The following is a 57671-nucleotide window of genomic DNA, read 5'->3' as shown; positions in this document are numbered from 1 at the left end:
ATTGTCCACTGCCAGCACCTGCGGTTCGCCCTCGGCGCCGATGCGGATATGCAGGCCATCGTCATCAATCTTCAGGTACTCAACGCTGTTGAGCATCTGCACCTGCTTGTTCTTCAAGCCAGTGCGGTGGATCCAGCCGGTGGTCTTGCCCAGGCCATCGCCGACCTTGGAGGTCTTGCGTTGCAGCAGGAACACTTCACGTGCCGGTGCGTGGGGTTGCGGCTTGATGCCGGCCACACCGCCACGGGCTTGCAGTTGGGTGTCGATGCCCCACTCTTTCCAGAACGCCTCGCGGTCCAGGCTGGTGGACACGCCCTCGTGCACGAGGAACTCGCAGACGTCGAAGCCGATGCCGCCGGCGCCGATCACCGCCACGCGCTTGCCCACCGGCTTGCGCTCCAGAATCACATCCAGGTAGCTCAGCACCTTGGCGTTGTCGACGCCCGGAATCGCCGGCGTGCGCGGCGCAATGCCGGTGGCCAGGATGATCTCGTCGTAATCGCCCGCCGCCAGTTGCGCCACATCCACGCGGGTGTTGAGGCACAGCTCGACGTGGGTGGTCTGCAATTTGCGCTTGAAGTAGCGCAGGGTTTCGAAGAACTCTTCTTTGCCCGGCACGCGCTTGGCGATATTGAACTGGCCGCCGATCTCGCTGGCCGAATCGAACAGGGTCACCTGGTGGCCGCGCTCAGCCGCCACGGTGGCCGCCGCCAGCCCCGCAGGCCCGGCACCGACCACCGCAATTTTCTTGATCTGCTTGACCGGCAGGTAGTTCAGCTCGGTCTCGTAGCAGGCACGCGGGTTGACCAGGCAGGTGGTCAGCTTGCCGCCAAAGGTGTGATCCAGGCAGGCCTGGTTGCAGCCGATGCAGGTGTTGATTTCATCCGCGCGGCCGGCAGCGGCCTTGTTGACGAACTCCGGGTCGGCCAGGAACGGGCGCGCCATCGAGACCATGTCCGCATCGCCTTCAGCCAGAATCTGCTCGGCTATTTCCGGGGTGTTGATGCGGTTGGTGGTGATCAACGGAATCTGCACCGCGCCACGCAGCTTGGCGGTGACCTTGCTGAACGCACCACGCGGCACCTTAGTGGCGATAGTGGGGATACGCGCTTCGTGCCAGCCGATACCGGTGTTGATGATGCTCGCACCGGCGCCTTCGATGGCCTTGGCCAGCTGCACGATCTCTTCCCAGGTGCTGCCGCCTTCCACCAGGTCGAGCATCGACAGGCGGAAGATAATGATGAAGTTCGGACCTACTGCTTCGCGTACCCGGCGCACGATGTCCACGGCCAGGCGCATGCGGTTTTCGTAGCTGCCACCCCAGCGGTCGGTGCGATGGTTGGTGTGGGCGGCGAGGAACTGGTTAATGAAGTAGCCTTCGGACCCCATGATTTCCACGCCGTCGTACTCGGCCACCTGGGCCAGCAGCGAGCAGGTGACAAAATCCTGGATCTGCTTCTCGATGCCCTCCTCGTCCAGCTCCTTGGGCTTGAACGGGTTGATCGGCGCCTGGATCGCGCTCGGCGCCACCTGCTTGGGGCTGTAGGCATAACGACCGGCGTGGAGGATCTGCATGCAGATCTTGCCGCCCGCTGCGTGCACGGCCTGGGTCACAATCTTGTGCTTTTGCGCTTCTTCGTCGGTGGTCAGTTTGGCGGCACCGGCATATACGCCGCCTTCATCGTTCGGGCCGATGCCGCCGGTGACCATCAGGCCAACGCCGCCACGGGCGCGCTCGGCAAAATAGGCGGCCATACGTTCGAAGCCGCCGGGCTTTTCTTCCAGGCCGGTGTGCATCGAGCCCATCAGGGTGCGGTTGCGCAAGGTGGTAAAACCCAGGTCCAACGGGGCCAGCAGGTGCGGGTAGGCAGCAGCGGTCATGGTACAGCTCCACAACGGATCATCACGGGACGTGGCAGGCTCGAACGGCTTGCCATCGGTTTATGTCCCACAGACTAAGAGGCGATGGACGACCGCTCAATGACCGTAACTGACAAGTTATTGATCCAAATGCACAGTGCCCCTTGGCAAGCCGGTGCATCAGCCCTACCCTAGTCGGCGAACCCTGCACACGGTCTGTTGTCTGTTGCCCCATGCGTAAACTTCTAGCGTTCACCGTCTCCATGGCCCTGGTTGCCGCCATCGCCGCGTATCTGGTCTGGACCCAGGAGCGCCCCGTGGCGCATTACCTGTCGGACCTGCGTATCACCCTGGCCGTCAATGAAGGCGAGCCCGCCGACCGTGGCAACCTGCTGGGCATCCAACCCGAGCTGTTCCCTGCTGATTACCAGAGCCTGGAACGCTTGCACCTGAAACTCTCGGCCTACCTGCAAAAGGCCCGCGACCAAGGTTTGATCAACGCCAAGACCGTCGTCGTGCTGCCGGAACATATCGGCACCTGGCTGATGCTCAGCGGCGAAAAGAATGAGCTGTACCAGGCCACTCACCTCAAGGACGCCATGAATTGGCTGTCCGCCAGCAACCCGTTGCAGTTTGCCCGCGCCTGGATCAGCGCCAAAGGCGATAACCGCATGGACGACGCCTACCTGCGTATGAAGGCACCGGCCATGGCACGCGACTATCAAGTGCTGTTCGGCGGCCTGGCCAAAGAATTCGGCGTGACCCTGGTGGCCGGCTCCATCGCGCTGCCCAACCCCAGTGTCAGCCAGGGCCAACTGCACATTGGCCATGGCGCGCTGTACAACGCCAGCGTGGTGTTTGCGGCCGATGGCCTGCCCATCGGCGAGCCACAGCGCCAGCTTTACCCGATTTACGATGAGCGCGGGTTTATCGCCCCGGGTGACGAAAATATCGTCAGCGTGGTCGACACGCCGGCCGGGCGCCTGGGCATCCTGATCGGCAGCGACAGCTGGTACCCGGACAATTACCGCAAGCTCAACGAGCAAGGTGCGCAACTGGTGGCCGTGCCGGCCTTCGTGACCGGCCGCGACACCTGGGACCGCCCATGGCGCGGCTTTAAAAGCGTGTCCACGCCGCCGGAAATCAGCCTCAAGCCCGAAGAACTCAGTGAAGGCGAAGCCTGGCGCCGCCTCACCCTGATCAGCCAGCAGCCCATCAGCCAGGCCAGCGCCGGCATGAGTGTGTTCCTGCGTGGGCAGTTCTGGGACTTGGGCACCGCCGGGCACAGCTTCCTCAGCAACGACGGGCACGTCACGGCGGGCAACGACGCCCGTGGCGCGCGCCTGCTGAATATCTGGCTGTAACGCCGTGAAGCCGGTGCGCCTTGGGGACTTGTCGGTGGGCTTTGTTCAGTCCTTGGCCGACGCCGTCCACAGCCACGGCCTGGACCCGCAGCCGCTGCTGCTGCAATACGGCCTGGACCCGGCGCGCCTTGCCGAAGCCGGGGCGCGCCTGTCGATCCCGCGCTATATGCGCCTGGGCCACGCCGCCATCCAACTGACCGGCGACCCCGGCCTGGGCTTGCGCATGGGTCAATTGAGCCGTCTGAGCCAGGCGGGATTGGCCGGCGTCACCGCCGCACAGGCGCCGAACGTACGCGAAGCGGCGCGCGCACTGACGCGGTTTGAAGCGCTGTACGGCTCCAACTATCGTGGCCAGTCGAGCTTTCATGAGGACGCCGAAGGCGCTTGGCTGCGCTTCTATTCCATCAGCCCATACAACGCCTACAACCGCTTTGTGGTGGACTCGATCATCGCCGGCTGGCTGCAGCAATTGTCGAGCCTGGCCCAACAACCGGTGCAGGCCCAGCGCATCGACATCGAGTTTGAAGCCCCTGAGTACAGCGACCAGTACCGCGTGCTGGGTGACAGCCCCGTGCATTTCGGTGCCGAGGCCAACCAACTGCGCCTCAACCAGCCAACCCTGAGTCTGCGTAACCCGCAGCATTGCCCCAGCACCTGGCAGCTGTTGTTGAAGTTATGTGAACAGGAGTTGGAGCAGCTCACCCGCACCCGCAGCCTGCGCGAGCGCATCACAAGGTTGCTTGGGCCGATGCTCAATGGTGGCCGGGAACCCGACCTGGAAGAAGTGGCGGCACGCTTGAAGCTGCCTACCTGGACGCTGCGCCGCAAACTGGCCGACGAAGGCACGCAGTTTCGCGCAATTCTCAACGATACCCGCCGCGATCTGGCCATGACCTACATTCGCGACACGGAACTGGCGTTCGGCGAGATCGCCTACTTGCTCGGTTTTGCCTCAGCCCAAGCCTTTCAACGGGCATTCAGGCGGTGGAACAACCAGACCCCAGGGGAATTTCGCCGCAGTCAGCGGCGTTCCGCCTGAAGTCGGTGTTACAGCTCGGTGGCGTCATCGGCCGGATCCAGCGGATCCAGTTCAAACGCGTGGTACTCCAGCAGTTCTTCCTGGTATTCGTCCATGGCGGACTCCTTCTTGGTTAAAAGCGCTTGCAGATAAATGACCTGCAAGCCCAGCCTAAAGTGCCGTGATGACGAAAAAATGTCGGCGCCATGACGTTCCTGCACTTCAAGATAAAACGTAGCAGGGTTGGATCGATTTAGCGCCGGAATCTTGAGGTGCTATTGCAATCATTGCATTTGCAATCAATAACAGATTTCCATTAGGGTACGAGACTTCGCAGCAAGGAGCCTCGACCATGCCTGTCTCTACCGCCCAAGCCGCGCAGCGCTGTATCGATGCGCTGAGCAGTGCCGCCCCGCCGCCCGGCTCGCCGCTGTACACGGTCATGAACATGGCCAATACCCTGGAATTCAGCCGACAGGCCTGGGTGATTCGTGGCCAGTCACGCAGCCGCCGTGTGGGCAACTGGCCCAGTTGGTTTGCGCGCAATACCGGCGAAAAACCCATGCTGTACCTGCACCGTGCAGCATCGTCGGCGCAGTTATGTGGGCTGTCGCAGGCCGCCACGCAGCGCGGCATCCTCTGCAACGACGTCGAGAACCAGCCCTCTGCCTGGCCCAGGGGCGCGCAACCGTCGCTGCCGTTGTGGCTGGCGACCAACCCGCACTGCACGCCGTATGACCCGGCGTCCGGCGAAGAAGCCCGGGCGATTGTGCTGGCCGGGATTCGCGCGCTGTATGTCGACGGCAAGCCGGGGTTTTATTACCTCGCGCTGCATGATCAACAGCGCACAGCGAGGCTGGATAAGCAGGATCGTGAAAACGCGCTCAAGGGCATGTACCCGCTCCAGCGTACTCACACTGGGGAGGTGCGCTTGCTGGGTGCGGGCCGAGCGCTCGAGGACGTGACCCACGCGGCGCAATTGCTTGAACAGGATTGGGGCGTGACGGCGCAGGTATGGAGCTGCCCAAGCTACACGCGGCTGGCCCGTGAGGCAGCGGCGGCCGAGCGCTGGAATCGCCTGCACCCGATGGCTGCCCGGCAAAGCTGCCATCTGCATGAGTGCCTGGCCGGGAGCAGCGCGCCGGTGATTGCCGTGACCGGCTATCCGCAGGCGATTGTCGATCAGTTGGCGGCGTATGTGCAGGCGCGGTTTGTCGGGTTGGGTGCGGGGTCGGTGCAGGCGTCTGCGCCCAGTCGGTATTGGATTGTGGTGTGTGCGCTGCGGGCGTTGGCCGATGAAGGCCGTATTGGTGTTGAGCAGGTCGAAACGGCGATGCGTCGGTATCCACTGTGATGCATGGGCACGCGGTCAAACATGTGGGAGCTGGCTTGCCTGCGATGGCCTCACCTCGCCGTGTCAGGTACACCGTGGTGAGGCTATCGCAGCGGTGCGACGATTCGACAAGCCAGCTCCCACATTGGATCTTCGTCAGCTATTAGATCTTGCGTCGACTGCGGGTTTGCACGCCCGCCTCCACCGCCAACCCCGCAGTGCGCTCCAAGGTATCGGCAAACAGCTGGCGCTGCTCAGGCTCGATTTGCGACAGGAACAGCTCATCCACCGTGCTTTCGTAGATTTTCCACATCTTTTTACGCAACACCCGGCCGGCCTCGGTGATCGAGGCAAACGCTGCGCGGCCATCGCCGTCGGAGCGTGAACGCACTACCAGGCCGTCCTTTTCCAGGCGGTCTACCAGGCGTGTGAGGTTGTAGCGCTCAATCGCCAGCACATCGGCCAATTCGTGCATGCGCCGTGTGCCGTCGGGGCCGCTTTCCAGGCCCCATAACGCGTCATACCAGGCATAGGGCGGCAGGTCTGCTGCAGCCAGGCGGCGTTCGATTTCTCGGATGACCGTCCTGTGGGCCCTGACAAAACGGAACCATACATCTGGCTCTTTCGACGACATGCAACACCATCCGGGGAGTTTCAAGAAGGTTGCAATAGTAGCTCATCCCGCGCTAGATTCAGTCATGTAGTTGCAATTGCAATTACATTTGCGCAACTCCCACAAGGAGCCCGCTGCTTGAAATCCGCCTACCCTGGAGCCTCACATGACCCCCAATAACGCAGTAAGACTGGACGACGATCCACAGGAAACCCGCGAGTGGCTGGAGTCCATCGAATCGGTGCTGTCCACCGAAGGCCGCCCGCGTGCCCACTACCTGATTGATCAGTTGCTGGATTTCGACGTTGCGCGCCATGGTGACTTCTACGGGCGGGTGACCACGCCTTACGTCAACACCATCGCGGTTGACCGCCAATTGCCCTACCCCGGCAACCTGGCCATCGAGCGGCGCACCAATGCGTTTATTCGCTGGAATGCCATGGCGATGGTGCTGCGTGCGGGTAAACACTCGGGTGTTGGTGGGCATATTGCGACCTACGCGTCGGCCGCCGTCCTGTACGACGTAGGCTTCGACCACTTCTTCCGTGGCCGAACCGATACCTTCGACGGCGACCTGGTGTACATCCAGGGCCACTCCTCCCCGGGCATTTACGGCCGCGCCTACCTCGAAGGCCGCATCAGCGAAGCGCAGCTGGACAACTTCCGCCGCGAGGCCGGTGGCGAGGGCTTGTCCTCTTACCCGCACCCACGGCTGATGCCGGACTTCTGGCAGTTCCCGACAGTATCGATGGGCCTGGGCCCGATTACCGCCGCCTACCAGGCGCGCTTTATGCGCTACCTGGAGTTCCGTGACCTCAAGCAACACCAAGGCCGCAAGGTGTGGGCATTCCTGGGCGACGGCGAAATGGACCAGCCGGAATCCCTGGCGGCCATCTCCCTGGCCGGCCGCGAGAAGCTCGACAACCTGATCTTTGTAGTCAACTGCAACCTGCAGCGCCTGGATGGCCCGGTGCGTGGCAATGCCAAGGTGATCCAGGAGTTCGAAAGCCTGTACCGCGCCGCCGGCTGGAATGTGATCAAGGTGATCTGGGGCGGCGGCTGGGATGCGCTGCTGGAAAAGGACCAGAGCGGCCTGTTGCGACAACGCATGATGGAGTGCGTGGACGGCGACTACCAGAACTACAAATCCCAGAACGGCGCCTATGTGCGTGAACATTTCTTCGGCAAATACCCGCAATTATTGGCGCTGGTTGCCGACATGTCCGACGACGATATCTGGAAACTCTCACGCGGTGGCCACGACCCGGACAAGGTCTACAATGCCTACGCCGCTGCCGTGCGCCACAAGGGCCAACCGACGGTGATCCTGGCCAAAACCGTCAAGGGCTTTGGCATGGGCGAAGCGGGCGAAGGCCAGAACATCAATCACCAGTTGAAGAAGATGGGCGCTGATGCAGTAAAAGCCTTTCGCGACCGCTTCGGCCTGGAAGTGGCCGATGACCAACTCGACGAAATCCCTTACCTCAAGCCCGCCGCCGACAGCGAAGAAGCCCGCTACTTCGCTGCCCGTCGCCAGGCGTTGGGCGGCTATGTGCCAGCACGACACACTGCAGTCGAGGCCTTGCAGATTCCCGAACTGAGCGCCTTTGCCACCCAACTCAAAGACACCGGCGAGCGTGCCATCTCCACCACCATGGCGTTTGTGCGCATCCTCGGCACGCTGCTGAAAGACCCGCACCTGGGCAAGCTGATCGTACCCATCGTGCCGGACGAGTCGCGCACCTTCGGCATGGAGAGCCTGTTCCGCCAGATCGGCATTCATTCCGCCGTCGGCCAGCTCTACACCCCACAAGACGCCGGGCAATTGAGCTACTACAAAGAGAGCAAAGACGGACAGATCATGCAGGAAGGCCTGAATGAATCCGGGGCTATTTCTTCGTGGATTGCGGCGAGTACGTCCTACAGCAATCACGGCTTGATGACCGTGCCGTTCTACATTTTCTATTCGATGTTCGGTTTCCAGCGCGTCGGCGACCTGGCCTGGGCCGCCGGCGATGCCCGCGCTCGCGGCTTTCTGCTGGGCGCCACGGCCGGCCGCACCACGCTGATGGGCGAAGGCTTGCAGCATGACGACGGCCACAGCCACATCCTGGCGTCGGTGATCCCCTGCTGCGTCGCCTATGACCCGACCTTTGCCTACGAGCTGGCGGTGATCATTCGCGAAGGCATGCGGCGCATGTACGTCGAACAGGAGGACATTTACTACTACATCACCCTGCTCAACGAGAACTACCCGCACCCGGCCATGCCCGAAGGCGTGGAGGACGGGATTCTCAAAGGCTTGTATCCGCTGAGCACGCATCCGCAGGCGCAGGTGCAATTGATGGGCAGCGGCTCGATCCTGCGCGAAGTAATTGGCGCAGCGCAACTGCTCGACAAGGACTTTGGCGTAGCCAGTAATGTCTGGAGCGCCACCAGCCTGACCGAATTGCGCCGTGACGGGCACGCGGTGGAGCGCTGGAACCTGCTGCATCCGCAGGACGAACCGCGTGCGAGTTACGTGGAAACCAGCCTGGCCGGACACAGCGGGCCGGTGGTGGTGGCGACGGACTATATGAAGCTATTCGCCGACCAGATCCGCCCCTTTGTACACGGCCGCCGTTTTGTGGCGCTGGGCACCGATGGCTTTGGGCAATCGGACACCCGCGAAACCCTGCGCGAATTCTTTGAGGTGGACCGCCACTTCATCGTGCTGGCGGCGCTGAAGGCGCTGGCCGATGACGGCGTGATCGGGCGTGACAAGGTGAGCGAGGCCATCAGCCGCTACGGGATCAACGTCGACAAGACGAACCCCGTAGCGGTCTGAGTTACCGCCCAGGCGTTGGCAGCGGTGGGATCGCCTCTGTCGGCGCCGGCAGGTTCGGGTTGGTCGGCGCAGGCGCTGGTTCCGCAGCCGGTGCAGGTGTTGGCGCAGTGGTCGGCACCGGCTCGGCCTGTGGCGCAATCGGTGCCGCCTCTGGCGGCGGTGCCAGCGGTTCCGACACGGCGGGCGCTACCGGAGCGTCCTTGGGCGCGTCTATCTTATCGGCAGGCGCTACCTTATCGGCGGGCGCTACCTTATCGGCAGGCGCAGGCTTATCGGCAGGCGCAGCCGCTTTCGGCTCCGGCATGCCCAGCTCAGCCTTGGGCTTCTCTGGAATATGCTCGGCCGCCTTCACGTCCTGGGGCAGGAACACATCCACCAGCGAGAAGTAGCGATCGTAAAACTTCGGTGCCGTCACTGTCTCGCTGGCCACCTTGACCATCGAATCATCGGTTGAGCCGATCGGCATCGACACCGAGCCCAACACACCCACGCCGAGGCTGGCGGAGTTGTTGACCTTCTTCAGCGCGTAGCGGTCCTGCAAGGCATTGGCAAACATGGTCGAATGCTTGGCGCCTTTGCCATCATCGGCACACACTACGTTGAAGCTGATTTGCAGATGGGTTTCGCCGGTTTGCTGGAAACTCTTGTTACCCACCACCAGCTTGGGGTCGCTGCTGGTGATGATGTAACCCTGGCTCAACAGCGCACGTCGCGCCGCTTCACAGGCCGCCACATCGCTGACCGGGTAATCACGGGAGAACGTACCGGAGTCGTCGAAATTCTCATGTTCATAAATAGCGGTCTTGGGTGACGAGCAGCCCGCAGCGCCCGCCAGCACGAGCGCCAACCCGAGGCTACGCAAGTGAAATGATGTCGACATCGAAAATCCTGAGGAAAACAGTCAGGGCGCTATTGTGCAACAGAACGCAGGGTTGGCGCGCACATTCCTGTCGGTAAAACGTCACAGCGTTATTACACCGCCTGCGCAGGGAAAAGCCCGGCAGACATATGGTCGATAAACACCCGCAGCTTGGCCGAGGCAAAGCGACTCGAGGGCCACAGCATCCAGAAACTGCCACGGTGGACCAGGTGCTCATCCAGCACCCGTTGCAGACGCCCCTGGCGCACCGCCTCCTTGACCATGAAGTCCGGCAGGCAGGCGATGCCCAAACCTTCGTGCACCACATAGTTGAGGGACTCGATGGTGGTGCTGATCAGCGGCGCACGTAACACCGGCTCCGCCACGCCGGGCACATGGCGCAGTGGCCAGGGTTCCAGCTTGCCGGTGGCGCAGAATTTGTGGCGCAGGCAGGCATGGTCGCTCAAGTCCTGCGGGTGTTGCGGGGTGCCGTATTGCGCCAGGTAGCCTGGCGAGGCCACCAACACCAGTTGGTAATGCCCCAGATGACGTGCCATCAGCCGCGAATCTTCCGGCTTGCCGGAACGAATCACCGCATCAAAACCTTCCTCGATCACGTCCACCATGCGGTCAGAAAAATCCACATCCAGCTCGATGTCCGGGTAGGCGCGCATAAAATCGCTGAGCACCGGCATCAACAGCCCACGCACCTGCGGCAAGCTGATGCGCAGCGTGCCTCGGGGCGTGGCGCCGGCCTCAGTCAGCTCCTGCTCGGCCGCCTCCACCTCGGCCAGAATCCGCCGCGAGCGCTCGAGGAACAACGCGCCTTCGCCGGTCAGGGTGACGCTGCGTGTGCTGCGATGAAACAGCCGCACGCCCAGGCGTTCTTCCATGCGCGCGATGCTTTTGCCCACCGCCGAAGATGACACCCCCAAAACGCGGCCAGCTGCGGTGAAGCTGCGGGTTTCCGCAACCTGCACGAACACCGAAAGGCCGCTCAGACTGTCCATTGCCCTACCCTTTTTGATTGCGGACGTTGACGTCCGATAAGTTCGGAACCTTAGCCTGTTTTTCCGCAACCCGCAGCCCCCTACTCTGCCTCCCTGACCTTTTGCATGGAGACGCAACATGAGCGACTGCCCTTCGATTACCGGCCCGGCCGCCACGGCCGTAAAGGACGCACTGCCTCTCGCCGGCTTACTGGCGTTGGCGTGCGCAGGGTTTATCACGATTCTCACCGAGGCCATGCCGGCCGGGCTGCTGCCTCAGATGGGCGAAGGGCTGCAGGTTTCACAGGCGTTAGTCGGCCAACTGGTGACCCTGTATGCCCTTGGCTCGTTACTCGCGGCCATCCCCCTTACCCTACTGACCCGAGGCTGGCGGCGGCGCCCTTTGCTGCTGATTGCCATCGGCGGCTTTGCCTTGGTCAACAGCGTGACGGCACTGTCCACCCATTACGGGCTGACCCTGGCCGCGCGCTTTTTTGCCGGGGTGTTCGCCGGGTTGCTTTGGGCACTGCTGGCCGGGTACGCCAGCCGAATGGTGGCCCCGCACCTGCAAGGCCGGGCGATTGCTGTGGCCATGCTCGGCGCACCGCTGGCCTTGTCACTGGGTGTACCTGCCGGCACGTTCCTCGGCGCTGCGGTGGGCTGGCGCCTGAGCTTTGCAATCATGACCGGGCTGACGCTGTTGCTGTTGGTGTGGGCGCGCTGGCAACTGCCGGACTTCGCCGGCCAGCCGGAACAAAAGCGCCTGGGCTTGCGCCAGGTACTGAGCCTGCCAGGTATTCGTCCAGTGTTGTGGGTGACCTTTACCTACGTGCTGGCGCACAACATTCTCTACACCTACATCGCGCCGTTACTGGTGCCTGCCGGAATAGCCGCCGACATCGACCGGATACTGCTGGTATTCGGCTTGGCGGCCCTGTTGAGCATCTGGCTGACGGGCATGCTGATTGATCAACACTTGCGGCGCCTGCTGATCATCAGTTGCGTGATGTTTGCCGTATCGGCCCTGGCACTGGGCGTGTGGATGACCTCCACCCGTGCGGTGTATGCCAGCGTGGCGCTGTGGGGCCTGGCCTTTGGTGGCTTGCCGGCGCTGTTGCAAACGGCACTGGCCAAGTCTGCCGGCGACTCGGCTGACGCAGCGCAGTCAATGCTGGTGACGGTGTGGAACCTGGGGATTGCCGGCGGCGGGCTAGCAGGCGGTATGTTGCTACAAACATCGGGGGTGGCGTTGTTCCCGTGGGCGGTTGCCGGGTTGGTGCTTTTGGCATTGGCCGCGACACGGCGCATCGCGAGGACAAGCGCTTGATATACGGTTAATCTTGAAACACCCTGAAACTTATTCGGAATTCACCTGGGTGATCAAACCGTTCATTTCACTGCGCCGCCGCTTTACCTCGCTGCGTTGGCGCACCCGGATCACCCTGTGGGCCGGCGCCACCATCGCCGGGCTGATGGTGGTGATGTTTGCGCGCCTGGCTGACGTGGCGCTCACTCAGTTCGCCGAGCAATCCAGCGCCCATCCGTGGCTGCCCTTCCTCTACACACCGCTGGTGGGCATGCTGGTGGTGTGGCTGACCACACGTTTTTTTGCCGGAGCCCAAGGCAGTGGCATTCCCCAGGTCATCGCCGCTACTCGCCTGGCCAACAAAGGACAGGACGTCAGCAAGCTGGTGTCATTGCGCATCGCATTGGCCAAGATAGGCCTCGGAACACTGGCGTTGACCGGCGGTTTCTCTGCCGGGCGCGAAGGGCCGTCCGTGCAAGTGGCGGCATCGATCATGCATTTCTTTCATCGCTACCTGCCCAATGCACGCATCATCCGCAGCGAAGACTTGATCCTGGCCGGCGGCGCCGCCGGTATCGCCGCCGCGTTCAATACGCCGCTGGCCGGCGTCGCCTTCGCAGTAGAAGAGTTGGGGCGCAAGCTAGAAACCCGCACCAGCGGGGTATTGCTCAGCACCATTATTTTGTCGGGGATGGTCGCCATCGCCCTGCAGGGCAATTACAACTATTTTGGCCACCTGGACGTTGAAGGGATCAAGCTCGACATCATTGTTCCGGTATTGGCGGCAGGCATCGGCTGTGGCGTGCTCGGCGGGCTGTTCAGTCGCATGCTGCTGTGGCCCCAGCGCTACCACAGGTTTGTGGTCTGGGAATGGCGGCGCGCCCACCCGGTTTGGTTCGCCGGGGCGTGTGGGCTGGTGGTCGCAATCCTGGGCTGGCTCAGCGGCGGGATGTCCTTCGGCAGCGGCTACGGGATTACTTCGCAGATCATTGCCGCCGATGTCGGCCTGCCGTGGCATGCGCCTGTCACGCGTTTTCTGGCGACGGTCGTGACGTATTTTTCCGGAATTCCGGGCGGCATTTTTGCCCCGTCGCTGGCCGTCGGCGCGGCCGTGGGCGCCAACGCAGCCGAGTTTTTCGCGCTGGCAGCGCAACCGATCATTGCGCTGTGCATGGTGGGCTTCCTGGCTGCCGTGACGCAATCGCCGATCACCTCGGCGATCATCGTAATGGAGATGATCGACAGCCACGGGATGGTGATCAGCCTGATGGCGGTGGCGCTGATTGCCAAAGCCGTCAGTTCGCGGATGGGGCCGGAGTTGTACCAGCAATTGGCGCGCGGGTTTCTGCACCCACCGACAAAAAGCCCTTAACCCTGACAACATTGTTTACAACTTATTCATCAACTTCCTATCATCACCCTGGGTGCGTGACTGCATAGGGCACAACGCAGGTTAAAGCAAAGCATTGGTCGGGCCGCCAATGGAGACTTGTCGTGCCCAAAAAACACCCTGCCATCCCTCGCCCCCAGGCATTGACCGAGGGCGCACTGTCGGCCCTTGAGCGGTTTTCACGCATCGAAGCCGTCAGCGGCATCGTCCTGTTGCTGGCGGCCATTGCAGCGTTGATCTGGGCCAACAGCCCGGCCGCCGCGTCCTACGAACACTTCTGGAACACCCCGATTACCCTCGGGCTGGGCGATTTCAGTGTGTCGCGCTCCCTGCACTTTCTGGTCAATGACGGCCTGATGACCATTTTCTTCCTGGTGGTAGGTGCGGAGATACGTCAGGAAATAAAGGACGGCGCACTCGCCAACCTGAAACTCGCGACCCTGCCGCTGGGCGCCGCACTGGGTGGCGTAGTGATGCCGGCCATTATCTACACCGCGCTCAACCATGGCACCGCCGCCGCGAGTGGCTGGGCCGTGCCCACCGCCACCGACATTGCCTTTGCCGTCGGCGTGCTGGCGCTGTTGGGCAAATCCATCCCCAGCGGTGTACGCGTCCTGCTGCTGGCACTGGCCATTATCGACGACATCGTTGCGATCCTGATCATTGCGGTGTTTTTCACTGCAAGCCTGGACTACATGGGTCTGGTGGTTGCCGCAGGTGGGTTAGCCCTGGTGTTGGTGTTCCAACGAATGGGCATCAGCAAGGCGGCGATCTATCTGCTGCCGGGGGCGATTGTCTGGTTCGGCCTGCTCAAGACCGGCGTGCACCCGACCCTCGCCGGGGTGATCCTGGGCCTGATGACGCCGGTCAGTTCCAAACCGACCACCGAACGCCCACTGGACACCATCGGCCGCACCTTCAACGAGCTGATGGATCGCCTCTCGCGACCGGCCGAAGACTCGCACCAGGTCGCCAAGCCGCTCAAGCAACTGCGCGAAGCCCAGCGCGAACTGATGCCGCCGGTGCAGCGCGTGCAGTCGGCGTTGCATCCGTGGGTCGCATTCGGTGTGATGCCGTTGTTCGCCCTGGCCAATGCCGGTGTCAGCTTGCAAGGCTTGAACCTTGAGCATCCGCTGCCCCATGGCGTGTTTATGGGCGTGATCTTCGCCCTGGTGATCGGCAAACCGTTGGGCGTGATGCTGGCGAGCATCACGCTGGTCAAACTCAATATCTGCAAGCTGCCCGACGGAGTCACCTGGAGCGGTGTCGGCCTGGTCGGCCTGCTGGCGGGGATTGGTTTTACCATGTCGATCTTTATCTCGTCCCTGGCCTTCTCCGACCCGGAACTGTTGGCAGCGGCCAAACTGAGTGTGCTGACGGCCTCGACCGTGGCAGCTGTGATTGGCTTGAGCTGGGGCAAACTGAAGTTCTGAGCCCGTCTGCGCGTCCCGCTTTCTGTACTTGCGTACGGGTGACGCAGAGCGTCACGGGATGCATTACCACGCAGAGTGTGGGAACGATCAGTTCTGAGCCGACAATTGCGCAAAAAAAAAGCCCCCGGTCCTTTCAGACCGGGGGCTTTTCTATTCAAACCAACATCAGAACTTCTTGATGTCAGCCTTGGTTTCCAACTGCTTGCGGTAGGCAGCAAAGTCCTGCTGGCCAATACGCGAGGCGAGGAAGCGGCGGTATTGCGCCTTTTCTTCGTCGGTAGGGGCTGCAGCTTCGTTGACGCCGTTCAAGCGCACGATCACCAGGCTACCGTCAGCCAGGGTCACGGTGGTGAAGGTCGGCTTGTCCTTGGCCGCAGGCTTAGGCATGCGGAACAGGGCTTGCAGCACGGCCGGCTCGATCGCTTCAGCGTTACGGGTCGCCGCTTCAGTGACCTTCCAGGCCTGGCCGTCGATCAGCTGGTTCAACGGGGTCTTGCCGTCACGCAGGCTGGCGATCAACTCGTCGGCATGGGTTTTGGCAGCCGCGATGGCGCGCTCTTTGGTCATCTGGGTGCGGATCGCAGCCGACACGCTTTCCAGCGGCAGTTGCGCAGGCTTCAGATGCTCTTTGGCACGCAGCACGATGATGGTTTCCGGGTCCAGCTCGATAGCGCTGCTGTTGGCACCTTCATCCAGCACTTCCGGGCTGAACGCTGCGGTGACCACGGCACGGTTGGCCGCAACACCTTCGCCACCTTCACGGCCAAACGGCGCGGACGTGTGCACGGTCAGCTTCAGGTCGGACGCCGGCTGAGCCAGGTCGGAGGCTTCGAATGCCGCGTCTTCCAATTGCTTGGTCGCTTCGACATAACGCTGCTCGACCTGCTGGGTCTTGAGCTCGCGGGTCAGCTTGTCTTTCAGGCTGGCAAACGATGGCACTTCAGGTGCTTCAACGCCCAACAGCTTGATCAAGTGCCAACCGAAAGTGGTGCGCACCGGCGCCGACACCTGGTCCTTGTTCAAGGCATACAGGGCGGTTTCGAAGTCCGGGTCGTAGACGCCAGGGCCGGCAAAGCCCAAGTCACCGCCATTGTTGGCCGAACCTGGATCCTGGGAGAACTCCTTGGCCAGGGCTTCGAATTTCTCACCCTTGGCCAGGCGTGCCTGGATGTCTTCGATCTTGGCCTTGGCTTGCGCGTCGGTGGTCTTGTCGTTGACTTCGATCAGAATGTGCGCGGCACGACGCTGTTCAGCGAGGTTGGCGGTTTCTTTCTGATAGGCAGCCTGCAGCTCTTCGTCCTTGACGGTGACCTGGTCGAAGAAGGAAGACTTCTTCAGTTCCAGGTAATCGATGACCACTTGGTCCGGGGTCATGAACTCTTTGGCGTGCTTGTCGTAGTAAGCCTTGACCTCATCGTCGGTGAGCTTCACCGCCGCAGGGTCAGTCTTGATGTTGACGGTGGCAAAATCGCGGGTCTGTTTTTCCAGACGGGCGAAAGCCAGCACTTCGGCGTCGGTGACGAAACCGCTGCCGGCGATGCCTGCGCGAACCTGGCCGATCAGCATTTCCTGGGTCAGCATCTGACGGAATTGCATACGGGTGTAGCCCAGCTGACGGATCACCTGGTCAAAGCGTTCGGCACTGAACTTGCCGTCCACCTGGAATTCCGGCGTCTGCAGGATCACTTGGTCCAGCGCAGCTTCAGAGAAGCCGAACTTGGAATCAGCGGCGCCTTGCAGCAACAGCTTGCGATCGATCAGGCCCTTCAGAGCCGCTTCGCGCAGCAGTTTTTCGTCCAGCAGCGAAGCATCGAAATCCTTGCCCAGCTGTTGCATCAGCTGGCGACGTTGCATGTCAACGGCCTGGCCCAGTTCGGTCTGGGTGATTTCTTCACCGTTGACCTTGGCCACGTCCTGCTTGTTGTTACCCGAAGCCTGGAAAATGGCCTCGATACCGGTGAACGCCATCAATGCGACGATGATCCCGATAATGGTCTTGGCAATCCAGCCTTGTGAATTGTCCCTGATATTTTGCAGCATGCGTCCCCCAGAAACGGTTGATCTTCAAAAATTAGGCAACCGTGGAGCGTGGGTAGAGTCCGGATAGAAGAAAGGCGCATCCGAGGATGCGCCTTCTCGTAACTGGCGGAGCGGACGGGGTTTTGAACCAACACCCCAGGCCCTGGCGACCCGATGGATACGTGGGTCAGCTGCCGCTCCGCTGCCAGGCCAGACCTGCGTCTGACCCGGGTAGGCAAGGCTTGAACGAAGCTTAGTTAACCGCTTCTTTCAGGGCTTTACCGGCTTTGAAACCTGGTTTTTTGGCAGCAGCGATTTGCAGTGCTTTGCCAGTCTGTGGGTTACGGCCAGTGCGAGCTGGGCGGTCAGTCACAGAGAAAGTACCGAAGCCTACCAGTACCACGGAGTCGCCGGCCTTCAGAGCGCCAGTGACGGATTCGATTACTGCGTCCAGCGCACGGCCAGCAGCAGCTTTCGGGATATCAGCGGATGCGGCGATAGCATCAATCAGTTCCGACTTGTTCACTCTAAGTCCCCTTATATATCTATTGAGTATGATTCTAAGTTTTTTGGTGAAAGCAAAAACCAGTGCTGAATGGCCTACAGACACTTAAGAGCCGCTTTATAACAAGGGCTCTAAAAAGCTGTCAAGGAAGCCCCCAGGCTCATTCGCATTAATGCGTGCTAATTCTTTCCTTGGAATCGGACTCGCGTTTTTCGTCCTTCGCGACAATCTCCGGAGCCACATCCGGCAAGGGCTCCGGCGCGTATTGCAACGCAATTTGCAGGACCTCGTCAATCCATTTAACCGGTTTAATCTGAAGATCCTGCTTGATATTGTCAGGAATTTCCTTCAAGTCGCGAACATTCTCTTCCGGAATGATCACGGTCTTGATACCGCCTCGGTGTGCAGCGAGCAATTTCTCTTTCAGACCACCGATGGCCAATACCTGACCCCGCAGGGTAATTTCCCCGGTCATCGCCACATCGGCACGCACAGGAATGCCAGTCAGTGCCGACACCAGTGCCGTGCACATGCCTACACCGGCGCTAGGGCCGTCTTTGGGGGTCGCCCCTTCCGGCATGTGGATGTGGGTGTCGTGCTTCTCGTGGAAGTCCAGGGGGATCCCCAGGCTCTTGGCGCGGCTGCGCACCACGGTCTGCGCGGCGGTGATCGATTCGACCATCACATCACCCAACGAACCGGTCTTGATAAGCTGGCCTTTGCCCGGGATAACCGCCGCTTCGATGGTCAGCAGTTCGCCGCCCACCTGGGTCCACGCCAAGCCCGTCACCTGCCCTACCTGATCCTGCTGCTCAGCCAGGCCGTAACGGAATTTCTTCACGCCCAGGAAGTGCTCCAGGGAATCGGCAACCACCTTCACCGAGAAGCGTTTTTCCAGCGAGTGCTCCTTGACCGCTTTGCGGCAGATCTTCGCAATCTGACGCTCAAGGCCACGCACACCGGCTTCGCGGGTGTAGTAACGCACGATGTCGCGGATCGCTTCGACGTCAAATTCGATCTCGCCCTTTTTCAGGCCATTGGCCGAAATCTGCTTGGGCGCGAGGTATTTGACGGCGATGTTGATCTTCTCGTCTTCGGTGTAACCCGGCAGACGAATCACCTCCATCCGGTCCAGCAGGGCTGGCGGGATGTTCATGGAGTTGGAGGTGCACAGGAACATTACGTCGGACAAGTCGTAGTCGACTTCCAGGTAATGGTCGTTGAAATTGTGGTTCTGCTCGGGGTCGAGCACTTCGAGCAACGCCGAGGCCGGATCGCCACGCATGTCGCTGCCCATTTTGTCGATTTCATCGAGCAGGAACAGCGGGTTGCGCACACCCACCTTCGTCATCTTTTGAATCAATCTTCCTGGCATCGAACCGATGTACGTACGGCGATGGCCACGAATTTCCGCTTCATCACGCACACCGCCAAGGGCCATGCGCACAAATTTACGGTTGGTGGCACTGGCAATCGACTCGGCCAGGGAAGTTTTACCTACACCCGGAGGGCCGACCAGGCACAACACCGGGCCACGAATTTTCTTCACGCGCTTTTGCACGGCGAGGTATTCGAGGATGCGTTCTTTGACTTCTTCGAGGCCGTAGTGGTCGGCGTCAAGGATCTCTTCGGCACGGGCCAGGTCCAGGCGCACTTTGGTCTGAGCTTTCCACGGCACCTGCACCAGCCAGTCGATGTAGGAACGCACCACGGTGGCTTCGGCCGACATTGGCGACATTTGCTTGAGCTTGTTCAGCTCAGCCATGGCCTTGGTCAGGGCGTCTTTAGGCAGACCGGCGGCGTCGATGCGCTTTTTCAGCTCTTCGACTTCGTTGTGGCCTTCTTCGCTGTCGCCGAGTTCTTTCTGAATGGCCTTCATCTGCTCATTCAGGTAGTACTCGCGCTGGCTGCGCTCCATTTGTTTCTTCACGCGACCACGGATGCGCTTCTCAACCTGCAGCAGGTCGATTTCACCATCCAGCAGCGCCAGCACGTGTTCAACACGGGCCGGCAGGTCGATGATTTCGAGGATGTCCTGCTTCTGCTCGATCTTGAGCGCCATGTGCGCGGCCATGGTGTCGACCAGGCGGCTTGGCTCATCGATGCTGTTGAGGGACGACAGCACTTCAGCCGGGACTTTCTTGCCCAGTTGCACATACTGCTCGAACTGCGAGAGCAGGCTGCGCACAAACACTTCGGATTCGCGCTCAGGGGCTTCGACTTCGTCGATCAGCGCCACTTCGGCGCGCAGGTGACCGTCCACCTCCATGAAGCGCTCGACCGCACCACGCTGCTCGCCTTCGACCAGCACCTTGACGGTGCCATCGGGCAACTTGAGCAATTGCAGAACAGTCGCAACGGTACCGACCCGATACAGGGCATCTTCGCCTGGATCATCATCAGCAGGATTCTTCTGGGCCAACAGCAGGATCTGCTTGTCGCCCGTCATCGCAGCCTCGAGGGCTTCGATAGACTTCTCGCGCCCCACGAACAGCGGGATAACCATGTGCGGATAGACGACGACATCACGCAACGGCAGGAGAGGCAATTCAATGGTTGTCTTCATGATTTCGCCTCTATGACAGTTGAAAAATTAGCTTGAAACCAAGATGGGGGCTGTACGCAAAAAAAACAAGCTCAATGCCAGCAGTTAAACGCATGAATAAACGCGAATTTAACCGCAAAACACAAACCGCCCCGAAAAACCGCCACATAAAAAGAAAGGGCCTCGAAAGGCCCTTGCTTGTACTGCGACGGCTTGACGCTTACGCGTCAGGTGCAGCCTTGGCAGCCGGCTCACTGTTTTCGTAGATATACAGTGGCTTGGATTTGCCTTCGATAACGCTTTCGTCGATCACCACCTTGCTCACCTCGGATTGCGAGGGGATTTCGTACATGGTGTCGAGCAACACGCCTTCGAGGATCGAACGCAGGCCACGTGCACCGGTCTTGCGCTCCAGTGCCCGCTTGGCCACTGATTTGAGCGCGTCGGTACGGAACTCGAGGTCTACACCTTCCATCTCGAACAGCTTGGCGTATTGCTTGGTCAGGGCGTTTTTCGGCTCGGTGAGGATCTGAATCAGAGCAGCCTCATCCAGCTCGTCCAACGTGGCCAGGACCGGCAGACGGCCAACGAATTCCGGGATCAGACCGAACTTGACCAGATCGTCAGGCTCGACTTCACGCAGGGACTCGCCCACCTTCTTGCCTTCTTCCTTGCTGCGCACTTCTGCACCGAAACCAATGCCGCCACGGGTGGAACGTTGCTGAATAACCTTTTCCAGCCCCGAGAAAGCACCGCCACAGATGAACAGGATGTTGCGCGTATCAACCTGAAGGAATTCCTGCTGCGGGTGCTTGCGGCCGCCTTGTGGCGGTACGGAAGCAACCGTGCCTTCGATCAGTTTCAACAGGGCTTGCTGCACGCCTTCACCGGAAACGTCCCGAGTGATCGACGGGTTGTCGGACTTGCGCGAAATCTTGTCGATTTCGTCGATGTAGACAATACCCATCTGGGCCTTCTCTACGTCGTAGTCGCACTTTTGCAGCAGCTTCTGAATGATGTTCTCGACATCTTCACCCACGTAGCCAGCCTCGGTGAGGGTGGTGGCGTCGGCGATGGTGAATGGAACGTTCAGCAGGCGAGCGAGGGTTTCTGCAAGCAGGGTTTTACCCGAGCCTGTAGGACCGATCAGCAAAATGTTGCTCTTGCCGAGTTCGACTTCGTCGCCTTTCTTGTCACGCTGGTTCAAGCGCTTGTAGTGGTTGTACACCGCTACCGCCAGAACCTTTTTTGCACGCTCTTGACCAATCACATACTGATCAAGGATGCCGCTGATTTCTTTAGGCGAAGGCAATTTATGCGCGCTGCTCTCGGCCTGGGCTTCCTGCACCTCCTCGCGGATGATGTCATTGCACAGGTCGACGCACTCGTCGCAGATAAACACCGAGGGGCCGGCAATCAATTTGCGTACTTCATGCTGGCTTTTGCCGCAGAAGGAGCAATAGAGCAGCTTGCCGTTGTCCTCGCCGTTGCGGGTGTCAGTCATTCGTTCGATCCAAATCCGATAGGCTTGCAACACAAGATGAAGGCTTATGCGGGCTTTTTCAAGCCCGCCGGTGGTCGGACATGCCGACCAGCCTTATTTTGAGGTGCTTATATTAAGCGGGGCGCTTTTCGATCACTGCGTCGATCAACCCGTATTCACGAGCAGCTTCAGCGCTCATGAAATTGTCGCGGTTGGTATCACGCTCGATTTCTTCCAGGGTGTGCCCGCTGTGTTTGGCCATCAGCGTGTTCAGACGCTCACGAATAAACAGGATTTCCTTGGCGTGGATTTCGATGTCCGATGCCTGGCCCTGGAAACCGCCCAACGGCTGGTGAATCATCACGCGCGAGTTCGGCAGGCAGTAACGCTTGCCCTCGGCACCTGCGGTCAGCAGGAAAGCGCCCATGCTGCAGGCCTGGCCGATGCACGTGGTCGACACGTTTGGCTTGATGAACTGCATGGTGTCGTAGATCGACATGCCTGCAGTAACCGAGCCGCCCGGGGAGTTGATGTAAAGATGGATGTCCTTGTCCGGGTTTTCCGCTTCAAGGAACAGCAGTTGCGCGCAGATCAGGTTGGCCATGTAGTCCTCTACCGGGCCGACCAGAAAAATCACTCGCTCCTTGAGCAGGCGCGAGTAGATGTCATAGGCGCGTTCGCCACGAGCAGATTGCTCGACAACCATCGGGACCAAGCCGCCAGCGGCCTGGATATCAGAGTTCTGCTGAATATAGGAATTACGGAACATGCTCTGCAGTTACTCCCAAATAGTCATGTCTTGAAAACGCATAAGCCAGCGCGAGGCTGGCTTATGGTTATATTTCGAACGAGTTGGACAATCAGTCGGCTTGTGCTGCTTCCGCCGGTTTGACTGCTTCTTCGTAAGAGACCGCTTTGTCGGTCACCTTAGCCTTCTGCAGAACAGTATCCACAACTTGTTCTTCCAGCACAACCGAACGTACTTCGTTCAGTTGCTGGTCGTTCTTGTAGTACCAAGCCACGACCTGCTCAGGCTCCTGGTAGGCCGAAGCCATTTCCTGGATCATTTCGCGAACGCGATCTTCGTCAGGCTTGAGGTCGAATTGCTTGACCACTTCAGCCACGACCAGACCCAGCACAACGCGGCGCTTGGCTTGCTCTTCGAACAGCTCGGCCGGCAGCTGGTCAGGCTTGATGTTGCCACCGAACTGCTGAACCGCTTGAACGCGCAGGCGATCCACTTCGTTGGACAGCAGTGCCTTCGGCACTTCGATCGGGTTGGCGGCCAGCAGACCATCCATCACCTGGTTCTTGACCTTGGACTTGATGGCCTGACGCAGCTCACGCTCCATGTTCTTGCGAACTTCGGTACGGAAGCCGTCGATGCCGGTTTCCTTGATACCGAACTGGGCGAAGAATTCTTCGTTCAGCTCAGGCAGCTTAGGCTCGGAAACACTGTTGACGGTCACGGTGAACTCGGCGGCTTTGCCGGCCAGGTCCAGGTTCTGGTAGTCAGCAGGGAAAGTCAGGTTCAGAACGCGTTCTTCACCGGCCTTGGCGCCAACCAGGCCGTCTTCGAAGCCCGGGATCATGCGGTTGGAACCCAGCACCAGCTGGGTGCCCTTGGCGGAGCCGCCAGCGAATGCTTCGCCGTCAACCTTGCCAACGAAATCGATGTTCAGCTGGTCTTCGTTCTGGGCGGCACGGTCGGCCACTTCAAAACGGGTGTTCTGCTTGCGCAGGATTTCCAGCATGTTGTCCAGGTCGGCATCTGCCACGTCAGCGCTCAGGCGCTCAACGGCGATGTCTTCGAAACCGGCAACGGTGAATTCCGGGAACACTTCGAATACGGCAACGTATTCCAGGTCTTTACCGGCTTCCAGGGACTTAGGCTCGATCGAAGGCGAACCCGCTGGGTTCAGCTTGTGCTCGACAACGGCTTCGTAGAAGGAAGCCTGGATCACGTCACCAACAGCTTCCTGACGCGCATCGGCACCAAAACGACGCTTGATTTCGCTCATTGGCACTTTGCCTGGACGGAAACCAGCGATCTTGGCCTTTTGGGCAGTCTGCTGCAGACGCTTGTTGACCGCAGTCTCAATACGCTCTGCCGGCACGGTGATGCTCAGGCGGCGCTCGATGGCAGTAGTATTTTCAACAGAAACTTGCATGGATATTCCTCGTTGCACAGACGTTAGCCGGCCGTTTCCGACCCCAGAATCAAGGGCATGCATTCTAGTGGGTCAAACTCAAGAAGTCACCCTACTGAAAACGGGTGGAAAAACAGCAGGCCATTTATAGGTTCAAGTGCACGCATGCACCTCATCCCGTTAGCAAATACAGCGCATCACGCCAGGGCTCTAGCGCCAGCCCTTCTATATATAGAAGAGGCTGGATGCATACCCCGGCGAGCGACCCTGCAAGCAAGGTCGAAGGGTGTGGCAGCAGCATCGAGAAACACAAATACGATGAAACGCCCTACCCTGGAAACTCAAAACACTCAAACAAAAACGGCACAGCCCTTTTTCAGGTACTGCGCCGTTATTCGCTATTAAATAGCTGTACCGACCCTTATATAGCCGCGGATCAGTTCTACACGCTCAAAACCGGCAACGATTCTAACGCCAAGGCATTGAGAATGCTTGTTTTTTCTTGACGTCAATCAACGCCACAGGCCTGATGCCGGTCGATGGCGGCAAAAACCCGACTGCGCGCCCGGTGCAGCAGCACCCGCGCATTGCACAGACTGACGCCCAGCAACTCGGCAATCTCCTCAAGCTCAAGCCCTACACGCTCACGCAGCACAAGCGCAGCGCTCTGAAGCGTCGACAGTTCCTGCAACGCGCGCTCGATACAGGCGCGCAGTTCGTCTTCACTGACCAGCGCCTCGGGCGTATCTTCATGCCAGCCCGCCGGTGCCGACAGCCACTGGCCACTGGCGGCGCAAAAGCGCTCCTGACCCTGCGAGTCATCGAAAAACACTTCGCGCCGACTCCGGCCATAGCGGCCCTTGGCTTTATTGGCCGTAATCGTCAGCACCCAGGTCTTGAGGCTGGAGCGCCCCTGAAAACCACTCAGCCCGCGCACAATCGCCAACCAGGCATCCTGCACCACATCATCGACATGCCGATGCCCTGCAATCGCCGAAGCCACCGCACGCATGGCGCCCTGATGAGTTTTGACCAGGTCGCAATAGGCCGATTGCTCCCCCAACAGCAGGCGCCCGAGCAAATGCGCCTCGCCAACCGCCATTCCCTGACTTTGATCCTGCTGTTGTGCCAACATTTTTCAGACCCTCCACGTAGCAGCGGATGAGGATCCAGGCCCATCCACGGCCATCCTCGTCAGTACATACGCGGCAGGGCATTTTTTGGATGCAAAAAAAAGCGCCAGATCATTGATCTGGCGCTTTTTAAAATATGGGGTGGACGAAGGGGATCGAACCCTCGACAACGGGAGTCACAATCCCGTGCTCTACCAACTGAGCTACGCCCACCATATTGCTTCAACAAGGAACTCGAACACCTTCCTTGTCTGGCCTCACCCTGCCTGATGGCTGGGTGACGCTTAATTGGTGCGGATGAAGAGACTCGAACTCTTACGCCTCGCGGCGCTGGAACCTAAATCCAGTGTGTCTACCAATTCCACCACATCCGCGCTTGAAACTCTTAAAGCAAAGGCGCCAGATGATTAATCTGGCGCCTTTCTAAATATGGGGTGGACGAAGGGGATCGAACCCTCGACAACGGGAGTCACAATCCCGTGCTCTACCAACTGAGCTACGCCCACCATATAGCGCTACTTGTGCCAAAGCTGCCTAATGGCGCACCCGGCAGGACTCGAACCTGCGACCATCCGCTTAGAAGGCGGATGCTCTATCCAGCTGAGCTACGGGCGCCTTATTAATCTGTACTCGTTGAAGATTACAAACTAAGTGCTTCCAGCCTTGCAGAACAGCTCTATCTGCTCGACCTTCTTAACCAGTGCTAGGCTGTGCCCGACAAGTGCGACGAATAGTATAGACGGCCTTGATACCCGTCAAATCTTTTTTGAAAAAAACTGATTTTATTTAAGGGGTTAGGGCAATTTGCAGACCAAGCGCCTTTGCCCTCACGTCATGGCGTGCGAGAATGCGCGCACTTTTCTTCCCCCTCTCGATGGTTAATCACGCGTAATGACTGCACAACTTATCGACGGCAAATCAATCGCCGCCAGCCTGCGCCAGCAGATCGCCAAACGAGTCACCGAGCGCCGCCTGCAAGGTCTGCGCACGCCTGGCCTCGCGGTGATCCTGGTCGGCAGCGATCCTGCCTCTCAGGTTTATGTCTCGCACAAGCGTAAAGACTGTGAAGAGGTCGGCTTTATTTCCAAGGCCTACGACTTGCCTTCCGAGACCACCCAGCAGGCGCTTACCGACCTGATCGACGGCCTCAACGACGACCCGGCCATTGACGGTATCCTGCTGCAACTGCCACTGCCCGAGCACCTGGACGCCTCCAAACTGTTGGAGCGCATCCGCCCGGACAAAGACGTCGACGGCTTCCACCCCTATAACGTCGGCCGCCTAGCCCAACGCATCCCGCTGCTGCGCCCCTGCACCCCGAAGGGCATCATGACCCTGCTGGAGAGCACCGGCGTCGATCTGTACGGTCTGGATGCCGTAGTCGTTGGTGCCTCCAACATTGTTGGCCGCCCGATGGCCATGGAGCTGCTGCTGGCCGGCTGCACCGTGACTGTCACCCACCGTTTCACCAAAGACCTCGCCGGCCATGTTGGCCGTGCCGACCTGGTGGTGGTTGCCGCGGGCAAGCCGGGCCTGGTCAAGGGCGAGTGGATCAAGGAAGGCGCGATCGTGATCGATGTGGGCATCAACCGCCAGGACGACGGCAAGCTGGTCGGCGACGTGGTGTACGAAACCGCCCTGCCGCGTGCCGGCTGGATCACCCCGGTACCCGGCGGTGTCGGCCCGATGACCCGTGCGTGCCTGCTGGAAAACACCCTGTATGCCGCAGAAAGCCTGCACGGCTAATAACCTGCCGTACTGAAAAAGCCCTGCCTTATCGCAGGGCTTTTTATTGAACGGCTAAAAACCCTTTTTTCTTAGTTTTTAAGCACTTTCGTCTGGATCTAGAAGAACATTCGACAGTTCTTCGTCCATACTCCTAAAATGTAACGGCATTTATCAAAAAACCGTTCTCGAACGGCATTTTCCTTACTTTTTTAGCGAGTTCACCCGCGTGAAAATTCGTCTCTCTCTTGTCAGCCTATTTTTTGCATTTACAGGCACCTTCGCGCACGCCAGCGAAACCACCCTCGCCCCGCGTGATACTTCAAAACTGCAGATTGCTTCCGGCAGCGCCATCCTGGTCGACCTGCAGACCAACAAAGTCATCTATTCCAGCAACCCCGACGTGGTGGTGCCAATTGCCTCCGTCAGCAAGCTGATGACCGGCCTGATCGTGCTCGAAGCCAAACAGAACATGGATGAGTACATCGACATCAACATCAAGGACACGCCAGAAATGAAAGGCGTGTTCTCCCGGGTAAAAATCGGCAGCGAAATGCCGCGCAAGGAAATGCTGCTGATCGCCCTGATGTCCTCGGAAAACCGCGCCGCCGCCAGCCTGGCCCACCACTACCCGGGCGGCTACCCGGCGTTTATTGCAGCGATGAACGCCAAGGCCAAGGCACTGGGCATGACCAGCACGCACTACGTGGAGCCCACCGGCCTGTCGATTCACAACGTGTCCACCGCCCGCGACCTGAGCAAGCTGCTGGCCGCCGCGCGTAAATACCCGATGCTGAGCCAACTGAGCACCACCAAGGAAAAGACCGTGGCGTTCCGCAAGCCCAACTACACCTTGGGTTTCTCCAACACCGATCACCTGATCAACCGCGCCAACTGGGATATCAAGCTGACCAAGACCGGCTTCACCAACCAGGCCGGCCACTGCCTGGTGCTGGTGACCAGCATGGGCAACCGCCCGGTGTCGCTGGTGATCCTCGATGCGTTCGGCAAGTTCACCCACTTTGCCGATGCCACGCGTATCCGCAACTGGGTCGAAACGGGGCGCGGCGGTTCGGTGCCGGACGTGGCCTTGCGCTACAAGGCCGACAAGAACCTGAAGAATCGCCCGAACGCGGCTGAAGTGCGCCGCTGAATAATGTGGGAGCTGGCTTGCCTGCGATAGCATCAACGCGGTGCAACAGATAAACCGAGTTGCCTGCATCGCAGGCAAGCCAGCTCCCACAGGCTATAGCCTTCAGCGTTTTTACTTTCTTTCCGCCAATACCTTGAGCGCCTGCGCAGCCGCCTGCTCCTGCCCGGCCTGCGCCGTGGCATTGGCAGAATCGCGCCAGCGCTGCACATCCACATTCGCCGGCAACTGGCTCGGGCGCTGGGTCAAAATCGCCCAGTGCCCCGCGCTCTTCCACGCCGACTCAAAATTACTGAAGCTCATCAACAGCCGTCGGTCCATGCCCGAGCGCAGCAGCACGGTGCTTTTCTGCTGATTGAACCCCACCACCACAACATAACGCGTGCCCGACCACATGCTCGGGTTGATCCGCGCCATCACCGGGTAACCCGCCGCCACTTGCGCCAGCACGGCCGTCAGCTGGCTGTCCAGCGGGTACACCATCAGCCCGTATTCACGCGCCAGCACCTGCATATTGCGCTCAAGGTTCGCCTCGCCACCCGGTAAGTGCAGCGGTTTGTCCAGCAAGCCGGGTGTCATGACAATGCCTTGTTGCGACAGCATGCTGGCTAAAGCTGAAGGACCGCTCTGATAGGCCTCGCTGCGATACGCCGGCACACCCGTGAGTTCAACGCGCTCCGGCAACCCCGCCAGTTTCGACGGGTGCCCGGAACACGCCGCCAGCCCGAGGGCGCACGCCAGCAGCAAGGAGGTTTTAACGTTCGAGCGTAAGCGCAATTTTTTACTCTCTTGATCAACGGCCGGTAAGGGCCCAGATCATAGCCCAATCGCGTTTAGGGAGTAGCGACAGGCTGCTGATATAGCCAACAAGTTGGACCGATTCGACCATTGGTCAATAGCACGCAACCGTCAGCTGGCTAGACTGTCCATTGAGAAGACTGTGTGTGCCCCCCAGCGGGGCGAAAGGAGGCCAGAATGAGCCTTGCAACAACGATTTTCCTGTTGGTCTGCGGTTGGCTGTCAGTAGCCGCCGCCATGCTGTGGGGCGTGATGCGCGTAACGCGTCGGCATCACCACCCCCATGTCACACCGGCTGCACCCGCCAAGCCGCACAAGGCCGCGGTGCATCACGCCTAGCCAGGCATGCAACTGAAGTCTTGAGTCGCGGCCACTTCCTTGCCGCGACCGTCCTTGAGCACGGCACGCACGGTAGTGCCCAGGCTGGATTCCACCAGCGTGTAGTGCTCACCCGCCTTGAAGTTCTTGTACTCGACCCGGCCCTGGCAGTCTTGCTGGTTGTCGTCGCCCGGCTCTTCTTCAAACAGTGTCACATCCAAACGATGGCCCCCCGGCGTCACTTCAAAATAGCGACCGTCATCCACGCGGTGGCCGTCGACGCGCTCGGCCATCAGGTCATTTGGCGCTTCTTCCTTCAGACCAATCCATGCCTCGCTCGGGTCAGCTTTAGGGATGGGGCCGGCGCAGGCTGACAACAACAAAACAACACCAAGCGCGGGGATCAACAACAGAGGTTTGAATGACATGGCAGGGCTCCAAAGGGCATCAGTAAAAACGTTGAAGGCGATTCAAATGTATCGCCGCCGATGGGTTACAAGCTTGGAGAGCGGCCTTATGTAGAACAAATGAATACATATGAAACGATCTTCAGCCGTTAACTAAATGTTCCTTCACCTGGCTGAAAGGTGCGTGTTAGGTGGGTCGGGCAAGACTGCCGGGGTTTGCAATCCTGCTCCCTCGGAGGTTCACGCATGCTCGGGCTGGTAAAGACCGCACTGCAAAAGCCCTACACGTTTATCGTGTTGGCCATATTCATCTGCATCATCGGGCCGATGGCGGCCCTGCGAACCCCCACGGATGTTTTTCCCGATATCGGCATCCCCGTCGTCGCTGTGGTTTGGCAGTACAACGGCCTGTCGCCGGACGCCATGGCCGGTCGGGTGATCTACACCTACGAACGCTCCTTGAGCACCACCGTTAACGACATCGAACACATCGAATCGCAATCGCTGCCCGGCATGGGCATCGTCAAGATCTTCTTCCAGCCCGGCGTGGATATCCGCACCGCCAACGCCCAAGTAACGGCCGTGTCACAAACCGTGCTCAAGCAGATGCCACCCGGCATCACGCCGCCGCTGATCCTCAACTACAGCGCTTCCACGGTGCCGATCCTGCAACTGGCGTTTTCCAGCCCCAGCCTCTCGGAAGCCAAGATCCGCGACCTGGTGCAGAACAATATCCGCCTGCCCCTGAGTGCCCTGCCCGGCCTGGCCATGCCCACGCCAATGGGCGGCAAGCAACGCCAGATCACCCTCGACCTCGACCCCCAGGCGCTGGCCGCCAAAGGCTTGTCGGCACAGGACGTGGGCAACGCCCTGGCGCTGCAAAACCAGATCATTCCAGTGGGTACCGCCAAACTCGGCCCCAACGAATACACGATCCTGCTCAACAACAGCCCCAAGGCGATTGATGAGCTCAACGACTTGCCGATCAAGACGGTCGACGGCGCAATCATCACCATCGGCCAAGTGGCCCACGTGCGTGACGGCTCGCCGCCGCAGACCAACATCGTGCGCGTCGACGGCCACCGTGCAGTGCTGATGCCAGCGTTGAAAAACGGCAGTATCTCTACCCTGTCGATCATCGACGGCATCCGCCAGATGCTGCCGCGCATCAATGAAACCCTGCCGCCGTCGCTGAAGACCTCACTGCTGGGCGACGCCTCGGTGTTCGTTAAACAATCGGTGGGCAGCGTGGCCCAGGAAGGCGTCATCGCGGCGCTGCTGACCAGTGCGATGATCCTGCTGTTCCTTGGCAGCTGGCGTTCCACCTTGATCATCGCCGCTTCGATTCCGTTGGCGGTGTTGTCGGCCATTGCATTGCTGGCGGCCACCGGGCAAACCCTCAACGTGATGACGCTCGGCGGGCTCGCATTGGCGGTGGGGATTCTGGTGGACGATGCCACGGTGACCATCGAAAACATCAACTGGCACCTGGAACAAGGCAAGGCGGTGAAGACCGCGATCCTCGACGGCGCCGCGCAGATCGTCGGCCCGGCGTTTGTGTCGCTGCTGTGTATCTGCATCGTGTTTGTGCCGATGTTCCTGCTGCAAGGCATCGCCGGTTACCTGTTCCGGCCGATGGCGCTGGCGGTGATTTTCGCCATGGCCAGCTCGTTCATTCTTTCGCGGACCCTGGTACCGACCCTGGCGATGTTTCTGCTCAAGCCGCACGCGCCGGAGCAAGGGCCTGGGCATCACCCGGAAGATGAGTTCATCAACCATCACGAAGGTGAACAGCACAAGAAACCGCGCAACCGTGTGCTGCAATCGGTGCTGAACTTCCAGCAGGGTTTCGAACGCCATTTCTCGAATATCCGTGACACCTACCACGGCCTGCTGACCCTGGCGCTGGGCGCACGCAAGCGCTTTATCGTCGGTTTCCTGGCCTGCGTGCTGGCCTCGTTCCTGCTGTTGCCAAGTCTTGGCCAGGACTTCTTCCCGGCCACCGACGCCGGAGCGCTTGCCCTGCATGTGCGCCTGCCATTGGGTACGCGTATTGAAGAAAGCGCGGCGGCGTTCGACCGCATTGAAGCGCGGATTCGCGAAGTGATCCCGGCCGAGCAACTCGACACCATCGTCGACAACATCGGCATCCCGCTCAGCGGCATCGACATGGCCTACAGCAGCAGCGGCACCATCGGCCCGCAGGACGGCGACATCCAGGTCAGCTTGAAAAAGGACCACGCGCCGACCGCCGACTACGTGAAAAAACTGCGTGAAGCCTTGCCGCAAAGCTTCCCCGGCAGCCACTTTGCGTTCCTCCCTGCCGACATCAGCAGCCAGATTCTCAACTTCGGTGCCCCGGCGCCGCTGGACGTGAAAATCTCCGGGCGCAGCGATGCGGAAAACCGCGCCTACGCCATCGAACTGGAGCGCCGCCTGCAACATATTCCGGGCATTGCCGACCTGCGCATCCAGCAGTCCACCGGCTACCCGTCGTTGCAAGTGAACGTCGACCGTATGCGTGCCAATGGCCTGGGCATCACCGAGCGTGACGTGACCAACAGCATGGTCGCCTCGCTGGCGGGCAGCTCACAGGTGGCGCCGACGTTCTGGCTTAACCCGGCCAACGGCGTGTCGTACTCCATCGTCGCCGCCACCCCGCAATACCGCCTCGACAGCTTGCCGTCACTGGAAGCCTTGCCGGTGACCGGTGCCGATGGGCAATCACAAATCCTCGGCGGCGTGGCGAGCATCTCTCGCGTGCAAAGCCCGGCGGTGGTGACCCACTACAACATCGAGCCGACCCTGGACCTGTATGCCAACGTGCAAGGCCGCGACCTCGGCGGCGTGGCCCGTGACGTGCAAAAGGTGCTGGATGACACCGCCTCCATGCGCCCCAAAGGCGCGGTGATCAGCCTGCACGGGCAGATCGATGCGCTGCATGAAGCGTTCAGCGGGTTGAGCTTCGGCTTGCTCGGCGCCGTGGTGCTGATCTACCTGCTGATCGTGGTCAACTTCCAGTCGTGGGCTGACCCGTTTGTGATCATCACTGCACTACCGGCCGCACTGGCGGGGATTGTGTGGATACTGTTCCTCAGCGGCACCTCGTTGTCGGTGCCGGCACTCACCGGCGCCATCCTCTGTATGGGCGTGGCTACCGCCAACTCGATCCTGGTGGTGAGCTTCTGCCGTGAACGCCTGGCCGAACATGGCGACGCGCTGAAGGCGGCCATGGAAGCCGGTTACACGCGCTTCCGCCCGGTGTGCATGACCGCCCTGGCGATGATCATCGGCATGTTGCCGCTGGCGATTTCCGAGGAGCAGAACGCCCCGCTCGGCCGCGCCGTTATCGGTGGCTTGATCTTCGCCACCATCGCCACATTGTTGTTTGTACCCGTGGTCTTCAGCCTGGTCCACGGTCGTCACCCTACTCGCGCAGCTGCTGGAGAAACTTCACATGTCGTCTGATCACAAACCCTCGCGCAAGCGTCTGATGCTCCTGGGTGTCGGCGGCCTCACCTTGGCCGCCCTGTTGGTCGCCAACGGCCTGCACGCCCGCACCACCCACGAAGAGGCGGTTACGGCCTGGACCGAAACCGCCGCCATCCCTCAGGTGATGGTGTTCCAGCCCAAGCAGAACGCGGCCGGCGATACCCTGCGCCTGCCCGCGCACCTCGACGCCTGGAGCAAGGCGCCGATCCATGCGCGAGTGAGCGGTTACTTGAAGGACTGGAAAGTCGACATCGGCAGCCAGGTCAAAGCCGGGCAAATCCTCGCTGAAATCGACAGCCCGGACCTCGACCAGCAACTGGCGCAAACCCACGCGCGCCTGCTCCAGGAACAGGCCAACGCACGCCTGGCCGCAACCACCGCCACACGCTGGCAGAACCTGCTCGCCAGCCATTCGGTGTCGCGTCAGGAGGCGGATGAAAAAACCTCCAACGCCGCTGCCGCCAAAGCCAACGCCGAGGCCGCCGCTGCCGACTATGCGCGGCTGTCGGCGCTGGAAAGCTACAAGACCATCCGCGCTCCGTTCGCCGGCACCATCACCGCGCGCAACACCGATATCGGCCAGTTGATCAAGGCCGACACCGACAGCGACCCGGAACTGTTCAACATCGCCGACACTCACCAACTGCGTCTGTATGTGCCGGTGCCGCAGAACTACGCGTCGGTGATCCACCCTGGGCTTGAGGCCGAGCTGACCGTACCCGAGCACCCTGGCGAGCACTTCAAGGCGCGCCTGATCGGCGACTCCACCGCCATCGACCGCCGTTCCGGCACCCTGCTTGCGCAGTTCGTCGCCGACAACCCCAACGGCGAGTTGCTGCCCGGTGACTACGCCGAAGCCACGCTGCCGATTCCGGCCGACACCCACGGCGTGAGCATCCCGGCCAGCGCCTTGATCTTCCGCGCCCAAGGCACCCAAGTGGCGGTGCTGGACGCGCAGAACCATGTGCACCTGCAAGACATCCACATCGGCCTGGACCTGGGCGAGCGCCTGGTGATCGACCAAGGCCTCAAACCCGCCGACCGCGTGGTCGACAACCCGCCCGACGCCCTGCGCGAAGGCGACCCGGTAGAGCTTGCCCAAGCCGGAGGTGCGCATGCGCGCAAGGTTTAACCCCCTAGCGGCGTTGGTACTATTGGCCTTGCAGGGTTGCTCGATGGCGCCCACCTACAAGGTGCCCGCCGTTGACCTGCCGGCCGGCTACCGCGAACAGACCAGCGATGGCCCGTGGCACAGCGCACAACCGTCCGACCAACTGGCACCCGAATGGTGGAAGCTCTACAACGATTCGCACCTCAATGACCTGCAACAGCAACTGCTCAAGGCCAACCCGGACCTGGCGGCGGCGCTGGCGCACTTTGATGCGTCCCAGGCGTATGCCAGCCAATTGCATGCCGGGCTGTTCCCGCAAATCACCGCCAGCGCGCAGCCATTGCGCCAGCGGCAATCGGATTCGCGGCCGCTGCGTGGCGATACGCAGCCATCGGTGTACAACAGCAATACCGCAGCGTTTTCGCTGAGCTACGACCTGGACCTGTGGGGCAAGATCCGCAACCAGGTCGCAGCGGGCGACGCCCAGGCACAAGCCTCCGGGGATGACCTGGCAGTGGCGCGCCTGAGCCTGCAGCATCAATTGGCGACCCTGTATGTGCAGCTCAATGGGCTGGATGCACAGAGTCGGATCCTCAATAGCTCGCTGGAGGATTTCAGCCAGGCGCTGCAACTGACGCGCAGCCGATACGAAGGCCAGATTGCTTCCGAACTCGACCTGACCCGTGCGCAAAACCAGTTGGCCGAAGCCAAAGCCCAGCTGGATGAAGTGCGCGGGCAACGCAACCTCACCGAGCACGCCATTGGTGAATTGGTGGGGGTGGCAGCCAGCAACTTCACGTTGCCGCCAAGCCGGCAATTGATTGCCCTTCCGGGCATCCCATCGCAACTGCCGAGCCACCTGCTGCAACGTCGTCCGGACATTGCGGCGGCGGAACGGCGGGTGTTCGCGGCCAATGCCAATATTGGCGTGGCCAAGGCTGGGTGGTATCCGGATTTCAGTCTCACCGGGTTAATCGGTGGGCAGACCCAAGGGGTTGGCAACCTGCTGTCTGCCGGCAACCGCTACTGGGCGCTGGGGCCGTTGGTGAATCTGCCGATCTTTGATGGTGGGCGGCTGAGCGCCAATGAACGGCAGGCCAAGGCCGAGTTTGAAGAGGCGTCGGCGCAGTACCGTAGCCATGTGCTCAAAGCGGTGCGTGAGGTGGAAGATAACCTGGCGCAATTGCGGGACCTGCAGCAGGAAGCCCAGGATGAGCAAGCGGCAGCGGATGCGGCGCAGCATACGCAGGCATTGGCGATGAACAGCTATCAGGCCGGGGCCGTGAGCTATCTGGATGTGGTGACCGCGCAAACGGCAGCGTTGCAGGCGCAGCGGACCTTGCAGGCGGTGCAAACGCGGCAATTGCAGGCGAGTGTAGGGTTAGTCACGGCCCTCGGCGGTGGCTGGCAACCCGGCGCCTGAGACTCCCCTGTAGATCGTCCCCACGCTCCGCGTGGGCATGCAGCCGGTGACGCTCCGCGTCACAACTTTAAGGGCGGACGCAGAGCGTCCAGAGCGGCATTCCCACGCAGAGCGTGGGAACGATCTGCAACTCTGCGTCTGTTTTTTGGGGCTGCTGCGCAGCCCAACGCAGGGCAAGCCTGCTCGCCACAACAGCCCGCTTGCCACAGACTTTGTATTCAACAGAAGTTGCTTAGAGACTCCCTGTAGATCGTCCCCACGCTCCGCGTGGGTATGCAGCCGGTGACGCTCCGCGTCACGACTTTAAGGGCGGACGCAGAGCGTCCAGAGCGGCATTCCCACGCAGAGCGTGGGAATGATCTGCAACTCTGCGTCTGTTTTTTGGGGCTGCTGCGCAGCCCAACGCAGGGCAAGCCTGCTCGCCACAACAGCCCGCTTGCCACAGACTTTGTATTCAACAGAAGTTGCTTAGATACCTGTACTGCGATAGCCCCCTATCAGGCAGCAAGCTTCCCACTGGCAATCGCCGCCGACGCCGCCACCATCGCCCGCAGCAACACCGCACACCCTGCCGCCAAATCATCCGGCGCGGCATTCTCGATTTCGTTATGGCTGATACCTCCTTCACATGGCACGAAGATCATCCCCGCCGGGCCCAGCTCAGCGACAAAGATCGCGTCGTGCCCTGCCCCGCTGACGATATCCATGTTCGACAAGCCCAACCCGTTCGCCGCATCGCGCACCGCGTCCACGCAGCCTTTGTCGAAGTACAACGGCGGGAAGTCAGCAGTGGGTTCCAGCTCGAACGTCAGCCCATGCTTGGCACAGGTCTCATCGATCACCTTGCGCACCTGCGCAATCATCGAATCCAGCCGCGCCGGTTCCAGGTGGCGGAAGTCCAGGGTCATGCGCACTTCACCGGGGATCACATTGCGTGAGCCTGGGTAGGCTTGCAGGCAACCGACAGTGCCGCACGCATGGGGTTGATGCCCCAACGCCGCGGCATTCACCGCCGCCACCACGGCGGCCGCACCCACCAAAGCATCCTTGCGCAGGTGCATCGGCGTCGGCCCCGCATGCGCCTCAACACCGCGCAGTTTCAGGTCGAACCACTTCTGCCCCAATGCCCCCAGCACCACGCCGATGGTTTTCTTCTCGTCCTCCAGAATCGGGCCTTGCTCGATATGCGCTTCGAAATACGCGCCCACCTTGTGGCCACTGACAGCACGCGTGCCCGCATAGCCAATCGCATTCAACGCATCGCCCACGCTGACGCCATCCACATCAACCTTGGCCAAGGTATCGGCCAAAGTGAATTTCTCGGCAAACACGCCCGAGCCCATCATGCACGGCGGGAAGCGTGAGCCTTCTTCGTTGGTCCACACCACCACTTCCAGCGGCGCTTCGGTTTCGATCTTGAGGTCATTGAGGGTGCGCAGCACTTCCACGCCCGCCAGCACGCCGAAGCAGCCGTCGAACTTGCCGCCCGTAGGCTGGGTGTCGATATGGCTGCCGGTCATCACCGGTGGAAGGTTGGGATTGCGGCCAGGGCGCCGGGCGAAAATATTGCCGATGCCATCGATGGTCACGGTGCAACCCGCGTCTTCACACCACTGCACAAACAGGTCGCGGGCCTTGCGGTCGAAATCGGTAAGGGCCAGGCGACAAACACCGCCCTTGGGCGTGGCGCCAAGTTTGGCCAGGTCCATCAGCGACTGCCACAGGCGGTCGCGGTTGATGTGCTGATGGGTCGATTGCAGAACGTCCAGGGCAGCGTTCATGGGGATCTCCTCAGGCTGTGTTTCTTATGATTTAACTCGATCCAATGTGAACCGAGCTTGTGTGGGAGCTGGCTTGCCTGCGATACAGGCGACTCGGTATTCCCGCCGAACCGTAGTGATGCAATCGCAGCGGTGCGACGACTCGACAAGCCAGCTCCCACAGTGACTGCATTTACACAGGTGATTTGGCGGCGACCGGTCTGATGCCACGCTTGGCATTCAGGCCGTAATACAGCACCCCACCCAACGCCGAGCCGGTGAACCAGCCGTAGCTGTAAAACCAGCTGAACGCATCACTGCCCAGCGACAGCAAGGTCAGCACCACCGGCACGCCGAAGGCAACAAAGCCGCTCCAGTTCCACGCCGGGTACACGTCATCGCGGTACAAACCGGCCAGGTCCAACTGCTGTTTGCGCGTGATGAAATAGTCCACCACCATGATCCCGGCGATCGGGCCGAGCAGGCTGGAGTAGCCCAGCAACCAGTTGGAATACACGGTTTCCAGGCTCACATTCGAGACGATCAGCCCGAGTTTTTTCAGCAGTTCGTGGGCCATCAACGCGAGCCCGACCAGGCCGGTAAGAATCACCGCCGTGGTACGGTTGATCAGCTTGGGCGCGATGTTCTGGAAGTCGTTGGTGGGCGAGACGATGTTCGCGGCGGTGTTGGTGGACAAGGTGGCGATGATGATCAGCGCCATGGCGATGGCCACCCACACCGGACTCTGAATGTGCCCGATCAGGGTGACGGGATCGGAGACGCTGACGCCCACCAGCTTCACCGACGCCGCGGTCATGATCACGCCGAGGGCGGCGAACAGGAACATGGTCAGCGGCAGGCCGAAAATCTGCCCGAGAATCTGGTCCTTCTGGCTTTTGGCGTAGCGGCTGAAGTCGGGAATGTTCAGCGACAAGGTGGCCCAGAACCCGACCATGGCTGTCAGCCCGGCCATGAAGTAACCGGTGAGGCTTGCGCCTTCGGGGCGCTTGGGTGGAATCGCCATCAGTTCACTCAGCGACACATTCGGCATCGCCCACACCAGCAAGCCTATTCCCACCGCCACCAGCAGCGGCGCCGACAAGGTTTCCAGGCGCTTGATCGACTCGGCGCCGCGCAGCACCACCCACAGGTTCAAGGTCCAGAAAATCATGAAGCCGATCACTTCACCGGTGCCACCAAGGGACTTCCAGCCTTCGAAAATCGAGCCCAGGAACAGGTGAATCGCCAGCCCGCCGAACATCGTCTGGATGCCAAACCAGCCACAGGCCACCAGCGCGCGAATCAGGCACGGCACGTTGGAGCCGAGGATGCCGAAGGACGAACGCAACAGCACCGGAAACGGAATGCCGTACTTGGTACCCGGGAAGGCGTTAAGGGTCAGCGGGATCAGCACCACGATGTTGGCGAGCAAAATCGCGATCAGCGCCTCGCCCACCGAAAGTCCGAAATAGGCGGTGAGCACCCCGCCCAGGGTGTAGGTCGGCACGCAGATCGACATACCGACCCACAGCGCAGTGATGTGCCACTTGTTCCAGGTGCGTTCATGCACCTTGGTCGGTGCCATGTCGTGGTTGTAGCGCGGGCTGTCGAGGACGTCGGGGCCGGCGTCGAGTTCATACAGGCCGTTGCGTTCAATGACTTGCGATCTGTTCTGTTGCATGGCCGCTCCACGGTTTTTTTTAAAATTATTGTTGCTCATCCAGCGCGTGGCGCCGGATGGCCGGAGTACCTCGTAAACAACATGACATCACGGGCTCGGCCAGCCGCCACTGCACTCAAAATCCGTGCCGACAACCGCATCTGAACCCGCACCGCTTATATAACTCGCTGATGTTTATCAGCTTTCCGATTGTGCCCTGGGTACTTGTCGCCTTACTCAGGCTAAATAACGCGAAAGTTGCCCGAACTGTCAGGACTCAATCTGGTGCAACACAATTATTTTTATTTACCCACGCCGTCAAGCGGCATGTCTCAAGCGCCTGATTTGCAATAAGAAATGTTGCTCAATTCAAGAACCTGTCAAGTGCGTCAAAATGGTGAAGGGGCGCTACATTTTGGTGATCTTTAGTTTTTATCCTTATAATTCAATAGTTTAATAACGATATATGCTTATAAAAAATCTTCTTGCCCATTCGAAAAACTCGGGCTAGTTTCTATTCCTGTCACCGATGACAGGATTAAACCCTGCATCGGCAAGCAGCATTACAACACTTAGAACTGGCACAAGCCGGTCAAGCCTGTGAGGAACTCGACATGTCGCTGTTGATCCGTGGCGCCACCGTTATTACCCATGATGAAAGTTACCACGCCGATGTGTTATGCGCAGGCGGTCTAATTCGCGCTATTGGCACTAATCTGGAGGTGCCCGCCGGCACTGAAACACTCGATGGCAGCGGCCAATACTTGATGCCCGGCGGCATCGACCCGCATACGCACATGCAACTGCCCTTCATGGGCACTGTGGCCAGTGAAGACTTCTTCAGTGGCACGGCGGCGGGTCTGGCAGGTGGCACCACCTCGATCATCGACTTCGTGATTCCCAACCCGCAGCAATCGCTGATGGAGGCTTTTCACCAGTGGCGCGGCTGGGCGGAAAAATCCGCCTCCGACTACGGTTTTCACGTGGCGATCACCTGGTGGAGCGAGCAGGTGCGCGAGGAGATGGCCGAGTTGGTCAGCCACCATGGCATCAACAGCTTCAAGCACTTCATGGCCTACAAGAACGCAATCATGGCGGCGGATGACACCTTGGTCGCCAGCTTCGAACGCTGCCTGGAACTGGGCGCGGTGCCGACGGTGCACGCAGAGAACGGTGAGCTGGTGTATCACCTGCAACGCAAGTTGATGGCCCAGGGCATTACCGGGCCGGAAGCGCATCCACTGTCGCGTCCGTCCCAGGTGGAAGGTGAGGCCGCCAGCCGCGCCATTCGCATCGCCGAGACCATCGGCACGCCGTTGTACCTGGTCCATGTGTCGACCCAGGAGGCACTGGATGAAATCACCTACGCCCGTGGCAAAGGCCAGCCGGTCTACGGCGAAGTGCTCGCCGGGCACTTGCTGCTGGATGACAGCGTGTACCAGCACCCCGACTGGCAAACCGCCGCAGGCTATGTGATGAGCCCGCCGTTCCGCCCTCGAGGGCATCAGGAAGCACTCTGGCACGGCTTGCAGTCCGGCAACCTGCACACCACCGCCACCGACCACTGCTGCTTCTGCGCCGAGCAAAAAGCTGCCGGCCGTGATGACTTCAGCAAGATACCCAACGGCACCGCCGGTATCGAAGACCGCATGGCACTGCTGTGGCACGAGGGCGTGAACACCGGGCGGTTGTCGATGCAGGAGTTCGTCGCGCTGACGTCGACCAACACCGCGAAGATCTTCAATCTCTACCCGCGCAAAGGCGCGATCCGCGTGGGTGCCGATGCAGACCTGGTGCTGTGGGACCCCGAGGGCACGCGCACGATTTCGGCCAAGACCCACCATCAGAAAGTCGACTTCAACATCTTCGAAGGCAAGACCGTGCGCGGCGTGCCGAGCCACACCATCAGCCAGGGCAAGCTGGTATGGGCCGATGGTGATTTGCGCGCCGAGCGCGGTGCCGGGCGGTATGTGGAACGGCCGGCGTACCCGACAGTGTTTGAGCAGTTGAGCAAGCGGGCTGAGCATTCCAGGCCCACTGCTGTAAAGCGCTGAGACCGCTATCGCAGGCAAGCCAGCTCCCACATGTTGATGTGCGAACACATTCAAATGTGGGAGCTGGCTTGCCTGCGATGAGGCCGGTACAGGCAACAAAAATGCCCGCCAGAGGCAATCCCAAAAAAACCGTGAGGCCAAAACCGTGATCCAGACCCTGACCCACCTCCCCCATCCCCATGAAGATGGGCCGACACTCGCCAGCCACTTCACCGACCTGGCGCCGCCCCTCAACGCCCGCCAGGCGCAACTGGAAGCCTCGCGATGCCTGTATTGCTACGACGCGCCTTGCGTGAATGCGTGCCCCAGCGAAATCGACATCCCGTCGTTCATCCGCAATATCCACACCGAGAACGTGCAGGGCGCCGCGCAGAAAATCCTCTCGGCCAACATCCTCGGCGGCAGCTGCGCCCGCGTGTGCCCCACCGAGATTCTGTGCCAGCAAGCCTGCGTGCGTAATAACGCCGAAGAATGCGCGCCGGTGCTGATCGGCCTGTTGCAGCGCTACGCCATCGACAACGCGCACTTTCGCGAACACCCGTTCCAGCGCGCTGCACCGACCGGCAAACGCATCGCCGTGGTCGGCGCCGGGCCTGCGGGCCTGGCTTGCGCACACCGCGCGGCCCTGCATGGCCATGACGTGGTGATTTTCGAAGCACGGGAAAAAGCTGGCGGCCTGAACGAATACGGGATCGCCAAATACAAGCTGGTGGATGATTTTGCCCAAAAGGAGCTGGATTTCCTGTTGCAGATCGGCGGCATCGAGATCCGCCACGGCCAGCGCCTGGGTGGCAACCTGACGTTGAGCGAACTGCATCAGCAATTCGATTCGGTATTTTTGGGCCTGGGCCTTGCCGCCAGCAAACAGCTGGGCTTGCCCCATGAAGATGCGCCCGGCCTGCTCGCCGCCACCGACTATATCCGCGAACTGCGCCAGGCCGATGACCTCAGCCAACTGCCCTTGGCCGACCGCTGCATCGTGCTCGGCGCCGGCAATACCGCCATCGACATGGCCGTGCAAATGGCCCGCCTGGGCGCCCGCGATGTCAACCTGGTGTACCGCCGTGGCTTGGCCGACATGGGCGCCACTCACCATGAACAAGAGATTGCCAAGGCCAATCAGGTACGGCTGCTGACCTGGGCTCAACCGGATGAAGTGTTGCTGGATGATCAAGGCCGTGTGCGCGGCATGCGTTTTTTGCGCACGCACATGGAGAACGGTCGCCTGCTCCCCACTGGCGAGACCTTTGAACTGGCCTGCGACGCGATCTTCAAAGCCATCGGCCAGGGTTTTGACAACGAGGCGCTGCACGACCCGTTGGCTCAGCAACTGCACCGCGTGGGCGAACGCATCTTCGTCGACGAACAGCTGCAAACCAGCATTCCAGGCGTCTATGCCGGTGGCGATTGCGTCAGCCTCGGCCAGGACCTCACCGTGCAGGCGGTGCAACACGGCAAGCTGGCCGCCGAAGCCATGCACGCCCAACTCATGCTGAACGTGGAGGCTGCGTAATGGCCGATCTCTCGATTGTATTTGCCGGTATCAAAGCCCCCAACCCGTTCTGGCTGGCCTCCGCGCCGCCCACCGACAAGGCCTACAACGTGGTCCGCGCCTTCGAAGCCGGCTGGGGCGGCGTGGTGTGGAAAACCCTCGGTGAAGACCCAGCGGCGGTCAACGTATCTTCCCGTTACTCGGCGCACTATGGCGCCAACCGCGAGGTACTGGGCATCAACAATATCGAGTTGATCACCGACCGCTCCCTGGAGATCAATCTCAAAGAAATCACCCAGGTGAAAAAGGATTGGCCCGACCGCGCCCTGATCGTGTCGCTGATGGTGCCGTGTGTTGAAGAATCCTGGAAAAACATCCTGCCGTTGGTGGAGGCCACCGGCTGCGATGGCATCGAGCTGAACTTCGGCTGCCCCCACGGCATGCCCGAGCGTGGCATGGGCGCAGCGGTCGGCCAGGTGCCGGAGTATGTGGAACAGGTGACGCGCTGGTGCAAGACCTACTGCTCGCTGCCGGTGATCGTCAAGCTCACGCCGAACATCACCGACATCCGCGTGGCGGCACGCGCGGCGTATCGCGGCGGCGCGGATGCGGTGTCGCTGATCAACACCATCAACTCCATCACCAGTGTGGACCTGGAGCGAATGGTCGCCCTGCCGGTGGTCGGCACGCAAAGTACCCATGGCGGTTATTGCGGCTCGGCGGTCAAACCGATTGCGTTGAACATGGTGGCTGAAATCGCCCGCGACCCACAGACCCAGGGCCTGCCGATCTGCGGCATCGGTGGCATTGGCAACTGGCGCGACGCGGCGGAATTTGTCGCCCTTGGCTGCGGCGCGGTGCAGGTGTGTACGGCGGCGATGCTGCATGGGTTTCGGATTGTGGAAGAGATGAAGGACGGGCTGTCGCGGTGGATGGACAGCCAGGGTTACGCCAGCCTGCAGGCGTTTTCCGGGCGGGCGGTGGGCAATACCACGGATTGGAAGTACCTGGACATCAACTATCAGGTAATTGCCAAGATCGATCAGCAGGCGTGTATCGGCTGCGGGCGTTGCCATATTGCCTGCGAGGACACGTCACACCAGGCGATTGCCAGCTTGAAGCAGGCGGACGGCACGCACAAATACGAGGTGATCGATGATGAGTGTGTTGGCTGCAATTTGTGCCAGATCACTTGCCCGGTGGCCGATTGCATCGAGATGGTGCCGATAGAAACGGGCAAGCCGTTTTTGAACTGGACGCAGGATCCGCGTAACCCTTACCGCGAGGCTGTGTAAGTTACCTTTTGAAATGATCGTTCCCACGCTCCGCGTGGGAATGCAGCCAGGGACGCTCCGCGTCCCAAGAGCGGACGCAGAGCGTCCAGTGAGGCATTCCCACGCAGAGCGTGGGAACGATCATCAAGGCTCCAAGCCAATCCCACGCAAAATCACACTGGTCACCGTCTGGATTGCCTTCTCGAACTGCCTGTCCGACAACGGCTGGTGATCATTCAAGATCTTCACCTGGTGATCAAAGTCCGCATAGTGCTGGGTCGAGGCCCAAATCATATACAGCAGGCTCGACGGCTCCACCGGCAGGATGCGCTTGTCTTCCACCCACTGACGAATTTTCGCCTCCTTCATCTTGGCCCAGTCGTACAGGCTTTCGTCCAGCGCCTCACCGAGGGTCGGCGCGCCGTGGATGATTTCATTCGCCCAGACTTTCGAACCATGCGGCCGCGTGCGTGAGCGCTGCATCTTGGCGCGGATGTAACTGCTGAGCACCACGCGCGGGTCATCGAAGGTTTCAAAGCTCAGGGCGTCCTGCTTCCACAGGTCCAGCAGGTCGAACAGCACGGCGCTGTACAGCTCGCTTTTGGTGCTGAAGTAGTAATGCAGGTTGGAGCGCGGCAGTTGCACTTCTTCGGCAATATCGGCCATGGCGGTGCTGCCATAGCCCTTCTCGGCAAAGACTTTCTCTGCCGCCAGCAGGATTTTCTCGACGTTGCTGCGCCGGATACCGATCTTGTGATTGCCCATGGATGATGGAGCCCCAGTCACTTTTAAATACAATTCATTTTCAACCATCACATCATGAACCGCCTCATTAGGCTACACGCCATTGATCGCCAGATCGGCGCCAGCGCTTCAAAGCCCGCAGTATTCCAAGGCGTCAGCCTGCGTGATCGAGCTATGATCGGCGCATCTGAACCGGACACCCCTGACCTATGGCCGTTGACCTGCACGCCCTCTACCCGAAATTGATCCACTTGATGCTGGACACGGTCTTCGTGGTCGACAGTGACAACCTGATCGTGTTTGTCAGCGATGCCTGCGAAGCCCTGCTCGGTTACCGCGCCGATGAACTGACCGGCACGCCCATTACCGACTACATGCACCCCGAAGACCTGGCGCGCACGCGGGCTTCGATTGTGCGGGTCATGAATGGCCGGCCCCATGTGGATTTTCGCAACCGTTATCTGCGCAAGGATGGCAGCGTGGTGCACATCCTGTGGGCGGCGTTCTGGTCCGAAGAAGTCGGCGCGCGCATCGGCGTGGCGCGCGACGTGACGGCGCTCACCCAGGCCGAGGAGGAACTGCGCTTCCTCGCCCACCATGACCCGCTGACGGCACTCACCAACCGCTCGTTGTTCAACGATGGCCTGGCGTCGGCCCTGCACACCGCACAGCGTCATAACACCCGGCTGGCGTTGCTGTTTCTGGACGTCAATGACTTCAAGGGCATCAACGATGTGCATGGCCACGCGGTGGGCGATCGCGTGCTCTGCGTGATTGCACGGCGGCTGGAACGCTGCGTGCGTGACAGCGACCTGGTGGCGCGCATGGGCGGCGACGAATTCACGGTGTTGCTGACCGATGTGCAGTCACACGAAACGGTTAGCGCCAAAGTCGCGCAAATTCTCGCGGCCATGGCCGAGCCGCTGGGCGCTGAGTTTGGCCCGGTCAAGATGCCGTCGTGCAGTGTGGGCGTGGCGTTTTATCCGGCCGACGGTGCAGACGCCGATACCCTGCTCAGCCACGCAGACAGCGATATGTACAGGATAAAAAGGCTGCGGTTGGCCGCCGAGTGATGAAACTTCCTACGCGAACCTTTCCCGCCAAAAACGGATTGGTTAGGATCGCGGTCCACTTGAAGGATCATTGCAATGACTATTCGACCTCGCGTGGCTGCCGACGACCCGGTGCTGGGCGCACTGTGGGAGCGCTCGGTGCGAGCCACCCATGACTTCCTCCCCGAGGACGACATCCAGCGTTTGCTGCCGCTGGTGCGCGACGCCTACCTGCCAATGCCGGCCCTCGACGTGTGGGTGTATGAAGACCACCACGGTATCGCCGGTTTTATCGGCACTGGCGGGCATAACGTCGAAATGCTGTTTATCGACCCCGAGCGCCGCGGCCAGGGCGTCGGCCGCCAATTGCTCGACCACGCCCGCGCCCGTCATGACACGCTGACCGTGGACGTCAACGAACAAAACCCGCAGGCCGTGGGTTTCTATCTGCATTATGGTTTTATCCAAGTCGCGCGCTCGCCGCTGGATGGCGAAGGCAAACCCTTTCCCTTGTTGCACATGGCATTACCGACTCACTCACTTGAAGGTACTGAACAATGCTGATCAAGAAAGCCCTCACCACTGTCACCCTGCTCGCTTCCCTGCTGGGCGCCTCTGCGGCATTTGCCCACGCCCATCTCAAAAGTTCGACACCGGCGGCAGACAGCACGGTTGCTGCGCCCGCCGACCTGCGCCTGACCTTCAGCGAAGGCGTCGAGGCCACCTTCACCAAAGTGTCCCTGAGCAAAGACGGCACCGAACTCGCCATCAAAGGCCTGGAAACCCCGGACGCCGACAAGAAAACCCTGGTGGTCACACCCGCCGCGCCGCTGGCCGCCGGCAACTACAAAGTGGTGTGGAACGCCGTCTCGGTCGACACCCACAAGAGCAACGGTGAATACAGCTTCAAGGTCGGCCAATAACCCATGACAACCCTGCTGGTGCTGTGCCGCTTCGTGCATTTCATCGTCGTGCTGTTGATGTTCGGGGCCTGTGCCTTCAGGCCCTGGCTGCTGGGCAACGAAGTGCAACCGGCACTCGACCGGCAACTGCTGCGCATCACCCGCGCCCTGGCCTGGCTGGGGTTGTTCTCCGGCGTGGCCTGGCTGCTGTTGATCACCGCCAGCATGGCGGGCAGCTGGGACGCGGCGCTGCAACCGGCCACCGTGCAGTTGGTGCTGGGCAAAACCTTTTTCGGCCAGGTGTGGGTCTGGCATCTGTTGCTGAACCTGCTGCTGGTAGTGGTGTTGCTCAAACCCCGGCCGGCCTTGCGCCTGCCGTTGACCGCACTGCTGCTGGCGACGCTGGCACCGGTCGGCCATGGCGCCATGCTCAATGGGCTGAGCGGCCAATTGCTGATCCTCAATCAAGTGGTGCACCTGGTGTGCGTCGGCGCCTGGCTGGGCGGGTTGTTGCTGCTGGTGCTGATTCTGCGGCTGTCGCCAAAGCCTGCGCTGGAGCCGATCCTCAAGCGCTTCAGCGGCGTGGGTTATGGCCTGGTTGCCGGTTTGCTGGTAACGGGTTTGATCAATGTTCGCGTGCTGACCGGGCAGCTGTGGCCCACGCCGCTGTTTAACGGGTTTGCGCTGATTCTGTTGATCAAGGTGCTGCTGGTGCTGGGTATGTTGGCGCTGGCGCTGTTGAACCGGTTGCGTATCGAGCGCTGTGAGGAGCGAGTGGGCAGTTTGAAAGCCAGTGTGATGCTGGAATGGTTGCTGGGTATTGCAGCAGTAGCCGCGGTGTCCCTGCTGGGCACCTTGCCACCGATGGTGATGGCCGGCTGAAGATCTCTGTGGGAGCTGGCTTGCCTGCGATGCAGACACCGCGGCCCCACAGTTACACCGCGTCGATGCCATCGCAGGCAAGCCAGCTCCCACATGGACCGTGCCCGCTTTTCATCGATGCGCACTTGGTCATCGTATAACTTCTGCTTGACAGCCCCCGAAAACCCCGCAAATATCCCTCGCAATGTTGTACGACAACGTATAACAAATAATAAAAACAACAAAATGGAAGGGAGCTTCACTGTGCCTCAATTCGCCCGCAATTCCTCCTCGCGTCTCGGTCTTATCAGCCTCAGCAGCCTGGCACTCGCCCTGCCCCTCAGCGCCCAGGCAGAAGGCTTTATCGACGATGCCAAAGCCACGCTCAACCTGCGCAATGCCTACTTCAATCGCAATTTCACCAACCCCACGTACCCACAGGCCAAGGCCGAAGAATGGACGCAGAACTTCATTCTCGACGCCAAATCCGGCTTTACCCAAGGCACCGTGGGCTTCGGGATTGACGTACTCGGCCTGTATTCTCAGAAGCTCGATGGCGGTAAAGGCACCGGCGGCACCCAACTGTTGCCGCTCGACAGAGATGGCCGCCCTGCCGACAATTTCGGACGCCTGGGCGTGGCACTGAAAACCCGGCTGTCCAAAACCGAACTGAAAGTTGGCGAATGGATGCCCGTGCTGCCGATCCTGCGCTCGGACGACGGCCGCTCCTTGCCGCAGACCTTTCGTGGCGGCCAGGTAACCTCCAATGAAATCGCCGGGCTTACGCTCTACGGCGGGCAATTTCGCGGCAATAGCCCACGCAACGATGGGAGCATGGAAGACATGTTCATGAACGGCAAAGCCGCGTTCACCTCGGACCGTTTCAACTTCGGCGGCGGCGAATACACCTTCAACGACAAACGCACCCAGGTCGGCGTGTGGTACGCCGAACTCACCGACATCTACCAGCAGCAATACCTGAACCTGACCCACAGCCAGCCGGTCGGCGACTGGACGTTTGGCGCCAACCTGGGGTTCTTCAATGGCAAGGAGGACGGCAGCGCCCTGGCCGGCAACCTCGATAACAAAACCTATTCCGCCCTGCTCTCGGCCAAATACAAAGGCAACGCCTTCTATGTCGGCCTGCAAAAACTCACCGGCGACAGCGTGTGGATGAGGGTCAACGGCACCAGCGGCGGCACCCTGGCCAACGATAGCTACAACGCCAGCTACGACAATGCCAAGGAAAAATCCTGGCAGATACGCCATGACTTCAACTTCGTGGTGCTCGGCATTCCGGGGCTGACCATGATGAACCGGTATATCAGCGGCAATAACATACACACTGGCGCCATCACCGACGGCAAGGAATGGGGCCGCGAGTCGGAGCTGGCCTACACGGTGCAGAGCGGCACACTGAAGGATTTGAATGTGCGCTGGCGCAACTCGACCATGCGTCGGGATTTCAGCAACAACGAGTTTGATGAGAATCGGATCTTTGTCAGCTACCCGATCTCGTTGCTGTAACGCGCTCCCTGCAGGCACTGACATTTGTAGCAGCCCGCTTGTGTGGGAGCTGGCTTGCCTGCGATAGCGCAGGATCAGCAAAAGAAATGTCAGTTAGCCGACCGCAATCGCAGGCAAGCCAGCTCCCACCTTTTGAGCATCACTTGCCTGCAAGGGCGTTGACAATCCAGGGAGTCCAAAACGATACTTCCACCAAGTCATACGACAACCTACAACAACAATGGAATTCCCATGACCACCACCACGCCTGTCCCCTTCAACCGCCTGCTGCTCACCGGCGCCGCCGGCGGCCTGGGCAAAGTCTTGCGCGAACGCATGCGCCCTTATGCCCAGGTATTGCGCCTGTCGGACATCGCCAACATGGCCCCGGCGGCCGGTGAGTTCGAAGAAGTGCAACCCTGTGACCTGGCCGACAAACAGGCTGTGCACCAACTGGTGGAAGGCGTCGATGCCATCCTGCACTTCGGCGGTGTGTCGGTGGAGCGCTCTTTCGAAGAAGTGCTGGGCGCAAACATCAGCGGTGTTTTCCATATCTACGAAGCCGCCCGCCGCCATGGCGTGAAACGCGTGATCTTCGCCAGCTCCAACCATGTGATCGGCTTTTACAAGCAAGACGAACAGATCGACGCCCACTCCCCACGTCGCCCGGACAGCTACTACGGCTTATCCAAATCCTACGGCGAAGACATGGCCAGCTTCTACTTCGACCGCTACGGCATCGAGACCGTGAGCATCCGCATCGGCTCCTCGTTCCCGGAACCCCAGAACCGCAGGATGATGCACACCTGGTTGAGTTTCGATGACCTGACCCAACTGCTCGAGCGCGCGCTGTACACGCCCAATGTCGGCCACACCGTGGTCTACGGCATGTCGGATAACCTCGACACCTGGTGGGACAACCGTTACGCCGCGCACCTGGGTTTTGTGCCCAAGGACAGCTCCGAGGTGTACCGCACCAAGGTCGAAGCCCAGCTGCCAGTGGCCGCCGATGACCCGGCCGCGGTCTACCAGGGCGGCGCGTTCTGCGCTGCGGGGCCGTTTGGTGACTGAACGCACATCAACCCAAGGGAATGAGTTGCCATGACCGCTGAACTGATCGTCGACGCCCGCAATGCCGTGGGCGAATGCCCGGTGTGGGTGCCGCAGGAAAACGCGCTGTACTGGGTGGACATCCCCAACGGTGGCCTGCAACGCTGGGACGCCGCCACCGGCCACGTCGCCGCCTGGAAAGCCCCGCAGATGCTCGCCTGTATTGCCCGCACCGACGCGGGCAATTGGGTCGCGGGCATGGAAAGCGGGTTTTTCCAACTCACCCCGCATAACGACGGCAGCCTCGACACCACGCCTCTGGCGAGCATCGAGCACCCACGCCCGGACATGCGCCTCAACGATGGCCGCTGCGATCGCCAGGGCCGTTTCTGGGCTGGCAGCATGGTGCTGAACATGGGCCTGAATGCGGCCGAAGGCACCCTGTACCGCTATGCGTCAGGCGCCGCGCCGCATGCGCAACTGAACGGGTTCATCACCCTCAATGGCCTGGCGTTCAGCCCGGACGGCCGCACGATGTACGCCTCGGATTCACACCCACTGGCGCAGCAGGTCTGGGCGTTCGATTACGACATCGACACCGGCACGCCATCCAACCGCCGCGTATTTATCGACATGCATCAATTCCTCGGGCGCCCCGATGGCGCGGCAGTCGACGCCGAGGGTTGCTACTGGATCTGCGCCAACGACGCGGGGCTGGTTCACCGCTTCACCCCGGATGGCCGTCTGGACCGCTCCCTCAGCGTGCCGGTAAAAAAACCCACCATGTGCGCCTTCGGCGGCAGCCGGCTGGACACCTTGTTCGTCACCTCGATTCGTGATGACCACAGTGAGCAGTCGGTCGCGGGCGGCGTGTTTGCCCTCAACCCCGGCGTCAGCGGATTGCCGGAGCCCACGTTCACCCTCTAGCTGCATCGCTGTGCCTTGAATACAACAACAATAAGACAGGAGTGACACCCCATGGACTTCAAACGCACTTTGCTCGCCGCTGCATTCTTTACCCTCAGCACCGCCGCCCACGCGCTGGAAATCAAATTCGCCGACATCCATCCCGCCGGCTACCCCACCGTCGTCGCTGAACAGAACATGGGCAAGGCCCTGACTCAGGCAAGTAACGGCGAACTGACCTTCAAATACTTCCCGGGCGGTGTGCTGGGTTCCGAAAAAGAAGTGGTCGAACAGGCCCAGGTCGGTGCGGTGCAGATGACCCGCGTCAGCCTCGGCATCGTCGGGCCAGTGGTGCCGGACGTGAACGTGTTCAACTTGCCATTCGTGTTCCGCGACCAGGCGCATATGCGCAAAATCATCGACGGCGAGATCGGCGACGAAATCCTCGCCAAGATCACCGACTCCGAGTTCGGCCTGGTGGCCCTGGCCTGGATGGACGGTGGCACGCGCAACCTCTACACCAAGAAGCCGGTGCGCAAGATCGAAGACCTCAAGGGCATGAAAATTCGTGTACAGGGCAACCCGATCTTCATCGAAGCCTTCAACGCGATGGGCGCCAACGGCATTGCCATGGACACCGGCGAAATCTTCAGTGCCTTGCAGACCGGCGTCATCGACGGCGCGGAAAACAACCCGCCGACGATGCTGGAGCACAACCACTTCCAGAACGCCAAGTTCTACACCCTCACCGAGCACCTGATCCTGCCCGAACCCATCGTGATGTCGAAGATCACCTGGAACAAACTCACGCCCGCCCAGCAAGACCTGGTGAAAAAAGCCGCCAAGGCCGCCCAGGCCGATGAGCGCGCGCTGTGGGACGCCAAGTCCGCCAGCAGCGAGGAAAAGCTCAAGAAGGCCGGCGTCGAGTTCATCACCGTCGACAAAAAACCCTTCTATGACGCCACCGCAGCGGTTCGCGCCAAGTACGGTGCGGCTTACGCCGACATCATCAAGCGCATCGACGCAGTCGAGTAATCACCCTTCCCTTTAGTCAGGCCCGGCGCGGTCGGCATCGACGCGCCCGGTTACGGTGAACGCCATGAAGAATTTAGTGCTGCGCATCAACGACCGCATTTACATGACCTGCATCTGGGTCGCCGGCCTCTCGGTCCTCGGGGTCGCGCTGATCATTCCCTGGGGCATCTTCGCCCGCTACATCCTCGGCACCGGCGCAAGCTGGCCGGAGCCCACCGCCATCCTGCTGATGCTGGTGTTCACCTTTATCGGCGCCGCCGCCAGTTACCGTGCCGGCGCGCATATGTCGGTGGCCGTAGTTACTGACCGCCTGCCAGCGCGCCAACGGCAAATCGTCGGCGTTATCACGCAACTGCTGATGGCCACCATCTGCCTGTTCATGACCGTCTGGGGCAGCAAGCTGTGCCTGTCCACCTGGAACCAGTTCATGAGTGCGATCCCCACCCTGCGCGTGGGCATCACCTATATGCCAATCCCGATCGGCGGGCTGCTGACGCTGGTGTTCGTGCTGGAAAAACTCTTGCTCGGTGACCAGAGCCAGCGCCGCGTGGTGCGCTTTGATCTGGTTGAAGAAAACGAAGGGGCTGCCTGATGGACGCATTGATGCTGCTGGGCAGTTTTATCGCCTTGATCCTGATCGGCATGCCGGTGGCCTACGCCCTCGGGCTGTCGGCGCTGATCGGCGCGTGGTGGATCGACATCCCGTTCCAGGCCTTGATGATTCAGGTTGCGGGCGGGGTGAACAAGTTTTCGCTGATGGCGATTCCGTTCTTTGTGCTGGCCGGAGCGATCATGGCCGAGGGCGGCATGTCACGCCGCCTGGTCGCGTTTGCCGGGGTGCTGGTGGGGTTTGTGCGCGGCGGCCTGTCGTTGGTGAACATCGTGGCGTCGACGTTTTTTGGCGCGATTTCCGGCTCGTCGGTGGCCGATACCGCCTCGGTCGGTTCGGTGTTGATCCCGGAAATGGAGCGCCGTGGCTACCCGCGTGAGTTCTCTACCGCCGTCACTGTCAGCGGCTCGGTGCAAGCCTTGCTGACGCCGCCCAGCCATAACTCGGTGCTCTACTCCCTGGCGGCCGGCGGCACGGTCTCGATTGCCTCATTGTTCATGGCCGGCGTGGTGCCTGGGCTGCTGATGAGTGCATGCCTGATGGTGCTGTGCCTGATCTTCGCGAAAAAGCGCAATTACCCCAAGGGCGAGGTCATCCCGCTTAAACAAGCGCTGAAGATCTGCGCCGACGCGCTCTGGGGCTTGATGGCCATGGTGATCATCCTGGGTGGCATCCTCTCGGGCATTTTCACTGCCACCGAGTCGGCCGCGATTGCCGTGCTGTGGGCATTTTTCGTGACCATGTTCATCTATCGCGACTACAAATGGCGTGAGCTGCCCAAGCTGATGCACCGCACGGTGCGCACCATTTCCATTGTGATGATCCTGATCGCCTTCGCCGCCAGCTTCGGCTACATCATGACCCTGATGCAGATCCCTGCAAAAATCACCACGCTGTTCCTGACCCTGTCGGACAACCGCTACGTGATCCTGATGTGCATCAACGTGATGCTGCTGTTGCTCGGCACGGTGATGGACATGGCGCCGCTGATCTTGATCCTCACCCCGATTCTGCTGCCGGTGATCCTCGGTATTGGCGTGGACCCGGTGCACTTCGGCATGATCATGCTGGTGAACCTCGGGATCGGCCTGATCACTCCACCCGTGGGTGCGGTGCTGTTTGTGGGTGCGGCGGTGGGCAAGGTCAGTATCGAGAAAACCGTGACGGCGCTGCTGCCGTTTTATGCGGTACTGTTCCTGATATTGATGGCAGTGACTTACATTCCCGCGTTGTCCCTGTGGCTTCCCGGGCTGGTGCTCTGATGATTGAACTGGAAGACAGCCTGACCCATCTCACCCTCGCCCCGGCCGTAGGTGGCAGCCTCGTCAACTGGACGGTGCGCGCGACCGGGCAGCCGCTGTTGCGCCATAGCGACGAAGCTGCGCTGAACACCGGGCTGCCGGGCAAGCTGGCGTGTTACCCGCTGGCGCCGTGGTCCAATCGAGTTGCCCACGGCGGTTTCGACAACCCCGGCGGCTGGCTGGCACTCACGCCCAACAGCCCGCTCGACCCGCTGCCGATTCACGGTTCGGCCTGGCAACAGGCGTGGCAGGTGGTCAGCCAGACGGCGGATGAAGTGGTGCTGGAGGTGGTGTGCGACACGCCGTTTGCCTATCGCGCCGAGCAGCGGTTTCGCTTACGTGGCGGCGAACTGAGTATCGAGTTGCGCGTAACGCATCTGGCCGAAAAAGCCGCGTGGCATGGCTTGGGATTGCATCCGTATTTGCCACGAAGGCCCGGCACGCGGTTGCAGGCCAAGGCTTCGCAGGTGTGGATGAGTGATGCGTCCAAGCTGCCAACCGGGCTGGCGCCGGTGCCTGCCGAATGGGATTTCACTCAGCTCAAAGGGCTGCCGCAAGGCCTGGTGGACAATGGGTTTTGCCAGTGGGACGGGCGTTGCCGCATCGAACAGCCGGAGCTGGGCTATGCATTGGAGTGCCAGGCGAGCGGCGCCGATTACTTCCTGCTGTTCTGCCCGCCGGGGTTGGGGTTCTTTTGCATCGAGCCGGTGAGTCATCCGGTGAATGCGCATCACCTGCCGGGCAGGCCCGGCCTGAAGCTGCTGGAAAAAGGCCAGTCAACTCACCTCAATTTCACCCTGAAATACCAACCTTTATAACCCCAAAAAACCCTGTGGGAGCCGGGCTCGCCCGCGATGGCGGTGTGTCAGCCTGCACACCTGGACCTGATAAACCGCTATCGCAGGCAAGCCAGCTCCCACATTTTTGATCCGCATGGTGTCAAGGCGGGCTGTTTTTCAGGCGGCCCGCCGTGTCGATACTCACCACCACCGACAACCCCGGCCGCAGGCGCTCGCTCTCGGCCTGATCCGGGTCCACCGTAATCCGCACCGGCACCCGCTGCGCGATCTTCACAAAGTTGCCGGTGGCGTTATCCGCCTGCAACAGGCTGAACTCCGAGCCGGTCGCCGGGGAAATATGCTGCACCGTGCCGTGAAACTTGCGGTGGTTGAGCGCGTCCACGGTGAACGTCACCGGCTGGCCGACCTGCACATTGTCCATCTGGGTTTCTTTCATATTGGCGATCACCCACAACTGCGGCGGCACCAGCGCCATCAACTGCGCGCCGGAGTTGACGTAGGCACCCAGGCGCACACCGATCTGCCCCAGCTGGCCGTCACGCGGCGCAATGATGCGGGTGTTGGACAGGTCGATACGCGCCAGCTCCACGGCCGCATCGGCACTGGCCACCGCCGCTTCGAGGGAACCACGATTGACGATCACGGTTTGCAGGTCCTGACGGGCGATTTCCAGGTTGGCCTGGGCCTGAGCCACCGCCGCGACGGTCTGCGCATTCGCGGCGCGGGTCACGTCCAACTCGCGCTTGGACACTGAACCGTCGCTGATCAACTCTTCATTGCGGCGCAAGTCGGCGGTGCTTTTGCGCGCCTGGGCCTGGCTGTCCACCAGCGCGGCCTGGCGCAGTTTGATGGTGGCTTCGGCGCTGTTGCGCTGCTGCACCACATTGGCCAAGGAGGCTTTCTGCACTGCCAATTGCGCCAGCGCCTGGTCAAGACGCTGCTTGTAGATGCGGTCATCCAGGCGCACCAGCAGGTCGCCGGCCTTGACGTACTGGAAGTCCTGCACCGGCACTTCATACACGTAGCCACTCAATTGAGGGCCGATAATCGTCACTTGGCCGCGCACCAGGGCGTTCTCGGTGGTTTCCACCGCACTGCTGAAGGGTGGCAATTGCCAGGCATACAGCACGATCAACACACCGACGATGGCAATCGCGGCAAAACCCAGCGATGAGATGATGCGCACTCGCAGCGAGCGCGGCTCCGTGACGGTCGAGCCCGGTGGTGGCGTGCCTTCCGGAGTGGAGGCGATGGCGTTGGTCGTGGTCGTGGTGGTGGTTTCGGTCATGAAGTAACGCCGCTGGGTTGAACGGGAGGGGCTGCTGCTTTGGTGGTACTCATCAGCCACAGGCTGCGGGTGAAGATCCAGAGCATGGTGAGGATCGCGATGATCGCGATCAGCATGAATACGTCGTTGTAGGCCATCACATTCGCCTCACGCGTGGCCGCCGTGGCCAGGCTGCGAATGCCCATGAGGTTGCGCAGTTCCGGGTCGGCGATCACGCCGCCATAGGCCGAGCCACCGCTCTGCACCCGCGCCGCCACGCGTGGGTCCAGCAGGGTCAGGTGTTCGACGATCATGCTGGAGTGGTATTTCTCGCGCACGATCTGAAACGTGCCCAGCAACGCCGCGCCAATCAGGCCGCCGAGGTTCTGGCAGATGCCGAACATCACCGAGAAGCTCACCAGGTTGCGCGGGTTGGTCAATACGTTTTTTGTGCCCAGCACCATGGTTGGCCCCAGGAAGAAGGTGCCGCCAAAGCCTAGCAGGAACTGGCTGATATACAGGTTTTGCGGGCGGGTCAGGTTGCTGGAGAAACTGTCCATCACGGAGCCTGTGGCCATCAGCGCCAGGGAGATGATCAACGGCATCAGCAGGTGCGCCGGGTTGATCGTCAGCGCGCTGACCACCAGCCCGGCAATCGCCCCGGCCAGCATCACCACGTAAAGGGTGTGCATCTGCTGGTAGCTCATGTTCAACATCTGCATAAAGCCCACCGCACCGGTGGACTGCTCGGACAGCACCATGCGAATCAGCACCACCGCCAGCGCCAGGCGAATCATCGCCCCGCTGCCGAGCCAGCGCGTCATCAACATGGGGTTGGCGCGGTTATGCTCAATGGCCAGGCCGGCCATGATCAGCACCAGCGAACAGGCCGAGGCCACGCCGATCCAGGGCGCTTCCAGCCACCAGTCGATACGCCCCAACGACAGCACCGCGCAGAGCAACGCCACGCCGCTGGCAAGGATGGCAAAGGTGAGAAAGTCGAGTTTTTCAAAGGTTTTAAAACGGTCGCCGGGCGGCAGTTTGAGCATGAACACACAGCCCAGGCAGATCAGCGCCATGCCCAGCTCGAACAGGTACAGCCCGCGCCATTCGGCAATTTGCAGCAAGTCTTCAGAGAACAATCGCGCCAGCGGCAACGCCAACTGCGCAGTGCCCAGGCCCAGCACCAAGGCTTTGAGCCGCCACTTGGCGGGGAACGCCTGGATCATGTAGTACAAGCCCAACGAACTCAGCGCCGCACCGACCATGCCGTGAGCCGCCCGCACTGCAATCGCCGAACTCAAGTCGTTGACGAACAAATGGCCGAAGGTCACCAGCGCATACAGCACCAGGAACACCTCGGTAAACGCGCGCAGGCCGAACTGCTGACGAAACTTCACCAGCAGCAGGTTCATGCACACGTTGGTCATCACATAGGCGGCCGGCAGCCAGGCCATTTCTGCGGTGGTGGCGCCCAGTGCGCCTTGCAGGTATTGCAAGTTGGCAATCACTAGGGCATTGCCGAGCCCGCCGGTAATTGCCACCAGGATCCCGACCAACGCAAACAGCCAACGCTTGTGCGTAGGGTGCAGCGGCGTCGACGGCGAGCCGGGCAGGCTCGGCCGCTCGTGGGGTTGCCAAGTGTGGGGGGTGTATTTATCCATCGCATGACCTTGATGAGCCGACGTGCAAGGTCGGTAAATCCGTTACTCAGGGACCAGTAAACCTGAGAGGCGTTCATCTTGCCATGTCTCGTGCGGGCACGGTCAAAACTGTGGGGGCGGGCTTGCCTGCGATACAAACACCTCGGTGTGTCAGGTACACCGAGTTGATGCCATCGCAGGCAAGCCAGCTCCCACATTAGACCGAGTATGGCTCTGCTGTTGCTGTTGCTGTTGCTGTTGCTGTTGCTGTTGCTCCGGCCCTTACATCCTTTTCGATGACGAAGTCAGCGGTCTTTTGATCTGCGCTTTTGATCTTGATCTGAAATCGCCCCGTCAAACACGATGGCCGGAATTCGACAGGGATTTGGGGGGTAAACCGGCAGGGATGCCGGTTTAGCCGCGCTGGGCCAAGGATGGCCCATCGCGGCGGCCCCCCAAATCACTGGCGGATTGCGGGCATGCCGAGCCATAGCGAGGCACCG

Annotated in this window: 47 protein-coding genes and 4 tRNA genes (1 of these 51 running past the window's edge); 28 read left to right on the top strand and 23 right to left on the bottom strand. The window is 60.7% G+C overall.

Annotation, left to right across the window (positions count from 1 at the left end):
- Positions 1-1881 carry the 5' portion of an NADPH-dependent 2,4-dienoyl-CoA reductase gene (locus GIW48_RS16775; RefSeq protein WP_099550029.1) on the bottom strand. It extends 159 nt beyond the left edge of the window, so 1881 of the gene's 2040 nt are visible here — the first part of the coding sequence; the start codon lies at positions 1879-1881; the stop codon falls past the left edge of the window.
- A 212-nt stretch (positions 1882-2093) separates the two neighbouring features.
- Here GIW48_RS16775 and GIW48_RS16770 point away from each other — a divergent pair, with 212 nt between their 5' ends.
- Positions 2094-3224, top strand: a complete 1131-nt coding sequence (locus tag GIW48_RS16770) for a carbon-nitrogen hydrolase family protein (RefSeq protein WP_017136477.1) — start codon at positions 2094-2096, stop codon at positions 3222-3224.
- A gap of 4 nt (positions 3225-3228) precedes the next feature.
- On the top strand, positions 3229-4263 hold the full coding sequence (locus GIW48_RS16765) for an AraC family transcriptional regulator (RefSeq protein WP_236461649.1): 1035 nt from the start codon (positions 3229-3231) through the stop codon (positions 4261-4263).
- Positions 4264-4271: 8 nt separating this feature from the next.
- On the opposite strand, the gene GIW48_RS29705 is transcribed toward GIW48_RS16765, so the two are convergent.
- Complete coding sequence (locus GIW48_RS29705; RefSeq protein WP_017136475.1) at positions 4272-4406, bottom strand: hypothetical protein; 135 nt, start codon at positions 4404-4406, stop codon at positions 4272-4274.
- A gap of 188 nt (positions 4407-4594) precedes the next feature.
- Between GIW48_RS29705 and GIW48_RS16760 the strand changes: the two genes are divergently transcribed.
- Positions 4595-5596 (top strand): transketolase-like TK C-terminal-containing protein, encoded by a 1002-nt coding sequence (locus tag GIW48_RS16760; protein ID WP_236461648.1) that lies wholly within the window; start codon positions 4595-4597, stop codon positions 5594-5596.
- Between the two features lie 142 nt (positions 5597-5738).
- Here the strand turns inward: GIW48_RS16760 and GIW48_RS16755 are convergent, their stop codons facing one another.
- On the bottom strand, positions 5739-6209 hold the full coding sequence (locus tag GIW48_RS16755; RefSeq protein ID WP_058420905.1) for a MarR family winged helix-turn-helix transcriptional regulator: 471 nt from the start codon (positions 6207-6209) through the stop codon (positions 5739-5741).
- Between the two features lie 145 nt (positions 6210-6354).
- Between GIW48_RS16755 and aceE the strand changes: the two genes are divergently transcribed.
- Positions 6355-9015, top strand: coding sequence for a pyruvate dehydrogenase (acetyl-transferring), homodimeric type (gene aceE / locus GIW48_RS16750; protein ID WP_236461645.1), 2661 nt, complete (start codon positions 6355-6357; stop codon positions 9013-9015).
- 1 nt (position 9016) lies between these two features.
- On the opposite strand, the gene GIW48_RS16745 is transcribed toward aceE, so the two are convergent.
- Entirely contained in the window at positions 9017-9895 is an 879-nt protein-coding gene (locus GIW48_RS16745; RefSeq protein WP_236447907.1) for a DUF2242 domain-containing protein, read from the bottom strand.
- A gap of 92 nt (positions 9896-9987) precedes the next feature.
- Positions 9988-10884: a LysR family transcriptional regulator gene (locus GIW48_RS16740; protein ID WP_236461640.1), complete on the bottom strand. Its 897-nt coding sequence runs from the start codon at positions 10882-10884 to the stop codon at positions 9988-9990.
- Positions 10885-11002: 118 nt separating this feature from the next.
- Between GIW48_RS16740 and GIW48_RS16735 the strand changes: the two genes are divergently transcribed.
- The 3 genes from GIW48_RS16735 (at position 11003) to nhaA (ending at position 14992) form a co-directional block, all read left to right on the top strand.
- On the top strand, positions 11003-12190 hold the full coding sequence (locus GIW48_RS16735) for an MFS transporter (RefSeq protein WP_170040754.1): 1188 nt from the start codon (positions 11003-11005) through the stop codon (positions 12188-12190).
- Between the two features lie 49 nt (positions 12191-12239).
- The gene (locus tag GIW48_RS16730) at positions 12240-13541 is read left to right on the top strand and encodes a chloride channel protein (RefSeq protein ID WP_026013645.1); all 1302 of its coding nucleotides are present in this window, start codon (positions 12240-12242) and stop codon (positions 13539-13541) included.
- Positions 13542-13663: 122 nt separating this feature from the next.
- Complete coding sequence (gene nhaA / locus GIW48_RS16725; RefSeq protein WP_099550020.1) at positions 13664-14992, top strand: Na+/H+ antiporter NhaA; 1329 nt, start codon at positions 13664-13666, stop codon at positions 14990-14992.
- A gap of 165 nt (positions 14993-15157) precedes the next feature.
- Here nhaA and GIW48_RS16720 read toward each other — a convergent pair whose 3' ends face one another.
- The 6 genes from GIW48_RS16720 to tig all read right to left on the bottom strand — a co-directional run bounded on the left by GIW48_RS16720 (position 15158) and on the right by tig (position 23715).
- On the bottom strand, positions 15158-17032 hold the full coding sequence (locus GIW48_RS16720) for a SurA N-terminal domain-containing protein (RefSeq protein ID WP_236461637.1): 1875 nt from the start codon (positions 17030-17032) through the stop codon (positions 15158-15160).
- A gap of 232 nt (positions 17033-17264) precedes the next feature.
- On the bottom strand, positions 17265-17537 hold the full coding sequence (locus tag GIW48_RS16715) for an HU family DNA-binding protein (RefSeq protein ID WP_003174819.1): 273 nt from the start codon (positions 17535-17537) through the stop codon (positions 17265-17267).
- Positions 17538-17685: 148 nt separating this feature from the next.
- Entirely contained in the window at positions 17686-20082 is a 2397-nt protein-coding gene (gene lon, locus GIW48_RS16710; protein ID WP_017136465.1) for an endopeptidase La, read from the bottom strand.
- 199 nt (positions 20083-20281) lie between these two features.
- The gene (clpX, locus tag GIW48_RS16705) at positions 20282-21565 is read right to left on the bottom strand and encodes an ATP-dependent Clp protease ATP-binding subunit ClpX (RefSeq protein WP_017136464.1); all 1284 of its coding nucleotides are present in this window, start codon (positions 21563-21565) and stop codon (positions 20282-20284) included.
- A gap of 112 nt (positions 21566-21677) precedes the next feature.
- Complete coding sequence (gene clpP, locus GIW48_RS16700) at positions 21678-22313, bottom strand: ATP-dependent Clp endopeptidase proteolytic subunit ClpP (RefSeq protein WP_003174822.1); 636 nt, start codon at positions 22311-22313, stop codon at positions 21678-21680.
- 91 nt (positions 22314-22404) lie between these two features.
- Positions 22405-23715: a trigger factor gene (gene tig, locus GIW48_RS16695; protein ID WP_017136463.1), complete on the bottom strand. Its 1311-nt coding sequence runs from the start codon at positions 23713-23715 to the stop codon at positions 22405-22407.
- A gap of 224 nt (positions 23716-23939) precedes the next feature.
- Here tig and GIW48_RS16690 point away from each other — a divergent pair, with 224 nt between their 5' ends.
- Positions 23940-24200, top strand: a complete 261-nt coding sequence (locus GIW48_RS16690) for a hypothetical protein (protein WP_032865532.1) — start codon at positions 23940-23942, stop codon at positions 24198-24200.
- A 2-nt stretch (positions 24201-24202) separates the two neighbouring features.
- On the opposite strand, the gene GIW48_RS16685 is transcribed toward GIW48_RS16690, so the two are convergent.
- The 5 genes from GIW48_RS16685 to GIW48_RS16665 all read right to left on the bottom strand — a co-directional run bounded on the left by GIW48_RS16685 (position 24203) and on the right by GIW48_RS16665 (position 25442).
- Positions 24203-24796: an RNA polymerase sigma factor gene (locus tag GIW48_RS16685; protein ID WP_099550018.1), complete on the bottom strand. Its 594-nt coding sequence runs from the start codon at positions 24794-24796 to the stop codon at positions 24203-24205.
- Positions 24797-24964: 168 nt separating this feature from the next.
- Positions 24965-25040: transfer RNA gene (locus GIW48_RS16680), tRNA-His, on the bottom strand.
- A gap of 76 nt (positions 25041-25116) precedes the next feature.
- Positions 25117-25201, bottom strand: a tRNA-Leu gene (locus tag GIW48_RS16675).
- Between the two features lie 56 nt (positions 25202-25257).
- Positions 25258-25333 (bottom strand) — tRNA-His (locus GIW48_RS16670).
- Positions 25334-25365: 32 nt separating this feature from the next.
- Positions 25366-25442: transfer RNA gene (locus tag GIW48_RS16665), tRNA-Arg, on the bottom strand.
- 276 nt (positions 25443-25718) lie between these two features.
- On the opposite strand from GIW48_RS16665, the gene folD reads away from it, so the two are divergent.
- Complete coding sequence (folD, locus tag GIW48_RS16660; RefSeq protein ID WP_017136461.1) at positions 25719-26573, top strand: bifunctional methylenetetrahydrofolate dehydrogenase/methenyltetrahydrofolate cyclohydrolase FolD; 855 nt, start codon at positions 25719-25721, stop codon at positions 26571-26573.
- 208 nt (positions 26574-26781) lie between these two features.
- Positions 26782-27705, top strand: coding sequence for a D-alanyl-D-alanine endopeptidase (gene pbpG, locus GIW48_RS16655; RefSeq protein ID WP_017136460.1), 924 nt, complete (start codon positions 26782-26784; stop codon positions 27703-27705).
- A gap of 111 nt (positions 27706-27816) precedes the next feature.
- Here pbpG and GIW48_RS16650 read toward each other — a convergent pair whose 3' ends face one another.
- Positions 27817-28479, bottom strand: coding sequence for a peptidase C39 family protein (locus tag GIW48_RS16650; RefSeq protein ID WP_017136459.1), 663 nt, complete (start codon positions 28477-28479; stop codon positions 27817-27819).
- 198 nt (positions 28480-28677) lie between these two features.
- On the opposite strand from GIW48_RS16650, the gene GIW48_RS16645 reads away from it, so the two are divergent.
- The gene (locus GIW48_RS16645) at positions 28678-28839 is read left to right on the top strand and encodes a hypothetical protein (protein ID WP_017136458.1); all 162 of its coding nucleotides are present in this window, start codon (positions 28678-28680) and stop codon (positions 28837-28839) included.
- Here GIW48_RS16645 and GIW48_RS16640 read toward each other — a convergent pair.
- Positions 28836-29246, bottom strand: coding sequence for a PA0061/PA0062 family lipoprotein (locus GIW48_RS16640; protein ID WP_017136457.1), 411 nt, complete (start codon positions 29244-29246; stop codon positions 28836-28838). The genes GIW48_RS16645 and GIW48_RS16640 overlap by 4 nt on opposite strands.
- A 225-nt stretch (positions 29247-29471) precedes the next feature.
- On the opposite strand from GIW48_RS16640, the gene GIW48_RS16635 reads away from it, so the two are divergent.
- From GIW48_RS16635 to GIW48_RS16625, 3 genes are read left to right on the top strand one after another with little or no spacing between them, the layout of a single operon-like run.
- Positions 29472-32693, top strand: coding sequence for an efflux RND transporter permease subunit (locus GIW48_RS16635; protein ID WP_236460794.1), 3222 nt, complete (start codon positions 29472-29474; stop codon positions 32691-32693).
- Positions 32683-33849, top strand: a complete 1167-nt coding sequence (locus tag GIW48_RS16630) for an efflux RND transporter periplasmic adaptor subunit (protein WP_099550015.1) — start codon at positions 32683-32685, stop codon at positions 33847-33849. Before GIW48_RS16635 ends, GIW48_RS16630 begins: the two co-directional genes overlap by 11 nt.
- Positions 33833-35251, top strand: a complete 1419-nt coding sequence (locus GIW48_RS16625; protein ID WP_017136454.1) for an efflux transporter outer membrane subunit — start codon at positions 33833-33835, stop codon at positions 35249-35251. Before GIW48_RS16630 ends, GIW48_RS16625 begins: the two co-directional genes overlap by 17 nt.
- Before the next feature lie 497 nt (positions 35252-35748).
- Here the strand turns inward: GIW48_RS16625 and GIW48_RS16620 are convergent, their stop codons facing one another.
- Positions 35749-37032: a Zn-dependent hydrolase gene (locus GIW48_RS16620; protein ID WP_236460793.1), complete on the bottom strand. Its 1284-nt coding sequence runs from the start codon at positions 37030-37032 to the stop codon at positions 35749-35751.
- A gap of 172 nt (positions 37033-37204) precedes the next feature.
- A complete protein-coding gene (locus tag GIW48_RS16615; RefSeq protein ID WP_236448116.1) occupies positions 37205-38692 on the bottom strand; it encodes an NCS1 family nucleobase:cation symporter-1 in 1488 nt (495 codons plus the stop codon).
- Between the two features lie 593 nt (positions 38693-39285).
- Here GIW48_RS16615 and hydA point away from each other — a divergent pair.
- The 3 genes from hydA (at position 39286) to preA (ending at position 43512) form a co-directional block, all read left to right on the top strand.
- Positions 39286-40725 (top strand): dihydropyrimidinase, encoded by a 1440-nt coding sequence (gene hydA / locus GIW48_RS16610; RefSeq protein ID WP_236460792.1) that lies wholly within the window; start codon positions 39286-39288, stop codon positions 40723-40725.
- Positions 40726-40870: 145 nt separating this feature from the next.
- Positions 40871-42238 (top strand): NAD(P)-dependent oxidoreductase, encoded by a 1368-nt coding sequence (locus GIW48_RS16605; protein ID WP_177034307.1) that lies wholly within the window; start codon positions 40871-40873, stop codon positions 42236-42238.
- Positions 42238-43512, top strand: a complete 1275-nt coding sequence (gene preA / locus GIW48_RS16600; RefSeq protein ID WP_099550008.1) for an NAD-dependent dihydropyrimidine dehydrogenase subunit PreA — start codon at positions 42238-42240, stop codon at positions 43510-43512. Before GIW48_RS16605 ends, preA begins: the two co-directional genes overlap by 1 nt.
- A 123-nt stretch (positions 43513-43635) precedes the next feature.
- Here preA and GIW48_RS16595 read toward each other — a convergent pair whose 3' ends face one another.
- The gene (locus tag GIW48_RS16595; protein WP_017136448.1) at positions 43636-44256 is read right to left on the bottom strand and encodes a TetR/AcrR family transcriptional regulator; all 621 of its coding nucleotides are present in this window, start codon (positions 44254-44256) and stop codon (positions 43636-43638) included.
- A gap of 188 nt (positions 44257-44444) precedes the next feature.
- Between GIW48_RS16595 and GIW48_RS29765 the strand changes: the two genes are divergently transcribed.
- From GIW48_RS29765 to GIW48_RS16535, 11 genes are all read left to right on the top strand, one after another.
- Entirely contained in the window at positions 44445-45308 is an 864-nt protein-coding gene (locus GIW48_RS29765; protein WP_017136447.1) for a GGDEF domain-containing protein, read from the top strand.
- 75 nt (positions 45309-45383) lie between these two features.
- Complete coding sequence (locus GIW48_RS16580; RefSeq protein WP_017136446.1) at positions 45384-45851, top strand: GNAT family N-acetyltransferase; 468 nt, start codon at positions 45384-45386, stop codon at positions 45849-45851.
- Positions 45845-46210, top strand: coding sequence for a copper homeostasis periplasmic binding protein CopC (copC, locus tag GIW48_RS16575; protein WP_099550007.1), 366 nt, complete (start codon positions 45845-45847; stop codon positions 46208-46210). The genes GIW48_RS16580 and copC overlap by 7 nt, the downstream gene beginning before the upstream one ends.
- A gap of 3 nt (positions 46211-46213) precedes the next feature.
- On the top strand, positions 46214-47071 hold the full coding sequence (gene copD, locus GIW48_RS16570) for a copper homeostasis membrane protein CopD (RefSeq protein WP_236460791.1): 858 nt from the start codon (positions 46214-46216) through the stop codon (positions 47069-47071).
- 243 nt (positions 47072-47314) lie between these two features.
- Positions 47315-48577, top strand: coding sequence for an OprD family porin (locus GIW48_RS16565; RefSeq protein WP_236460789.1), 1263 nt, complete (start codon positions 47315-47317; stop codon positions 48575-48577).
- Positions 48578-48808: 231 nt separating this feature from the next.
- On the top strand, positions 48809-49627 hold the full coding sequence (locus GIW48_RS16560; protein WP_236460788.1) for an NAD-dependent epimerase/dehydratase family protein: 819 nt from the start codon (positions 48809-48811) through the stop codon (positions 49625-49627).
- A 30-nt stretch (positions 49628-49657) separates the two neighbouring features.
- Positions 49658-50533 carry an SMP-30/gluconolactonase/LRE family protein gene (locus GIW48_RS16555; RefSeq protein WP_236460787.1) on the top strand — a complete coding sequence of 292 codons (876 nt, stop codon included), beginning with the start codon at positions 49658-49660 and terminating at the stop codon, positions 50531-50533.
- Positions 50534-50584: 51 nt separating this feature from the next.
- A complete protein-coding gene (locus GIW48_RS16550; protein ID WP_170040744.1) occupies positions 50585-51547 on the top strand; it encodes a TRAP transporter substrate-binding protein in 963 nt (320 codons plus the stop codon).
- Between the two features lie 64 nt (positions 51548-51611).
- The gene (locus GIW48_RS16545; protein ID WP_017136439.1) at positions 51612-52139 is read left to right on the top strand and encodes a TRAP transporter small permease; all 528 of its coding nucleotides are present in this window, start codon (positions 51612-51614) and stop codon (positions 52137-52139) included.
- On the top strand, positions 52139-53419 hold the full coding sequence (locus tag GIW48_RS16540; RefSeq protein ID WP_017136438.1) for a TRAP transporter large permease: 1281 nt from the start codon (positions 52139-52141) through the stop codon (positions 53417-53419). Before GIW48_RS16545 ends, GIW48_RS16540 begins: the two co-directional genes overlap by 1 nt.
- On the top strand, positions 53419-54276 hold the full coding sequence (locus GIW48_RS16535) for an aldose 1-epimerase (protein WP_099550002.1): 858 nt from the start codon (positions 53419-53421) through the stop codon (positions 54274-54276). Before GIW48_RS16540 ends, GIW48_RS16535 begins: the two co-directional genes overlap by 1 nt.
- 121 nt (positions 54277-54397) lie before the next feature.
- Here the strand turns inward: GIW48_RS16535 and GIW48_RS16530 are convergent, their stop codons facing one another.
- Entirely contained in the window at positions 54398-55546 is a 1149-nt protein-coding gene (locus GIW48_RS16530; protein ID WP_017136436.1) for an HlyD family secretion protein, read from the bottom strand.
- Positions 55543-57189, bottom strand: a complete 1647-nt coding sequence (locus GIW48_RS16525) for an MFS transporter (protein ID WP_017136435.1) — start codon at positions 57187-57189, stop codon at positions 55543-55545. Before GIW48_RS16525 ends, GIW48_RS16530 begins: the two co-directional genes overlap by 4 nt.
- Positions 57190-57671: the final 482 nt, after the last annotated feature.

Source organism: Pseudomonas sp. PA-6-3C, from assembly GCF_021605825.1.
Classification (GTDB): Bacteria; Pseudomonadota; Gammaproteobacteria; order Pseudomonadales; family Pseudomonadaceae; genus Aquipseudomonas; species Aquipseudomonas edaphica.
The sequence above is the reverse complement of the archived record's forward strand: the minus strand, read 5'-3'. Positions and strand labels throughout refer to the sequence as shown.

Bases quoted from the DNA above. Each gene is read 5' to 3' on its own strand.
- GIW48_RS16770 (WP_017136477.1), top strand. From the start codon at position 2,094: ATGCGTAAACTTCTAGCGTTCACCGTCTCCATGGCCCTGGTTGCCGCC.
- GIW48_RS16760 (WP_236461648.1), top strand. From the start codon at position 4,595: ATGCCTGTCTCTACCGCCCAAGCCGCGCAGCGCTGTATCGATGCGCTG.
- GIW48_RS16755 (WP_058420905.1), bottom strand. From the start codon at position 6,209: ATGTCGTCGAAAGAGCCAGATGTATGGTTCCGTTTTGTCAGGGCCCAC.
- aceE (WP_236461645.1), top strand. From the start codon at position 6,355: ATGACCCCCAATAACGCAGTAAGACTGGACGACGATCCACAGGAAACC.
- GIW48_RS16745 (WP_236447907.1), bottom strand. From the start codon at position 9,895: ATGTCGACATCATTTCACTTGCGTAGCCTCGGGTTGGCGCTCGTGCTG.
- GIW48_RS16740 (WP_236461640.1), bottom strand. From the start codon at position 10,884: ATGGACAGTCTGAGCGGCCTTTCGGTGTTCGTGCAGGTTGCGGAAACC.
- GIW48_RS16735 (WP_170040754.1), top strand. From the start codon at position 11,003: ATGAGCGACTGCCCTTCGATTACCGGCCCGGCCGCCACGGCCGTAAAG.
- GIW48_RS16720 (WP_236461637.1), bottom strand. From the start codon at position 17,032: ATGCTGCAAAATATCAGGGACAATTCACAAGGCTGGATTGCCAAGACC.
- lon (WP_017136465.1), bottom strand. From the start codon at position 20,082: ATGAAGACAACCATTGAATTGCCTCTCCTGCCGTTGCGTGATGTCGTC.
- clpX (WP_017136464.1), bottom strand. From the start codon at position 21,565: ATGACTGACACCCGCAACGGCGAGGACAACGGCAAGCTGCTCTATTGC.
- clpP (WP_003174822.1), bottom strand. From the start codon at position 22,313: ATGTTCCGTAATTCCTATATTCAGCAGAACTCTGATATCCAGGCCGCT.
- tig (WP_017136463.1), bottom strand. From the start codon at position 23,715: ATGCAAGTTTCTGTTGAAAATACTACTGCCATCGAGCGCCGCCTGAGC.
- GIW48_RS16690 (WP_032865532.1), top strand. From the start codon at position 23,940: ATGCATACCCCGGCGAGCGACCCTGCAAGCAAGGTCGAAGGGTGTGGC.
- GIW48_RS16685 (WP_099550018.1), bottom strand. From the start codon at position 24,796: ATGGCGGTTGGCGAGGCGCATTTGCTCGGGCGCCTGCTGTTGGGGGAG.
- folD (WP_017136461.1), top strand. From the start codon at position 25,719: ATGACTGCACAACTTATCGACGGCAAATCAATCGCCGCCAGCCTGCGC.
- GIW48_RS16645 (WP_017136458.1), top strand. From the start codon at position 28,678: ATGAGCCTTGCAACAACGATTTTCCTGTTGGTCTGCGGTTGGCTGTCA.
- GIW48_RS16640 (WP_017136457.1), bottom strand. From the start codon at position 29,246: ATGTCATTCAAACCTCTGTTGTTGATCCCCGCGCTTGGTGTTGTTTTG.
- GIW48_RS16635 (WP_236460794.1), top strand. From the start codon at position 29,472: ATGCTCGGGCTGGTAAAGACCGCACTGCAAAAGCCCTACACGTTTATC.
- GIW48_RS16630 (WP_099550015.1), top strand. From the start codon at position 32,683: ATGTCGTCTGATCACAAACCCTCGCGCAAGCGTCTGATGCTCCTGGGT.
- GIW48_RS16625 (WP_017136454.1), top strand. From the start codon at position 33,833: ATGCGCGCAAGGTTTAACCCCCTAGCGGCGTTGGTACTATTGGCCTTG.
- GIW48_RS16620 (WP_236460793.1), bottom strand. From the start codon at position 37,032: ATGAACGCTGCCCTGGACGTTCTGCAATCGACCCATCAGCACATCAAC.
- GIW48_RS16615 (WP_236448116.1), bottom strand. From the start codon at position 38,692: ATGCAACAGAACAGATCGCAAGTCATTGAACGCAACGGCCTGTATGAA.
- hydA (WP_236460792.1), top strand. From the start codon at position 39,286: ATGTCGCTGTTGATCCGTGGCGCCACCGTTATTACCCATGATGAAAGT.
- preA (WP_099550008.1), top strand. From the start codon at position 42,238: ATGGCCGATCTCTCGATTGTATTTGCCGGTATCAAAGCCCCCAACCCG.
- GIW48_RS16595 (WP_017136448.1), bottom strand. From the start codon at position 44,256: ATGGGCAATCACAAGATCGGTATCCGGCGCAGCAACGTCGAGAAAATC.
- GIW48_RS29765 (WP_017136447.1), top strand. From the start codon at position 44,445: ATGGCCGTTGACCTGCACGCCCTCTACCCGAAATTGATCCACTTGATG.
- GIW48_RS16580 (WP_017136446.1), top strand. From the start codon at position 45,384: ATGACTATTCGACCTCGCGTGGCTGCCGACGACCCGGTGCTGGGCGCA.
- copC (WP_099550007.1), top strand. From the start codon at position 45,845: ATGCTGATCAAGAAAGCCCTCACCACTGTCACCCTGCTCGCTTCCCTG.
- copD (WP_236460791.1), top strand. From the start codon at position 46,214: ATGACAACCCTGCTGGTGCTGTGCCGCTTCGTGCATTTCATCGTCGTG.
- GIW48_RS16560 (WP_236460788.1), top strand. From the start codon at position 48,809: ATGACCACCACCACGCCTGTCCCCTTCAACCGCCTGCTGCTCACCGGC.
- GIW48_RS16555 (WP_236460787.1), top strand. From the start codon at position 49,658: ATGACCGCTGAACTGATCGTCGACGCCCGCAATGCCGTGGGCGAATGC.
- GIW48_RS16550 (WP_170040744.1), top strand. From the start codon at position 50,585: ATGGACTTCAAACGCACTTTGCTCGCCGCTGCATTCTTTACCCTCAGC.
- GIW48_RS16545 (WP_017136439.1), top strand. From the start codon at position 51,612: ATGAAGAATTTAGTGCTGCGCATCAACGACCGCATTTACATGACCTGC.
- GIW48_RS16540 (WP_017136438.1), top strand. From the start codon at position 52,139: ATGGACGCATTGATGCTGCTGGGCAGTTTTATCGCCTTGATCCTGATC.
- GIW48_RS16535 (WP_099550002.1), top strand. From the start codon at position 53,419: ATGATTGAACTGGAAGACAGCCTGACCCATCTCACCCTCGCCCCGGCC.
- GIW48_RS16530 (WP_017136436.1), bottom strand. From the start codon at position 55,546: ATGACCGAAACCACCACCACGACCACGACCAACGCCATCGCCTCCACT.
- GIW48_RS16525 (WP_017136435.1), bottom strand. From the start codon at position 57,189: ATGGATAAATACACCCCCCACACTTGGCAACCCCACGAGCGGCCGAGC.